The following is a 55,016-nucleotide window of genomic DNA, read 5'->3' as shown; positions in this document are numbered from 1 at the left end:
AACCCGCGGACCTGACGGGGAATGCGCTTCGTATATCACATATGCACGGACGCGTTCGGGCTATACTAAGGGCATCGCCCGGGGCTTTGGGCGCGGTGCAGAAAGGGGCCCGGAACAGTGAAGTTTGACGCCAGCGCCGGCAGCCCGATCACTCTGCCGAGCTCGCGGATCGATCTGGTGCTCGCCGAGATTCGAAACGCGATACTGACCCGCCAGTTCGCCCCGGGCCAAGCTCTCGTGGAAACGGAGTTGGCTCGGTGGCTCGGGGTCTCCAAGACGCCCGTGAGGGAGGCGTTGAAGATCCTCTCCTCCTCCGGTCTGGTCACCTTTGTACCCTACAAGGGTGCCTCCGTTCGGGAAGTCGACCGTGACTTCATCGAAAGCGTGTACGACGTCCGGATCCTGCTGGAACCCGAGGCGGTGCGCCGATCCACCCTCCGGGGCAACCAAGCCGGCCTTAACCGGGCGGCCATCCTGCTCGACGATGCCCGCCGCGCCGGGGAAGCCGACGATCGGGCCCGGCTGAGCCTGCTTAATCGAGACTTCCATGCCGCCCTGTATGCGAACTGCGACAACGATCTGCTGGTGGACATCATCGGCAACCTGCGGGATCGTTCCGCCCTGGTCAGCGTGGCCGGCTGGGAGGCCGCCCCAACCTGGGGCGTCGAATGGGCAGAGCACCACGAAATCCTCGATGCAGCCCTTGCGGGGGACGGGGACAAGGCTGCCCACCTGCTGGAGGAGCACCTTCGCGACTTCCTGACCCGGAGCATCGCCCACCTTCCGACCACCGCGGACTAGGGTCCCCGCCGCCTCGTATCCCTGGCTCTCCCGATTCCCGTACCGCCTTCCCGCGCCTCTCCGGGTGCGGTGTCCCTGCCGCCGTCGGGCCATCGGATTGTGAGCGCCTGAAAATTGTGCGCGTCCAACACAGGTTTCGCCCGCCTCCTGCTCGGCCTTGGGGCTTGAGCAACCAGTAGCCTGCCCTTGATCCACGCTTCGGCATGCCTGGCGAAAACCCTCGAAGCGCACTTTGTGAGTCAGAGGCTTTTCAGCACTTGGCATATAAGATACGATGTATGACATAACGTGACCGACCCAACACAATCGGTTTGCACCTCGCCAGGGTGGACAGAAAGAGAGCTGGATGATGTTCGAAGCATTGAGACGGCAACTCGCCGGAGTGGTTGCGATCACAGTAACGCCGTTCACTGCCGACGACCGGGTGGACGAGGCGGCCCTTGCGGCGATCACCTGCCGCATGGTCGAGGCGGGAATCTCCGTGGTGACCCCCAACGGCAACACCGGCGAGTACTACTCGCTCAGTGCCGCCGAGCGCTCGACCTGCCTGCGGGTGGTGAAGGAAGCCGCAGGCGATGCGATCCTGCTCGCCGGCGTGGGCGGCCCGTTGCCTTCGGCGATCGAGGCCGCGCTGGAAGCTCGGGACGCCGGCGCCGACGCGGTTATGATCCACCATCCCGTGCAGCCGTACATCACGGCCGACGGATGGATTGAGTACCACCGGGCGATCGCCGCCGCGGTACCGGAGCTTGGCGTCGTTCCCTACCTCAAGAGCCGCAGCATCACGGCGGACGCGCTACGGAGCCTCGCGTCCGCGGCGCCCAACTTCGTGGGAATCAAGTACGCGCTGCCGGACCCGGTCGACTTCGCCTCAATCCGTTCGGACGCCAACATCCCCGGATTGGTCTGGATTGCCGGACTCGCCGAGTCCTACGCGGCCTCGCAGTTCGCCGCGACAGCAGAGGGATTCACCTCGGGTCTGGCCAACGTCGTTCCGGAAGTGTCGCTCAACTACCTCCAGGCGCTCAAGCGCGGCGACTTCTCCGGTGCGCTGGAACAGTGGCAGGACATCCGTGACTTCGAGGACCTGCGGGCCCGCGACAACAACGCGCTCAACGTTTCCGCGGTCAAGGAGGCCCTGCACCAGATCGGTCTGTGCGACCGGGCCGTCCGCGCTCCCATCAGCACCCTCGAACCCGCCGACCGCGAGCGGGTCAGCCGCATGCTGGCCTCGTGGAACGTCGACCTTGCGTCCGCCTCGGCCCTGGGCTGAGCGGCATCCGCCACGCCCTCCGGAACCAACCGCAACAACCCCACACGATAGGACCAGGAATCCATGAGCATCATTGACAGAATCGAGATCAGCACGTTCGACGTGGTGGTGGAGAACTTCGCCCACAACTACACGGACGACACCTACGGCGGTTCCTTCACCTACACGCCCGGCCCCGGCTCGGCCAAGCCGGTGCTCATGGTCCAGATCTTTACCGAGGACGGCGCCGTCGGTGAATACGCCTTCCAGTGCGTCTCCGCCGCCGTTCCGCAGGCGATCGCTGCGGCCAAGGTCGCGGTGGGCCACCAGTGGCACGAGCGCGAACTCATCTTCCAGACCACCCGGCGCGCGAGCCGTCCGGCGCATTCCTACGGGCTGTCCTATGTGGACACCGCGCTGTGGGACCTGGCGGGAAAGATCCAGGGCACTTCGCTGACCCAGATGCTGGGGGGCCACCGCACGGAGGTGCCCGCCTACGCCTCATGTCACAACGGGGACCGGCTGGACAACCTGCCCACTAAGGAAGCCGTGAGCGATTTCTTCCTCTCGCTCAAGGACAAGGGCTTCACCGGGTTCAAGATGCACTCCTGGCACGCCGGCAACAAGTGGGAGGAAGCCGAAAACGTTCGCCACATGCGCGAAACCCTCGGCGAGAGGGTTGAGCTGATGCTCGATCCGGCCTGCGTGTTCAACTCCCTGAGTGATGCCATCTTCGTGGGCAAGGCCTGCGAGGAGGCCGGTTTCCGCTGGTACGAGGACCCGCTGCGCCCCACCGGACTGGGCATCTTCCAGCACAAGAAGCTGCGCGAGGCCCTGAACATCCCGATCCTGCAGACCGAGCACGTCGCCGGCCCTGAGGCGAAGGCCGATTTCCTCCTCAACGGCGGCACCGACCTGCTCCGCGTCGACATCCACTACGACCTGGGCATCACCGGCGCACTGAAGACGATCCACTTCGGCGAGTCGCTTGGCGTCACGACCGAGATGCACGCACCCGGCCCGGTGCACCGTCACCTCATCGCCGCGCAACAGCAGACCACCATGTATGAGATCGCCAACGTCTCGCCCGCGCTGCTTGACCCGTCTCCGCTGATCTACACCGACTATAGCGACCACGTCGACACGATCACCGCCGACGGCATGATGGCCGTGCCGACCGGCCCGGGCATCGGGGTCACCTACGACATGGAGAAGCTGCTGCCGGTCCGCACCATGCACGAAATCATCAAGGCCGGCTGACGCCCCCCGGAGGCCGGACATGGCAGGACGTCTCCTGCCGCCGCGCGGCAGGAGACGTCCTCCTGCCCAAGCCTGCCACCGGCCCGTAAGGACCGTCTCCGGCCGCAGGCACGCAATAAGGGGAACCCGCCCGCCCCACACCCGATCAGCACGCCTTCAGACAGCCAAGGAGCGCCATGCCCGTCACCACCCAGATCGCCAACCTCGCCGGACATTCGATCATCGCCGGTCAGCAGACGCCGGGGGAGGCCGGTACGACCCATGGCATCAACCCAGCCACCGGCGGGGAGCTCTCGCCGGCCTACTCGCTGATCACAGAGGCCCAGCTTGCCGCCGCGACCGCCGCGGCCGAGGAAGCGTTCGAATCCTTCAAGGAGCTCGAACCCGAAGCACACGCGGCGTTCCTGGAACAGGCGGCGGCGAACGTCGAGGCGGCCGGCCAGGACCTTATCTCCCGTGCCGCACTTGAGACGGGCCTTCCGGAGGCCCGCCTGACCGGAGAACTGGCCCGCACCACCGGCCAGCTTCGCCTGTTCGCTGCCGTCGTGCGCCAGGGCGATTACCGCGGCGTGCGCATCGACCCGGCCCTGCCCGCCCGCCAGCCCGTACCGCGCCCGGACATCCGCCAGCGCAAGATCCCCCTCGGGCCCGTGGCGGTGTTCGGCGCCAGCAACTTCCCGCTGGCCTTCTCCACTGCCGGCGGCGACACCGCCTCCGCCCTGGCTGCCGGTTGCCCGGTGGTCTTCAAGGCCCACAACGCCCACCCGGGCACCAGCGAGATCGTCGGCCGCGCCATTGCCGAGGCTGCGCGCGACCTGGGCCTGCACCCGGGCGTATTCTCCCTGATCTACGGGCCCGGCGCCAGCATCGGCCAGGCCCTGGCCAAGGATCCTGCGATCAAGGCCGTGGGCTTCACCGGCTCCCGCAGCGCGGGCACGTCCCTCATGGCCACCGCGGCGGCCCGCCCCGAGCCCATCCCGGTCTACGCCGAAATGAGCTCCATCAACCCCGTGTTTCTTTTTGAATCCGCCCTGCGCAGCGAAGCCGGGGAACTCGCCGGAGCCTACGTCACCTCACTGACAGGTTCTTCGGGGCAGCTGTGCACAAATCCAGGCCTGCTTTTCGTTCCCGTCGGCAAAGACGGCGACGCGTTCGTCGTCGCCGTCAGGCACCTTCTGGCCCAGGCCCACGGCGCAACGATGTTGACTCCGGGCATCGCCCGTTCCTGCCGCGAGGGAATTGACGCTCTCGAGGGCCAAGACGGAGTGGAGGTCGTGGCCCGCGGGGTTGAGGGTTCCACCGAAAACGCGCCCGCTCCCATGGTGTTCGGCACCGACGTTCCCACTTTCATGAGCAACACCGTCCTCCAGGAAGAAATCTTCGGCGCGGCGTCCCTAGTGGTCCGCTACCACTCGGCTGCGGAACTGGTGGCAGCCGCCCAGAGCATGGAAGGCCAGCTCACAGCGACCCTTCTCCTGACCGAGGAGGACCACCCGGTGGCCGCCCCGCTGATTCCCGTGCTCGAACGCAAGGTCGGGCGCATCATCGCCAACGGCTGGCCCACCGGCGTGGACGTCGGCAACGCCATCGTGCACGGCGGGCCCTTCCCTGCCACCTCGGATTCGCGCACCACCTCCGTCGGCACGCTGGCGATCGAGCGCTTCCTTCGCCCGGTCGCCTACCAGAACATCCCCAACGGCCTGCTTCCGGAACCGCTGCGGGAAGACAACCCCTGGAACCTCACCCGCAGGGTAGAAGGCATCATCAGCCAACATCCCTGACCCCGTATTAGCTGACAACGGAAAGAACGGAACCATCGCATGCCGCTGCGCCTAGAACCCGCCCCGTCCTTCAAGGACCTCTTCACCCTAAATGGACGAACCATCGCCGGGATGTTTCTGGATTCCGGAGACGCGGGTATCGCCGAGATCTGCGCCGGAGCCGGGCTGGACTACCTGCTCATCGATGCCGAACACGGGCCGGTGAACCTCGCGGCCATCCTCGCCCAACTCCGTGCCATCGCCAGCTATCCGGTGGTGCCTGTGGTCCGCGTCCCCACCAACGACCCCGTCATCATCAAACAGGTGCTGGACCTGGGGGCGCAGTCCCTGATCGTGCCGATGGTCAACACCGCCGAGGAGGCCCGCCAAGCGGTCGCCGCGACCCGTTATGCCCCTGCGGGCGTGCGCGGCGTCGGCGGCGTCCTGGTGCGCTCCGCCCGCTGGAACCGCGTTCCGGACTACCTTGCTCGCGCTAACGCACTGGTCTCCCTGCTCGTGCAGATCGAGTCCGCCGAGGCCGTCGAAAACGCTGCGGAGATCGCCGGGACCGACGGGATCGACGGCGTGTTCATCGGTCCCTCGGACCTCGCCGCGACCATGGGCCTGCTGGGCCAACAGGATCACCCCGAGGTCGTGGCCTCGGTCGTGCGAACCATCGCTGCCGTCAAGCGCGCCGGCAAGATCATCGGCGTCAACGCTTTCGTGGAGGCTCAAGCCCGCCAGTACATTGCCGCGGGCGCTGACTTCGTCAACGTCGGCGCAGACGTAGCCCTCATCGCCCGCGGCACCGAAGCCCTCGTCGCCACATACATCGGCGAACGCCACACCAGTTCCGCGGCACCCGCCAGCTACTGACACCACGAGGCCTCTGTCTCTTGGTGCCGCAACGCTTCCGACCCGGTGGGTATGAGGTTCCGCAAGGACATAAAGGGTGCATTCCCGATCGACGCCGGCGACGGTGAGGAGCCCGCGCGGTTTCCCGACATGCCAATAGGCGCCGTGCGGCACCCCGCGCCGGGGCCAGCTGCCCGCAGGTTGCCGGGACATCCTTCGTTAGAGGCCGGGCCCCGTGCCCGGCCTCTAACGAACCGGATCCTGAGCGCCACGCGACCTGAACGGATGGGCGGCGTAGACGCCGAGTATCCGGACATCTGTGGCGAAGAATCCCAGTTCGTCAAAAGCCCGCATGAGCGGGGCGTCCTCCGGGTGGCCTTCGACATCGACCATAAACTTCGTGGCCGCGAACTGCCCGCCTACCATGTAGCTCTCGAGCCGGATCATATTGACGCCGTTGGTGGCGAAGCCGCCCAGCGCCTTGTAGAGGGACGCGGGGACATTCCTTACCTGGAAGACAAAGCTCGTAATCACGTTCGGCGACAGATGCTCGCGTGACGAAAGCGACTGGTCGTCGGCAAGCAGCACAAAACGGGTGGTGTTGGTTGGATCGTCCTCAACCTCCGTGGCCAAGACGTCCAATCCGTACATGGGCGCAGCCAAGGGAGGAGCAAGGGATGCCTTGGCCGGGTCGTTCCACTCCGCGACCTCGCGCGCGGACCCGGCTGTGTCGCCAGCGATGACCGGCACCAGCCCGTGCTGGCGGATGAATGCGCGGCACTGGCCCAGTGCGTGGATGTGGCTGTGCACTTCCCGAACCTGTTCCAAGGTAGTACCGGGAACGGCTAGCAGGTCGAAACGGATACGCAGAAAGTGCTCCCCGACGATCCTCAACCGAGTTTCCGGAAGCAGCGCGTGGATGTCCGCAACACGTCCGGCGATCGAGTTGTCAATGGGAATCATGGCGCGTTGGGCACGTCCCGTGGTGACTTCCGCAAAAGCGTCCTCGAAGCTGGCGCAGGGAATCGCATCCCACGCAGGGAAGACCTCCGTGCAAGCAATGTGTGAATTCGAGCCCGGTTCACCTTGGTACGCGATTGCTGGAGTCACAGCCGAAATCATCCCATTCCCAAGGGCGCGAACCCCAATCCTTCAGCCTGCGTTACCACACGTCATCCCAAGAAGACGGCCACATCATTCGCCCGGGAAAGCTCGTTCCAAAACGATCCGGGGCGCAAGATGAAGGGAAGGGACCCGTGAGTCTAGGGATCGACGTTTCCAGACAGCACAAGGGTGTTCCCCAGCCCTATGGGTTTGGCCTCCTCCAAGGTCTTGGCCAGTGGCGCGGCGCTGGGTGATGTGCCCGCGACAACGGTATCGAGATGCCCGCGGCAGTGATTGACCCGATGCAGTGAGAGGGGCCCAAGCCTCGGGTTCCGAGTCATTAGCGGGCGTTCGTGATCTTGTCTGTCGTTGAAGGCGGGTCGACGTGACAAGATCCTGGCCGACGGCGCGGCGCCCGACAGATCCCGGGGGGATTGCGGGGAAATAGATGTCGTCAGCACCGTTATCAGCCTCAGGATTGGTGACCACTGCAAGATTCATTGCAGCCAAGAGGGCAATTACCGGCGGTAGGTGGGGGAGGGCCCTTTGTAAGAGGGGAAACCTCAAAACCGCCCCCAGGTGCCCCGCGGAGAGCTCTGGCCGTCATCCCGGCCGCGTAGGTGCCGAGTGGTAACCGGTCTCGAGCCGGCGGGGACTGCCTGCAGGCTGGAGGGGATGTTCAGGCTTCGCCGTGTTCGAGGTACCACGTGATGTCGTCGTGGGGTTCGTGCCAGGACGACTCGTTGCGTGGGATGCGTCGGACGAGGTCCGCGGTCATCCAGAGCATGGGCAGGTCTTGGCCCTCGGGCCACCGGACCGGAAGCAGGCTTCCCTGCCAGGCGTCGGCCTTCCCGTGGACCGTCCGCCCGTCCGGCAGCTGCGTCCGTACATACGGTGCTGGTACATGGGCCAGTCAACGTGGCCGATGGCAGCCCAGGAACGTGCCTATCCGTTTTCGGTGCCCGGCTCAGCTCGTCGCTCTAAGTGCGGAGCACTTGGTGCGTCAAAAAGGCGGACCCGTCGACCCGAGGCCACTCGCGCATGCTCGCCCCGCCAATGCTTCTGCTTCCCTTTGCCCCAGTGACTGAGGGAATTGAAATCTCCCAGACACCTCAGGTGGTGGGGAAAAAGACCCGATATCTCGGGAATTGTCATGCGGTTAGATTAGGGGGAATACGGGCAAGCGTGGGCAAAAGTGGGTACACGTCGTTGGGTAGACCTTCACGTGCCTTAGGCTCGCTGAATGCTCATGACAGAACCCATCCAGGTTGAGCTGGTTTCTGCCTGGTGGGAATCTTTGCTCCCTTTGGCGGCCTTCGTTATTTCCCTGTTGTCCGTCGGACTCACCTTGTGGTTCCGCTTCAGCGACCGCGTGCGGTTGGAGGTTTCCCTGTCGGCAGCGATACCGATACTTGATCCGCCGTTGCCCCAGGAGGGGATTGAACGAACGGTGGTGACGGTGACCAACAGGAGCCGGTCTGCTAGTACGGAGATTACGGCGTTGGAGTTGGAGCTTTCGGACGGTAGTTCGTTCGTGAGGTTCGATCCTGGGCCAGGGGATGTCGTTCTGCCCAAACGTCTTGATGCAGGGGCCAGCTGCCGGGTTTCCTACGATTCTCGATCGCTTGGGCTGGCCCTCAACGGTGACAAGAAGCACGTGAAATGGGTCCGAGGACATGCCGTCAGCGGCCATAAGACAGCGCACGGAAAGCGAAGCGTGAAGCGAGCGCAACAGCTGCGCAACTACGCGGTCGAGTATCCCGATAATCCTTGGGGGGAGAGACGGCGCCCTTAGTCCTGAGACTGAGGCGTCAGTGCTTCGGCAGACGTGGCTGCGAACGGTCCCCGGAGACCCCCGGCATTGGCAGCCGGCAGGTAATTGCATCGGCGTGGCTGCTGAGGCTAAGGCGGGATGGCTCCTAGGATGGCTGGCGTTCCCTCCGTCGGGGAGGGACGTTCCATCACCTATCGGAGGTAGCTCTATGTTGAGCCGTATCGCTCAGGAACACGCTCGCGAGATTGCGAACCATGATTGGTCGGATGCGCCCTACCGGGCGGATCGGGCCGGCCACGATCGCACGATTGACGGCCGGGGTACGGGCAAGCAGCTCGAGCCCCACGAGGCGGACATCATCAAGATGAACGTCATGTGGGTGACGGCTCAGGTGCTCATGCACGAGGACCCCAACCTCGACATCACTGAGTTTGCGGTTGCCTGCGGCTTGCCGCGGCACCTCACGCACAACAAGGACGGTCGGCCGAGCGGGGCCCTGATGGCCGGCATCCGCACGGACAACGGCCAGGTGTCCACGCCCGGACTCTGGGAGCGTGTGAGCTAGGAACAGGATCGGCTCCCGCACGAAACGTGCAGGGGCCGATCTGCTTCTCGGGCGTGGAGGTGGCGGGCGGGCGCTGGCTCCCTGGCGGCGGGCAGGGTACTTTTCCCTTATCAGAACCCCCTGATCAAAACGCTTTAACTTGCGTGAGTGGGACTTTCCTGGCCCGGCGGCTATACCCTCGGACGGCGAAGAAGGTACCCCACCCCCGGGGCCGGCGGCTGTCCTGGCCCGGGGGTGGGGATCAGTCGTTGCCGTAGAGCGGTTCGAGGGCCCATCCACGGTCGGTGAACGGCCTCACCCGGATGCTATTCACCAGCATGCGGGTTCCGTTGCCACGCTTGTCCTGGTGCTCGCTTACTGCGGCCTGCGCTGGGGCGAGGCGACCGGGCTCCGAGTCAGCGATTTGGACGCGCTGCGTCGGCGTCTGCGGATCGAGGAGAACGCCGTGGACCTCGGCGGCACGGTGGTGGGCGCCACCCCGAAGAACCATCGCCGGGGCGTCGTGTCGTTCCCGCGGTTCCTGTCCGAGTTGTTGGCGCAGGCCTGCGAGGGCAAGGGGCGGGATACCTTAAATCTTCCCGGGCCCCGATGGCGGGTACTTGCGGACCGCGCGTGCATGAAGACAGCTACAGCTGGTTTGCCGGCGCGATCGAGCGGGCCGGCCTGCCCAGGATCACTCCGAATGATCTGCGCCATCGTGCAGCGAGTTTTGCGGTCAGCACCGGCGCGAATGTGAAGGCGATGCAGCGGATACTGTCGTGCGGTTCCGACCACTGGCCCAGACGCATCGGTAGCTGGTTCTCGCTGTTCGAGCGTGCGGTCTGGACTTTCTCGGGGGAAGCGAGGGAAGCGATGGACTGTCCGGAGGTGAATCCGTTCCGCTCGCTACGGGCGGTTCTTCTTGCCTGATGACCTGAGCTTGCGGACGCGTTTTGTCGCGGCCCACAGGCCTTTGTGCTTCCACGCGGGATCGCTGCGATGCAGTTGGTGGATCTCGTCGTGGCAGGGCTGGCAGACGGGCACTAGGTCCATGAGGCGTTCAGCGCCGAGGTTTTTGTAGGTTCGGTGGTGCAGATGCATTCCCGGGTGGCGCGCAGCCTGGCAGACGTAGCACTCCGTCGGAAGCTTCGAGGCCCAGTATCTGTTGCGGGTGGCCTTCCACGCCGGGCTGTTGATGTAGCTGGCATAGTCGGCCTTGGACACAACGGCCTTGCCAGGAACTCCCATCAGTGCTGCCCTTCATCCGCCTTTTCCCCAAAGGGCCGGGTGCCCAACGGAGCAGCGGCACGTTCTCCCAAAAACGGGCCTGCCACAGCGATGACGCTACCACCAGGAACGTCCGTTTCCGCGGATGCCGGCCGCACCGCGAAGCAGCCACCTTTGGTCAAGGAAATTGATTTTGTCCCCGTTATTTCCGTATATAGGCCCCTGAGAGGTTGATTCCGTCCCGTAGGTTCCGTATATGGAGTTCTGTGCATCCCGGCAGAGACACCGAGCTGCTCGTGTGCCATCCATGCACCACAGTCCTCCGGCCCTGGTTTTTGTCTTCGCGGGCCCGGGTGAGACCGTGTCCGCGAAGACCGGTCGCGCCTTAATGCGTCCGCATTCCGGACGAGAAAGTTGATTGTGTCCCGGACGTTGGGGTTTATATAGGCCCGTACAGTTCGGCGAATGCGCCGGGCTGTTGTTGTGCCATCCATGCGCCACGGACCCTTGGGCCGTGGCTTTTTTGTTTAAGCGGACCCGAGGGTCGGAAGAGTCCCTTGGTGAGCATTCACCTGAACCGAAAGGAATTAAAGATGCCCCAGAAAACCCACGCCCCGGTCCGATATGACGGGAAGGCTGGTCACCGGCGTGGACATCGCAACCCGTCTTCCGAGAATGTGGCAGGGAACCGGCGTGCGGCCACGAAAACGTCTGCCGCCCTGCCGGCCGGGCCGCAGGATGTGCTCGTTCAACGGGTTTGCTCCGCGATGTCGGAGGTCCATGCCGGCGTCCTCGCCTATGGACCGACCTGCGCCTTGCGGCAGGAGCTGGCCCTGTGCCTGGCCGAGCTGCTGTGCCGCCACCGGCACCTGGACAGGCAGGAACGGCGCTTCTACTGGAAGATGCTGCAGACCCAGCTCCGGTACCTCGCCCGCAGGGGCTTCGACGGAGAGAGTCTGGAGTTCCTCGAGCCCCGCTTCCCGGGCTGGATGGCCCAACTAAACAACGCCTCCCACTACGGTGACCTCAACCCTGCCCGGCGGGAGCCGCACGGACGGCAGGAACAGGACGGCCGCCACCATGCCGCCTCCGGCATCGCCGGGGACAGTCGCCGCTCCGCTGGGGCAGCCCGGCACACAGGCTATGTGGGTTCCGGCGTGGAGGATCAGTTCCTGGGTAACTTCAGGGACCACTGGCGCATGCATTCATCGGGCCACTGATACCGGTGCGGAAATCCTTTCCGCTCCACCGGCTGAAACGCAGGCCGGGTCGTGATGCCCCTGCCGATGGGTGGCTCAGGTTGGGCGGGTTCATGCTGGAAGCGGGCCCAGGTACATGTTTGAATCTGCTTGTGAGGGCAGCTTTGAGGGCTGTTGGTGGGGTATCTGGATGGGGAACGGGTCGATGCAACCAGGCACAGCATGCAGTCCTGGGTCCGGCTTCAGGAATCGGAGGAGCACAGGCGTTTGGTCATGCCCGGGTGCGGTATCAGGGCGGTGGCCAAGGCCCGCGGGGAAACCAGGTTCTTCTCCCATGTCAGCTTGGCGGGATGCACGGCCGAACACCGGGGCGAGACCGAACAACACTGTGCGCTAAAGGCCGCGGTCGCAGGGCGCATCGACACCGTGCCGGGCTGGCACGCCCTCGTTGAGTATCAGGCCCCTTCGCGTGAATGAATCGTTGATGTCCTGGCTGAATCCGATGACGGTCGGCACCGGGTGGCTTTCGAGGTCCAGCTCTCTTCCCAAACGCCCGGCGAATATAACCGGCCCAGCCAGCGCTACTTCGACAGCGGTATCTTCCCCGTCTGGCTGGTGCCGCGCGATCTCGAGTACAACCCGATCCGGCTGCCCATCGTCCATGCCGGGTTTGGGAAGAACTCGCCGATGCTTGCGGATCCCGCCTCCCTCATGGAACTGAAAATCCGGCAAGACATCGTGGAATCTTCCACAACTCTGGGCGCTTTCATCTACCGGATTCTCACCCACGGTCCCGTCTGGTCGGTCGGCTCCCCCCGCCCGGCAGCAGAAGCGACTCGACGCCGCCGAACAGGCGCGTCAGGACGCCGAACGCAGGGAGGAGATGGCCCGGCAGGCGCAGGCCGCGATAATTGCCGATAACGAGCGACGCATCGAGGTGATGAACCTATCCAGCGCCGCCCCGGAAAAAGGGTTTGGGGCCCACACCCTCCACACCGAGGCCGGTCCATTCCTCTGGACTACCTTGACTGGCTGTTGGCGGTGCGAACAGCCGATGCTCCTATGGGACGCGATGCGCTCCAACCCCCGCCAGCAGTACGATTCCGCGCCGGCAGTGCAGGTCAAGTCCAAAGTGGGTATCACACGCTACGAGAACCACCCGGAGGTCCACCGGCTCGTGGACCAATGGATCCGCGAGACCGGGGCCGACATCGGCAAAGCCCGCATCGAACTGCGGCGAAGCAAGACTAAGGGCGAGAAATACAGTGCGTTCGTGTGCCCGTCCTGCGAAGCCCTCGCAGGGCAGTTCTTCATTTCCTGCATCTATGCGGAGCACTGGTCACTGATCAGCGCACCGCTGCTGCGCAAAGCGGACCTGCCGGACCCATCGCCATACCTTCACCCCCGCAAGCAACCTGCCCACCGACCGGGCCCAGAGACCCAGCAAACACCTCAGAATCCTGCAAGAGGACGGCCTCCCGGCACTTCGCGCGTCTCGGACGCGCGGTGGGCTCGCCAAATACGCGAAAAGCTGGCCCTGGATGAGCAGCACCCGGCCGAGAAGACCGTTCCTTTCCCTAAGCAATCTGCTCAATCCGGATTGTTTTGAGCACGCACATCAATCACCAAGCCCCTATATAGGGGCGGGACTGTTCCGGCTATTCGGGGTTGGTGACCGCCAGCAGTCCGCTCCAGGAGCCGGAGGCGTGCTTCAGGTCGGTTTCGGTGACGAACATGTACCGCCATCGGCCGAATCGGTCGTCGTCCTCATCGCGGACCGCTCGTGCCCATTGTTCGGCGCACTGTTTCTTGTGCTGGACCTTCGGATCGTTGGCCTCCTTGTCGGATTTGCCTTCCACGACCCAGCGGGTGCCGTCTTTGTCGATGATGATGAAGTCCGGGAAGTAGCGGCCGGCTGTTTCGGTCGGGATCCATGCTGGTCCTTGGCTTTCGAGGCGCAACCACCAGTCAATGGAGTCGTCGTTGTCGACGATGTGCGCGATTTCCCACTCGGTGGTTTTCGCATCGAACGCCGCAATGGGCAAAATGTTTCTGCGCCACCCTCTGTACTGGGCCCGGCGTTCGAATCGGCCTTCGTAGGCGCCGGGGTATGCCGGATCCACGAGGACCGGTTCCAGAGGCAGTTTCACCGGTACCAGCGTGGTTTGGCGTTCGGTCGTGCGGTTGCCGACGGCGGTGCGTATGAGGTCGCGGAGGCCTCCGATTGCCATTTTCTTGCGGTTTTCCGACCATAATGCCGTCTCGTCCTCGCTGGTGGCTCCGGCCCCTTCGAGGAACGCATCCACAATGCGTCGAGCTGCGCCCTTTTGCTGTTTGGTGGCTTCGACCTCGGGTTGAGCCATGACCGCGGCAATGAGTTCTTCGCGCACCGTATCGATTGGTGCCATCTTCTGCAGGGTCTCGACCTGCTGCTGTGGGGCGGCAGTGATGTCGATGTCCTCACCGGTGCGTTCGGCCTCCAGTGCAACGCGACGCATGAAGAGGGGGATCTCGCGGGAGTAGCGGCGGCCGAGGCTGTACGCGTCGGCATCAGGTACCGAGGAGAGCGTAAAGCGAACCTGGACGAGCTTGGATTCTTCCAGGGGGAACGACAACGTCGGTGCCCCTTCCACCCGGCCTTTCCATTCCGGATCCTTCGCCGTCAGCTTCTTTTCAAGATCCGCCGATGTCAGGCCGCTGTTGGGGGTGGACAGGGAGTCTACGGCATCTGGGGTCCCCGTATTCGGAACGTCGGTCTCCAAGGCAGCAGATGGGACAGGGAAGAGCAGGCCCTGGGCGTTGTCTCCGTAGCCGGGAAGTTGTTCGGGCACGGCGGCCGGCTGCTCTTCGGCGGGCTTGCTGAGGTCGAAGGGAAGAGTCTTTTCCAGTTCTTCGCGAGGTTTTGGCTGCAGGCGTGAATTCAGTACGTCCTTCTTGGCCAGCAGCTTTTGATACGAGTCGTGCGCGACCAGATCGACCTGATCGACTTCCGGAATGGCCGTACGGGTACCGAAGGGCAGGCGAAGTCCGCGGCCGAGGACCTGCTCGGTGAGCATTTCCGAATCGAGCTTGCGCAGCGCGGCAATGACCGCGATGTTCTTCACGTCCCAGCCTTCGCGCAGCATGTTCACCGAGACAATGGCGCGGATAGGGGAGCCCAGGTCTTCCACGGCATCCAGGGCGGCCAGCGCCTCGTCGGACGACTGGGAAGTGATTTCTAGGACCGCGCCGGCGTCGCCGATGAATCCGGGCCCGGCCAGGACCTGGCCGACTTCGGATGCGTGTCCGATGTCCTGGCACACGACGAACAACACTGGCCGGACCGCGGATGCGTCCGGATTGTGAGAGCGGTAGAGCTGGTAGGCATCGTCTTTGCGGCGCAGCAGGTGACAGGCGTCGGCCAGGCGGGTGCGTTCGTCTTTCATCCCGTCCGGCCGGTACACCAGCACCGGGATCTTCACCAGTCCGTCCGCAATGGCCTCGGCGAGGGTGTACTGGAAGATGACTTTGTCTTCGTCCGTCTTTGCCGGGGTGGCGGTCAGGCCGACCAACGCCAGCGGTGAGAGGTCGCGGATGGCTGCCGAGAAGACGGCGGCCTTGTCGTGGTAGACGTGGTGCTCATCTGCGATGACCACCAGGTCGTCTTGTTCCCGTAGTTGGTTGTACAACGCACCGCCGAGGTTCTCATCCACCTGATGCGTCTGTCGTGAGGTGGAGGCCTGCGGTCGGGTGAGTTGCTGGACGTTGAAGACGAACAGCTTCAGTTGCCGCTGGTCGTGTAACGCGGTCCCCATGGCCGTGGCGCGGAAGTTTTCCGGGGTGATTACCACGGGCTGGTGGTCGGCACCGGAGACAAACTTGGGAGAATCCGCCTGGAAGTTTGCCAGCGTCTTCTTTTGAATGGTCGAGCCCGGAGTGACAACGAGGATGTTGCGGATCCCCTGGGTTGCCAGATAGTCGACCAGTGCGGCCATCAGGTAGGTCTTGCCCACGCCGGTGGCCAGGTCGTTGACGACCTCCACATAGTCTCCGCCGGCCTGGGCTAGGCGCTTGACGGTTGCGGCCAAACCGGTGCGGTTTGGCAGGCGCAGGTCGAAGCGGGCCGCAACGTCTTCGAGCAGGTCCCGGTCGAACCGGATATTCGGGATCACTTGATCGTTCCCTTCGCAAACAGGTCATCAGGGGCTTTGCGGATGCGGGATCCGGGGGAGAGCGTCCGCATCAACTCAGCCATGCCGTTCACTACGCCCTTGGCCACCACTACCGCTTTCTCCTCGTCCGCAAGGCTGCTGGCTACGGTGCGGACGACGTTCTCGTCGGCGATGCCGTCGATGACGGCAAGGCGTATGCGGCCCTTGCGCCCGCAGAAAACTTGGTCCCCAGTTTCGAACCGGAACCCTAGTTGCCCGGCTACGGCCCGGGCGAAGACCCCGTTCACCGCTGCTTCGGACAGGTATACGGCGTCGTCCTGATCATCCACCTCGTACAGGGAAAGACCCATGCGAGCGATCGTGAAGCCGCCCCCGCCCGTCCACTGCACCGTGGTCTGGTCCTTGGTTCTGGTGGCAGTCCGCAGGGCCGAGAGGGTCTTGTCGTCCAACCCGGTGACGGACTTGGAGACTTTCCCCAGCAGGGTGGTGAACTGCCGAGCCTCCTCGGGAGTGATCCCCTCTGGCAGCTCGTCGACGGCGACTCGCTCTTTCTTCATGCTGATTCCGCCGGCATCCAACCCGTTCACGACCTTGGCCAGCCGCGGCACGATGAAGTCCTTAACCGTCGATTCCAGCAGTTCGACGGCCACCCAGCGGCGTCCCATCTTGTGGGCGACGGCGGGCGTCGTTCCGGACCCGGCAAAGCAATCGAGCACGATGTCACCGGGGTTCGATGCGATGCTCAACACGCGTTCGAGCAGCCGTTCCGGCTTCGGCGTAGAGAACGGAACCTCGCCGGGAAACAGGGCCTGTATCTCGTTCTTCCCGGTCTGGTTATGGCCCACGTCCGTGTGGAACCACATCGTGCGGGGGACAGCGCCCCGTACCTCACTCAGGAAGCGCTTCAGCGCCGGAACATTGCTTCCATCGGCGCCCCAGTAGATCCGGTTGTCCGCATCCAGCTCGCGTAGCTTGTCATGGGAGATGCGCCAATACCGTCCAGGAGGCGGGCCATCAATGACGCGGCCGCTGGGCGTGATGATCTGATACCTGCCGAGGCTGTAGGGCTTGTTGGCTAGAAGATCACCGGGCTTCCACGGCCCGCGCGGATCGTTGTCCGGGTTCTTGTAGGCGGCATCCATCGAAGCGCTTCGGACCAGCTCATTGGGGCGCCACTGCTCAGCGTTGACGGCATACACCAGCACATAGTCCTGGTCGACTGAAAGGTGCTTGGCCGAGTTCTTCGGCGCGTAGACCTTTTGCCAGGCAATCGTGGCGATGAAATTGTCCGGTCCGAACTCCTCATCGAGCAGAACCCGCATGCGGTGAACCTCGGCGTCGTCCAGATGAACCCAGATCGACGCGTCTGCACTCAACAGCGGCTTGATGTTCCGGATTCGGTCTCGCATCATCGTCAACCACACCGAGTGCTCAAGCTGGTCGGCGTAATGCTCGAAGGCCTGTTCCGTGTTGAACGGCGGATCGATATAGGCCAGCTTCACTTTCCCGCGGTACTGATCAGCCCATTCGGGAATAGCAGAAAGAGCACGCAGCGCATCGCCCGAGTCGCCTGCGATCAGGAGGTTTTCTTCCCACCGGTCACCAACGCTGTCGACGATCTCAACCGTCTTGACCTCCGCCGCGCGCGGGTCCGAGGGATCGACCCACTCATAGTCGTACTTTCCCTGCTCGGACGGAATAAGGGACATGTCCTTACCCATCCAGGTGAGCTCGAGCCGCCCCCTCGGGTTTTTCAATCGTTCAGCTCCTGTGGCGCAGCATGGGCAACCCGGCGGCAACGGCGTTGCGTCAGGCTCCCACAGAAAATAATGGATCCGCTCCATCCTATTTGCCGGCGAGGATTAGTCGTTCACCCTGTAGTGCTGGTGTCTCCTGGATCTGAAGCGTCCGGCGGTCTGGCCGGAGGCAAAAGCTACCTGTGGCCTTCATGACCGGATGGGCAGCTGATTCGTCCAAACCGGGCAGCATGGCAAGACAGAGGACTGGGCGAGCACCCCTACGCGGAGCCGAGTATGACCGGTATACCGGGTGCAAAAATACTTGACGCACCCACTCGCTGGCGCCGCAGACCTCTACTTGGCCTTCGAGAAGGTTTCGCTTTGTTGCCGGAGCAGGGCACGACGAAGAAAGCGCTTTTTATCGAGTCCATGCCTTGGCAAGGCCGTGTGCCAGCATGCCGAAGGCCGTTGCGTCTCCGAAGCGGATCGGCGGTCCACCGAGCGCGTCGTCGCCAGCGGTTCACGGCCATCGGGTAGGTACTACACCGACTGAACTGCTTGCCATGGGCTTTCGTCAAGAACCTTCTGCACCTCGTCGCAACGGGTGAGGAGAGCGGCGAGGCCCATGAACTTCGAAAGCCACACCAGATCCTGTTCGTCGTTCTCAGCTGGTCCCGGCGGAGGCACCGCCCACAGGAAGTCGTCCGTGACGACTGGTGACGCGCCCTTCAAGTACTGGCCGGCCACGAATCTTGCCATTTCGTCCAAGGCCCTGTGGGCCTCGCTAGGCTCGTGCGGTGGCGGTCCGCCTGGACGTTCAGAGGCCCGTAGGCGGATCTTGTCTAGGGGGCTGAGGGGTTTGCTTGCATGGTCGACGCGGATGGCGTGCACTCTCTTCCTGAATTCGCGCATCCGTTCAACTGTGGCGCCACTAGGCGATCCCACGACCCTCGGGTGCGTTGCTAAGGCTCGATCCGAGCCAGCTCAGGGCCGCGGCGAGCTGGATCGTGGCCATGTAGCTGCGTGCTGATTTGTTGGTGCGCTGGGAGATACCGCGCCGGTGGTTAAGGCTGTTGAAGCATCTCTTGACCACGTTGCGGCCCTTGTAGCTCTCTGCGTCGAAGGACGGTGACTGGACGTCCGCTGCCTTTCCAAGCAGGAAAGGCGCCCGATCACCTCCCCACCTCGTCGGAAACCAGATCACGACCAGCCACATCCCGAGCGAACTGAAGTGTTATTGCACAGAGGGTGTAGCCGGGACCTGAACCCTCTAGTTTCCAGGAGTGATCCGGCGATGTAGTTGGTGAGGCTTCAGAATCCCACATCGGAGGTGTTAGAGGAGGCTGTTGATCGTCTCCGTAGGCCCGCTGGAGGTACCGGTCCGGCTGGCAGCGTCGCCCGACCGGGCTCAAGGGATTGCCCGACGGCCAAAAGCCACTTTGCACGGGCGGCAGCGCCTCCTGCATTTTGCCGCAACCATGGGCTAAGCCAGTGGCATGAGTGAAACCAATTGCAAGCGATGCAACAAGCCGCCGAAGAAAACCTTCCAGACTTCGCGACGTATGCGCACAGGGCTCACCCGCGGCCTCTGTGAATCTTGCTACGCCTGGGCCCGTAGCAAGGGACTTTTGGATGAAGTCGGGGACCCGCCCCGCCGCGGAGAGAACTCTGCGCTGCGGGCCATCGGCTCCAGACAGCCCCACCGGGACGGGTATGTCACCATCAAGACCGACAGTGGGATCGTGATGGAGCACCGTGTGGTGATGGAGGGCATCCTCGGACGCAAGCTCATAAAGGGAGAAACCGTTCATCACAAGAACGGGCTGCGCGACGATAACCGGCCTGAGAACCTAGAGTTGTGGTTCAACCAGCCCTACGGCCAGCGCATCCCGGACCTCGTTGCCTACCTTGCGGAATACCACGCCGAAGCTCTGTTGATCGCTCTGCAGGAAAGAGTCTCCAAGGACTCAGAGTTGGCTGACCCCTACATGCTGATACGGCGCGCTTACATGTTGCCGCCGCGTTCTGGCCAGGCTTCTGCTTCGACCTCCGGATCGACGGGCCCAGCAGTCCCACCCCATGAATAGGGGAGGCTGGACGTGCGCGAGGTCGTGTCGGCACTCGTCACGCTAGTCAATGCAGTGAGGATCAGACATGTTAGCATTTCCGACATGAGCGATGAAGAGTTCGCCTTTTTTGGCCTTCTCGGTGGTCGATTCGACAAAAAAGGATTTCCTGTCGAATCGTTGGGGGAAGTCGCTGCATATCGAGATTTGCTGTTTGCAGTGTCACGGGATGTTTACCTCAGGAGCCACCCAGAACGAGAGCGTGTACCGCGCGGGTTTGAGGAAGAGTTCAATCTCCGACTCACTGACGTGCGGGAGGGCAGCACCATCGCCGGACTTGAGCTGTTGCCATCCTTTGCTCGAGCAGGCACAGCCAGCCTTCCTGGCGTTGAGGGTGTGTTTGAAAGAGCTCGCGATCTCTTAACCGAGGCAATCGCCGCGATTGCGGCGGGGGCCGAAGTACCACCAACGTTTCCTACGGCAGCCATTTCAAAGCTCCGAAAACTTGGAAAAACCTTGCGTCCAGGTGAGCGTCTTAGGTTCGGCAGCCCTCTTGATACCAATGCCCGGGTCGAAATTACCCCTAGGTTGAATGATCGCTTTGTAGAGCTTTCCGAGGCGCTGGATTACTCTATGCCTGGATCTGCTATTGGACGAATAGTCCGATGGGATAGCGAACGAGGGACGTTCGGTCTCAGAAGTCCCGACGGCGAAATTATCGCCTGCGAACTTGGGGACCTCGACCCTTCAAACCTCGTCCAGTTCGTTAGCCCCGACGGCACGAGCGGCCCTCTCGTAAATGTTTACGGGACCTCGCGTGTTTCTATGGACGGTCAACTGCAGCGGTTTAGTGCTGTTGAGGCCGTCGATCCGATCAATACGCAAGGCATGGAATCCCTGAGCGATAAGCTTCAGCTCATTCAAAGTCTTAAGCACGGATGGCTGGGGCCGGGGAGTGTTCCTCCCCTAGATACATCTATCGCACGGGCGGAGAGGCTCCTGCCTGCCTTAGCGATTAAGAACGCCTCCATCGCGGCGTTAGCAGATGGTGGCATCAGGGCTGAGTGGACAAGCCAAGGGATTGATTACGTCCTCGAAATTGAGGCTGACGGTCAGATGTATACCGCGACTATCGGGACAAAACCTGAAGATGATAGTGACAACACGGTTGATTTCGACCAAGACCTAGCTAGGCATTTTGTATTTGTTGGTGATTTGGGGGACAAGCATGACGGCTGAGGCCACCTCGTTGCTGGGAGATGGTGAACTGCTGCACCGTCAGGTACATCCCAATTTCCTCAAGGGTGATGGAACTCTCATGAGCTCAGCATTTAAACCCACGCCCAAAGATGTGTCCAAACTTTCCACGACCAGAGACACACTGCTGGACGCAGCGGCATCCTACGCCTGGTATCGAGACACTGTAGGAGAATCAGCGGGCACTTGGAGTGTCTCGAATCAGGAAGCGGTATCTGCGGACGTCGACGTAATTGTCGACGGGGGCCAGGATGACCTGCACGAGGCTCACGTGTCCCTGTCCTTCGAAGGTAAAACCCGGGGCCAGAGCGAGCGGATAGCGAAACAGTTGAGGGACTGTGCCACTACAAGAGGACGCCAGCACCCCGAGTCGTAACCCCTGCCAGGGTTGCGGCTCGGGCAAGTGTTTTCCCACTTCACCTAGCCGGAGCTGGTCGTCTACTGAGGGCACTACCTACCCTCACTCCTATGAGGCGGGCACGATCTTGTTTGATTTGGCCCGGTTGCATCTCCAGCAGAGGGTCTGCAGATTCTCCGGCGTTGACAGCCCGCCCTTGGAGACCGGAACGATGTGGTCCACTTCAAGAAGGAGATGAGGCTCTGCCTCGATCGATACCGAGCAATACCGGCAGGTGTGGTTGTCTCGCGTCTTGATGAAGTGGCGGAGCCTGGCAGTCATCAGGGCGCGCTGTCCAGCAACACTTTTGTAGAATCGGATCTTCTGCGAAAGCGTCTCGACAAGCGCGTCAATCGTCTCGGTGTTCAGCGTGACAGTCGTTCGCTGCGAGCTGTTTCCACCAGCGCTGACATACTCGAAGGCATACACAGGGTACGGAACGATGATTGGCGAGAGTTCGACGCCGACGTGCTTCATGAATTCTTCTCGGTAGTACTGCAAAATGAACTCGGGCGGGGCGAATGAGGTGGTGATACTCGCCTCGCGCTGGTGAAGGTTGTCGACGGCATTTTCAAGGCGGGCGATGTCCTCGCCGAGATTTTCCACGTCGCTGAGGTTTGACTCGCCAGCCTTGATATCGAAGTATTTCATCAGGTACTTGATGGGCTCGGCCTTAGCGTTGCGGACAACTTGAAGCGAGCAGTTATGCACATTCGGTGCCTGGTAGTTCGCTACGTTGCGGTCGCGGCGATAGTTGTGATTACTCGTGTTTTCATACGACGCCAGATGGGCGTGGGCACCGGTGGACGAGCTGCCAAGCTGGAACGTTCCACGACTGCGAATCTCGGAAGTGTAGTCAGCGACCTCATTGTGCTCAGCGACAATCGAAGCGATTTCAGCCTTGTGCTTCAAGAACTCTTCGCTCGCGAAGTAGCGCTCTTTACGGATATTCCGAATCATTGGGGGCAGTTTCACGCACGCTAAAGCAACTAAAGCAATCGCCAGGACGATGTACCAGTACTTGATCAAGAGTGCCAGCACCAGCACCACGACAACGAATACGACGGCATACGGCAATTTTGTCCCCCTTCGAGATGATTCGAATCGACAATAGCGCTTGATGCCCACGGATTACGCATTAAACCGAAGCGGAACCTCTTCGCGGGTTTACAGAGCAAACCAGATCAAAGGGAATCTCCAACGTCTCGTAATCACTGCCACGCAATGCCCCTCCACGCCTTTAGGTCAGTCGTTTCCCCGCAGGGTCACCCCTTCTGGATTTTCATCCATTGTTTAACGTCGAGGTCGGCGATGCGGCGGTAGAGGGTGGCGCGGGACATGCCCAAGTCCCGGGCGACGTGGGTGGCGGGTTGGCCGGCGTCGATGAGCCGGCGGGCATTTTCGATCTGGCTGTCGGTGAAGGCGGGTCGGCGTCCGCCAAGGTCGCCGCCGGCGGCACGGCGCTTGGTTACGGAGTCGGTGACGCGTTCCCGCTTGATCTCCAATTCCATCTGGGCCAAGGCGGCCATGACGGTGAAGACCATCGACCCCATAGGGGTGGCCGTGTCCACGTTCCCGCCACCCAGGTTGAGCACGCGCAGGTTGATGCCCTTGCTCCGGAGCTGTTCGGCGAGGGAGAGCATGTTCACAGTGGAGCGTCCCAGCCGGTCCAGGGTGGTGATCACCAGGGTGTCGCCTTCGTGCAGTGCATCGAGGGCCCGGTCGAAGGCCGGCCGGGAGGCGCGGGCCCCGCTGACTCCGTGGTCGACGTAAAGGTCATCCCGGCGGACTCCGGCAGCAATCAGGTCCTTGATCTGCCGGTCAGCGTCCTGCGCCTTCGTCGAAACATGCGCGTAGCCGATCAGTTTCCCCATTGGTCCTCTAAAAGTGTCTTGTAACCCATCTTCACGACACGAATCTTACCTTTGGGTTGCAAGACATAGTGACAAGACAGTACGACCGTTGAATTTTCAAGGGCTCGAAAGTGTCTCGTCGGAGTGTCTTGCATCCCGTCCGTTGCAAGACACACTTTTGGCTTGGGAACATCGTCGACTGCTGACCTAAGTGCCCTTTTTGATCGTTTCGCCGCTGGTCTTCATTCCAGGACTGGAAGCGGCTGGGAGACTGTTGTCGTGACCATCGACATCAAAGCCATGCTCCACCGGGTCGTCGCTGAGGTGTTCGACGGGAACTTCATCGTGGAGGACGCGCCCTCCAGCGAGGATCCTCAGCTACCCCGAGTCCGCGTGAGCGCTCGGCTCGACCCGGGTCGTACGGCCCTCATCCGTGTCAGCTACGAGTGGGCGGACGCCTTCATCCCCGAGCTGAACGTCCAGACCACCCTCCTCTTCGACTACGACGACGTGGAGCAGGAGGAGGCAGAGGAGTTGCGACGGCTCTGCCTGGTCATGCGCGCCTGCCTCCAAGGAGAGGGCCGTATCGAACAGAAACGGCGGCTGTTCCGCCGGGGCACGGTGCCGGTTCTGGTGATCGAGGTGGACGGCCTGGAATGGCGCCTCGGCCGGAACCACTGGGTGATTCCCTAGCCGTAGGGTAGATCCTTCCGCCCGCTTCACCGCCGAAAGACGTGGCGCTTTAGGCGGTGAACAAGCCTGGTTGGGCTGTGGCACACTGGCGGAATGAACACCCGGCGTATCCCCACGGCTTCGATCGCGGCGCGCTGGAACCCCTCCGACCAGGCCGTGGATCTGGTGATCGATGGGCGCGCGGTCATCGACATCGTTGACCCGCAAAAACAGTGCGGTGTTTCTCCGTTCGCCCGCCGCTTCGTGCATAGCTCGGCTCGCGGGTGGCTGGCCGAGTATCGCGGGGTGTCCGACGACCGCGACGAAAGGCTTCTGGAGGGGGAGCTGGAGATCGCGGTCTGCCGGGCGTGTGGCGACCTGGACTGCGGGAACCTTGCGGTCTACGTGGCCATGGACGCTAACACGGTCATATGGCGGCAGCCTCACTGGGCCGGGGACGACGAAGATGACGACGAAGACGACGACGAACCCGGCCCCGACGATCCCGAATCGCTCATGCCGCAGGTGGGGGTCTTTGACCGTGCCGAGTATGAGGCTGCGCTGGCGGATGTGGAGCGGTTCATCAATCGCCCGGGATGGCGCCGGGAGACACCGGAAGCGGCCTCGTGGCTGGACCGGCTGCGGAACAGGTTCACCAGTGTGTGGGACAAGTAGGCGCGTGGGCGCTGCCCCTCCGGGGACTGGCGATGATGGCATTGTGGTCGGTTTGCAGCCGTCGCAGGCACGTACCGGCCGTTGGTTCAGTTTCCGTCTTCGTCTCGCACGATTTCCATATGAGGGACGGACCACCCTGTCCGGTGTCCGGTTCCGGCGGGTCGATCTCAAGGCCTGCCGTCATTCTCCCGAGGCAGGCATTTTAGGGTGGAGGCATGAACGCACCGCCACCGGAGCAGCTTCGCCTTTTCGGCCAGCTCATCGCCCACGCAGGCGACCTCGCCCCGATCCTTGAGGCGCAGTTCGCGGCCAGCCGGACCATGAACTGGGAGTTCTGCGGCGTGTGCTTCGACATGGAGATGGCAGGGGATGTGCCCCTGCTTCCGGAGGGCCTCGAGCGTCCGCTGCTCTTCGAGGTGGACTCCGCCGTGGCTTCGGATCTGGTTCAGGTTCTGCTGTGGCATGACGATGGCCGGTTGAACGCGATTGAGGTGTCCGCCGTTGATGATCCACACCCCGGCCTGAGGGGCTTGCAGGTCATCGACTGGCCGCGCGAAAACCAAGCACCGTAAAGACCGGCTGTCATTGCCGGGCGAAGCCGAGTAATCTCCGAAGGCGCCGATTCCAAGATTCTGATGGAGGAGGAACACACCACGGTCCGGTAGCAAGCATCTCCAGGGCGGAGCTCAGGGCCGCTTCGTACTGCTTCCTGTCGAACACGATGCGCGCGGGGAACGCCTGGGCCAGGGGCTCCGGGGCGGGCAGTTCGTCGAACTCATTTTCCCGGTCCAACGTCCACTGGACGTCCTCCCAGACGACTTCGGTGTCAGTCACGGTCAGGCGCGCGATGACGCCACCGCATCCGAGGTCTCCGCATTGGGGGCATACGGCCAGTTCGATCTGGTCGGGTCCCAGGGGAGAGGCATTTTCCCTCTGTCCCAGAAAGGCCGCGGCACGCTCGAGCACCGGTTCGCGAAGCCACCGCTTGGCAAGGGGCGTGATCCTGTCAGCAACATCCGGGATCAGTTCAAGGACAGACTTCCCGTCAACCAAGAGGTCGACATACGCCTCCTCTTCCACCCACCTCACCCCGAGAACCCTGTGCTGATCTACCGCCATGAAGTCAGTATCTCCTGCGGCCCTGAAGCGTAGGGCGGAAGGGCGCGGTCGGGTGTCTCAGAAAGCTGTGGGTTCTCCAGGCGCTTCGCATTGGGGGCAGGGCTGTCAGTGGAACTTCTTCATTTTCCATTCGTCGGCGGCGGCCATCGGGATGGAGAGGTAGGGGCGTTTGAAGATGCGGCTCTTGCGCTCTGCCGGTGTCCTGTCGCTCAAGAGGAACTCCACGATGCTGTCCAGGGACTGCTGGGCGTATTCGATCTGGGCATCCATTCCTTCGCCAATGAGGTCGAGTTTGATGTAGCGCCTGGCGTAGACGATTTCGGGGGCTTCGCTTCCGAGGACAAGCGTGAAGACGCCCAGCCTGCTCCCTTCGATGTCCGCGTAGACGTGGTGGTCTCGCATGCTTGCCGTCCCCTTGACCCCTTCGAGCAGGGTCGAGAGAAGCCGCTCCGTTTCGCTCAGGAGCGCCGAGAGATATTGGTGTACCTGCGGGTCCTCAGCCATCGCTCGCTTGCCCTGCCGGGTCCTTGGGCTGCATGGCGTTTTCCCGGTACCGGGCGAGCCAGGCATCCGTGTCCTCACCGATGCGCTGGAAAGCCTTCAGGACCACTGCTTCGTGCGGCTGGCTCTCGTCGTCGCGGATGGAGAAGTCCATGCCGGCCAGCTGTGCCGCATAGGAGTCGAAGCGGGTCTGGGTCGCGGCCGGCAGCACCCGGTCCGGACACCCAACGAGCAGGTCCATCCTTTCTAGGTCCTTCTGCAGTCGGTTGGCCACGGCTCCGTTGGCGGCCAAGCTCAGGTCGCGGTCGGCGAAGAAGGCATTGGGCAGATAGGAGAGCGCCGTGACGTAGAGTCCGGCCAGGTGGGTCACCAGATCGGCTGTCCTGTAAGCGGAGAACTCGCCCTCAACGGATGCAACCAGGCGGCGGATGAACCGGTCGTGCTGTTCGGGAGCCTCCTCGGCCCTGTCGAAGTCGAGCAGGGACCCAATGTAGTCCGCGCTGAGTTTGGAGGCGTAGTCCACAGCCTCGTCGATGCGGTCGTTCACGATCAGATGCTGCAGATGGCTGATGCCGCTGGGATCCATCCGCCCATCCTGCCACGAGGCGCAACGGCGGCGTCCCCGGTGACAACCGCCTACTGTCTCGACAAAACCGTCTTGCATCCCTCATGTTGCAAGACAATCCACTTAATGGTGATGTCGTAAGGTCGTCCGCCAGTACCGGTCTCATTAGTGGCTTGCGACACCGATCGTCGCCACCCAGCACCAGAATCCAGAGGCTGGGCGATTTGGGTGGCAGGTCAGCGGAATAGATACGCGCGCTTGAGCACGCCGGACCAGAACAAGCAGTGCCCAATGGAGGGTCAGGCCTTGGACCAGGTGTTTGCGGGCAAGGCCTTGAAGGATGTAGAGCACTCGCAGTTGGGGGAGTTGGCACAGTTTACCCGGGACAGGGACACCGTGGGGTGCACTCAACAGGCCGGCTGGCCAGGAACTTGGATGACCTGTGCTCCGTGCTGCAGGGGCTCTTCGGCAAGGGGGTATGGGTGGAATTCGTGAAGGAGGGCCTCGTACTCACGGGTGAGGAAGCGCCGCTCACCACCCTGCTGCTCTCGGTCAGGAGGCATTCGCGGAGTTCGAAGGCCCCCTGACTGAGAAACACCAGTGCGTCCTAGCTCCGGAGCATGCGGCAGATTTGGCCGGCGGTTGCCCTTGGGACGTGACGACCCAAGGGCAATCGCCGGCACCGGCGCGGCCGGATGAGGCCCGCTTGTCCCGTCAGCGGGCGGTGATGTTGTTCGCCTGGGGGCCCTTCTGGCCCGCCACCACGTCGAACTCGACCTGCTGCCCCTCTTCAAGGGTTTTGAACCCGTGGCCGTTGATGGCCGAGTAGTGGGCAAAGACGTCGCTGGAGCCGTCGTCGTTGGAGATGAAACCGAAGCCCTTTTCGGCATTGAACCATTTGACGGTGCCTGTTGGCATTTTTCGTTTCCTTCCGTTGGTGTTTGCCCGTTTCCGGGCTGGCAGGTGGTGCCCCGCCGGGGATCCGGCGGGTAGGTCGGGTTGTCGTTTACACGGCCAGGGTCATGTCCTGCCGGGTGTGGTTGGCCGGTTCGCCGGGCACGATGCGCAGGATGCACTCAGCCTGTTCGGGATCGATGTACTTGGGCAGGCGGCGCAGGGAGGCGTAGGCCTGCAAGGCATCGAGGACCTCCTGTTCCACCGTGGCGGCGCTCAGGTCCACGGTGATCCCGAATCCCGGGCCCATGGAATTGGCCCGGCGCGCCAGGGAGTACAGGGCCTGCACGTTTCCGGCGTCCACGCTTCCGCGCACGATGATCACCGCGGATTCACCCTCCAGGTTGAGGGCGACCTTCACGTCCAGCTTGCCGCTCATGCGGCCCCTCCCTTCTCGGGGAGCGCCGACACCAGCTGGCGTTTCTTTGGCGCACTTTCCCCGCGGCGGGTGCGCTTGCGGGCACGCACGGATTCGTGCAGGCGCTGGCGGTGGTCGCTGGGTACCAGCTGGAAGAACACCGGGTGGGACAGGACTTGGGTTCTGGCCTCGTGGCAGAACGGCAGAACGGACAGTCGCCGACGCCCCGCATCAATCAGGGCCTCGCGGATGAGCCTGCTGGGCAGCTGCAGCCTCCGGTAGGCGGAGTCGGCCTCGACGTCGAGCAGCAGCATCTGCCCATCCTGGATCCGGTACTGCAAGGATCCGGCCACCTTGCCGTCAACGTAGGCGACGAACCTGGAAGATTCGAAGTCATTGCGGATTACCTGCATGTATTTCTCCTCAACGTTGGCCCCGTGCCTCTAAGGCGGTCCGGGGTTCGGTGTGCTTGGGAACCTACGGTGTAGGCAAGTCAGTTCGCTTCAACCAATGTGGTCCGGTGGGACGGCTGGACAATGATGTCCGGGTTGCTTCCCAGGGCGGGCAGTTCGAATCCTTCGGTGGCGGAGGCTTCGGCAATGGCTCCGGAGGCGATGGCGGCCACCATGTCCTTCGGTCCGTGGCCGGGCATCCCCAAAAGTTCGATCCCCAGCACCCGGCGCTGGCTGTCGAGGTCCAGGACGACGCCGATCCCGTCCACGTGCCCGTCGAGCGGCCACGAGTCGGCAATCGCCTCCAGCTTCGAAGAAATCCTGATGTACCCGGTACCGGTGTTTTGGTCATACGTCATGCGCAAAGTGGTCTCTCCTGGGGGTGGAGCTAAAGGACGTGAAATACGCCGCGGCGCGGGCCCCCGCCCGGTCCGCCGCGGCGGAACCAGGCGGGCGCGCAAAAAGGGCGCGCCGGGAAAGGCGTGTTGGGAAAGGCCGTGTTGTAAAAGGCTCAGTCAGCGCCGGTCAGGACTGCGGCGTCCCGCAACGGACTCGGCGAGACCGATCAGCAGGACGGCGGCAATGACGGCCACGATGAAGCCCAGCACGTTGAGTTCGAAGATGTCCCCGGTGCCCAGCAGGTTGGCCACAATGCCGCCGAGGACGGAACCTGCCAGTCCGAGCGCCAGGGTGGCCAGCAGGCCGAGATTTTGCCTGCCCGGCTTGATCAGGCGCGCCAAGGCGCCGATAACGAGTCCTGCGACGATGAATCCGATCATGCTGTTTCTCCTTTGATAGAGGGAGCCGCCGACGGGCGCCTGTGTCCGAGCCCCTGAGAGGAGAGCCCGTCCGGATGGCGGCTCTGCGGTACGTGCTACGACGCTACGGAAAGCTGCGGGCCCCCTTGGGTGATGCGTTCTTTGGGCAGGGCGCTGGCCGCAGGTGCCTCATGAGGGAAAGACTCGGCGATGCGGAAGTCCAGGTGGCGTTCCAGGAATTGGATGCCGATCGCACGCTCCAGGTCCTCCACGACCGAATCGGCGATCAGTTTCATGGTCGCGGCCGGGTCCTGATTCGCCCGCAGCCTGCAGTCCACATGCAGGATCAGCTCAGCCGGAGGACCACTGATGGTGAAGGCCGCGCCCAGAACGCCGGGCAGGTGAAGAGCCGCGGCGGATGCCGCCTCGGCGAGGGCTTTGCTCTTCGACTTCCAAGACAGCGTCGGGGCGATTCTGTGGTGTTCGCGCTGCTCGTTGCCGGGTGTCACGTTCACGGTCCCCTGCTTCCTGGGCGTTGGCGGCCCCGCGTGCGGGTATGCGGAAGGGGCCGGCGCTGCGGTAAAATTGGTTTTCGTTCCTAACTGTTAGGAACCCTATATGTATCGACAGTTGTCGCACAAGCCGGACATGCCACCCCGGCACCCGCGGCGGAGGAGGGAGGACTTAGTGCCCTACGAAGACCTGAGCGTCAGGGCCAGCAAAAGCGGAGATTGGCACCCCGGCTCGCTCCCGGACGCCATCGACGTGCTTAACCTGCTCCGCGCGTACCGCAGGGCCGAAAGCCGCATGCGTTCGAAAACCCGCGACTCGATGGGCATGGGAGAAACAGACCTGGCCGCCCTGCGCTACCTGCTGCGGGAAACCCAAGCCGGCCGCCACGTCAGGCAGCGCGACTTGGCTCAGGCGTTGGAGATCAGCAACCCTTCGGTCAGCGGACTGGTGGACCGGCTCTGCCGCGATGGCTACGCCGAGCGGGTCTCCCACCCCGAGGACCGGCGATCGGTGGCCATCCGCCCCACCCAGCGGAGCGAGGAGGAAGCGGTGCCCACCCTCGAGGACATACACCAGCGCGAGCTCGCCGCCACCGAATCCCTCACGTCCGATGAGCGTGCCACCGTGGCGAAGTTCCTGACCCTGCTCAGGGACAGCCTCTCCTGACCTGCCGGGCCGCGCGACAGCCCCTGTTCCGCCGGTTCGCGGCCTGTGCTCCCGTACCTCCACCCAATCCTCGGGGTTCAGATAGCTGGCTCAGATAGCTGGCGAACCGCCGCTCCGCTGCCGACGGCGGAGCCGGTTCCCCAGAGTGGATGGACTGCCGGCACACCTGCGATGAGCATGAGGGAAACGGCCCCCAGCGCAGCGTCCACACGCGACACTGGCCGTCAGCGCGAGCACGGAAACCGGTACCGCCACCGTGACGCGCGGCTGACACGGCGGTGTGCCGGGGCCTTGGTGCACCGCCAGGACTGATCCGATGGCGTGAAAGGGCATTCTTAGCCGACATTTAACCCGGTCTTCATCGCCGACGGAGACAATCAAGGAGCCAGGGCACGAGTGGATTCCAGGGAGGGATGACCATGAACAAAGAACGCCGGTTGTACGAGGGCGAGCACGTAGTGGCCGCCGATCCTGCAGGTCTCCGGATCGCCGGAAAGGTGGAGGAGGTGGCCCCGCATCTCGATGCCGCCTGGGTCCGCGAGGACGGCGTGGGCGCGCGGCGGCTGATCATGACCGGGGACCTGCTCGACCCCGCCCCCGGCACCCACGACTAGCTGCCCTGCCGGGGCAGGTTGGTTACCAAGGGCTGCATCAGGCCATTAACGAGGTTGGGCCTGTAGATTTCGCGCAACCCGCCCAAGGCTTCGCCGCAGGCAGGGGCCTGCCATCCCCAACGCGATGAACATGAGCCGGTTTTCACGCCGCTTACCCGCTCCGGGGAGGCCTTCAGGAGGATGGGTCCTCGAAACCCCTTGGGAGCGGGCCGTGGCTGACCGGTCTCCTTCAGGGCGCCCGGCTCCGATGGAGCCATCCCACAGAGCAGGAGCTTTCGCGGCCCGGGTGCCCTACTTACACTGACACCACATACGGTCAGGAGGCGGGCGTGGAATCGCTCGAGAGCGGCGGCAGGCAGGCAATACCCATCCACGTGGACCGCGCGCAGCAGGCGGGCCTCGATCCGGCGTCGTGGATCCTGCCAAGGGAAAGCAGTGCGGGGGAGCCCGGCGTGCCAGTGGAGTCCTTTGCCGCCGAGGTGCCTGGTGTGCCCGAATTCGAGAAGGGCCTTCCCATGCTGCGCGCGGGCGGAAGCGGGCAGGGCTGTACCTATATAGGAGTGGCGGAGCCTGCGCCGCCCGGGCCCGTGATGTGGGACTCCGACGGCGACGGCGGCTGATTGCCGCAGCCTGGCACTTGGAACCCCGCCGGCACCACGTGAGGCTGCCCGGCCCGTAGGTGCGAGCGCCGAATACGGCGGGGCCCTCACCATGGCCGGCGGGGTCGGCTACCCGCTGTTGAACAGGGCGGCAGCCGGTAGTGGCGGACGCGGTTGAGCGGTTCAGCGACGCAACCAAAAGCTCATCCCGGAATTCACCCTCGCCGGTGTTGGACGCCAGGCTCAGGCAGGGCTTGGCCGATGCTGCTGCCGCGCTCGATGAACTCGTCGCCGAAAGCGTCATGCCCGTGCCCGAAGCCGGGCAACACCACCCTTGGGCGCGCTGAGCTTCGGGCACCGAATTGTTTGCGTTCATTGACTCTGCTCCCCAGTTGTCGGGCCTGAATTCCTCAGTCCAACTTCTGGGGAGCAGTTCCGTGCGCCGGTGGTCCCGCAGATCGTGATCCTAAACTCCGGCGCCGCATCAGGCTCCACCCGTTGCCCAATCCGCCGGGCCGCCCCGGAGCATGGGCTTCGCACCACACCGTGCCTTGCCCCCCGGGCTTCCGCTTCCGCCCGTGCCACGAGCATTCACGCCTGATTAAGCCGCAGTTGGCGGGCAGGACGTTCGACGCCGCCAGCCTCGATTGGGGGAACCAGGCCGGAACATTTCGATGCAGATGCAAAGGACTCATTCTCAAATGTCAGCACGTATTGCCAAGGCACTCACCGGATCCGCGGCAGCCGCCGCCGTCGGACTCACCTTCTTCGGGGCGGCCCCCGTCTCCGCTGCTCCTGCCTCCGCTGCTTCTGCCGCCGCAGCGGGCGACCCCGTGGTCATCGGCCACCGGGGCGCAGCCGGCACTGCCCCGGAAAACACCGTCGCAGCCTTCAAGGACGGCCGCGCCTCGGGCGCGGACTTCTTCGAGATCGACGTCCAGCTCTCCGCCGACGGCGTGCCGTTCCTGTTCCACGACAACACCCCGGCCCGAACCACGAACGTCGAGGAAGTCTTCCCGGGCCGCGAGGACGATCCCATCACCTCCTTCACCTGGGACGAGCTCCAGCAGCTCGACGCCGGCTCCTACTTCTCCGCGAAGTTCGCGGGGGAGCGGATCCCGCATTTTGACGACGCCGCAGCCGTCGCGAGCGCGCGCACCGGTGTGTTCATCGAGATCAAGGCCCCGGCCAACTCGCCGGGCATCGAGCAGGTCGTCGCCGACAAGCTGGCCCATGACAGGAAGTGGAAGAAGCTCGTCGACGCGGACAAGATCGAGGTCCTGGGCTTCGACGAGGCCTCCAACGTACGCTTCGCCGAACTGGCCCCGGAAATCCCGCTGCAGCAGCTCTCGGGTACGGTTCCGGACGCCGCCACGCTTGAGCGCTTCGCCGGCTTCGCCGATGCCTTTGGCACCAGCTACCGCAACCTGGACGAGGCCGGCGCCCAGCGCGTGAAGGACGCCGGATTGGGCCTGGGCGTCTACACCGTCAACTCCATGGAGGCCCTCGAGGATTCGATTGCCCTCGGCGTCGAGCGGGTGACCGGCGACTTCCCGATCCAGACCGAGCGCTACCTTGAGGGGCAGAAGCCCTTCCCGGCCTCCCGCGGCCTGGAGATCACCGCCAGCGTCAATGATGTGCCGGGCGAGGACCTGCAGGCCGAAACCGGCGAGCACGTGGTGGTTGCCAACACCTCCAACCGCTCCGTGGATGTTTCCGGGTACGTCCTCCGCGATGCCGCGAACAACATCCTGCTGATCGGAGAGGGGTACGTGCTGAAGCCCGGCGCGGAACTGCGCGTCTACACCGGCCCGGGCACCAACAGCGCCGACGCCTACTACAACAACGGCACCGCGAACGTCCTGAACAACACCGGCGACTCCGTGGCGCTGTGGACCGGCGGCGGCCAGCTGCTGGACACTTTCGCGAACTAGTTGCACCCGGCCCTGAACCTGGGGCCGCGGGCGCTTCCTGACCGGCGGTGGCCCGGGCATCCGGACCGGGTTGTGGAGAGAATCCATTGCAGGGGCGGGCTGTTGATGCCAGTGTGGGGCCATGGCGCTCGAGGTGCGTGCCGCTACCGACTTTGAGGACCTGAGGGCGATTCTGGGGCCCAAGCGTCCCGATGCGAACGTGTGCTGGTGCCTGAGCTACCGCCTTTCCCCGAAGGAGAACACCGCCCTGCGGGGACCGGACCGCGGGGAGCGTGCCCGGCAATTGTGCCGGGAGGACCCGCCGCCCGGGGTGCTTGCCTACGACGGCGGCGAGGTGGTGGGCTGGGCGGCCGTGCACCCGCGCGCCGACACGAGCTTCGCGCGCAACCGGAAGATCCCGAAGGTGGACGAGGCCGCCGTCTGGTCAGTGTGGTGCCTCCGGGTACGGCCGGGGCACCGCGGCCAGGGTCTCTCGCACCACTTGCTGGAAGGCGCAGTCGAGTTCGCGCGCCGCTACGGGGCTCCCGCCATCGAGGGATATCCGGTCGACAACCGGGGCCGGAAGGTCGATCCCACCATGGCGTACGTGGGCACGCGGAGCCTCTTTGAGCGTGCCGGCTTCACCGAAGCGGCCGCCACCGGTTCGGTACTGAACGGGTTCCCCCGGGTCCTGATGCGGCTCGGCCTGCGCTGACGCCCAACCCCAACCGCCCAATCCCAACCGCCCGGCCCCCACGCAAGGAGGACGATGGCGGCACCCACGTGCCGCCATCGTCCTCCTTGCGGAAAGGTACCGGACGGCGCCCGATCAACCGGTTCCCGGGGTCGCCGGTATAAAGGTACGAACCGCTATCAAAAACCGCTCCGCTATCAAAAACCGCTATAAACCCGCGGCGCAGGGTTCAAAGCCGCGGCGCGGCAGTGGGCTTACCGCCTCCTGAGGAGGTTGCGGATTGTTCCGCCGATGCCTCCGCCGCCAAGCCTGCCGGTCCCGGTTCCGCGGGAAGTACCCAGCCCGCCGGTTCCCGTGCGGCCACTGGTGGTGCCGGTGGTCCTGCCCGTGAACCGTTCAGCGGCATTCCTGATGATATTGCTCAGGCCCATGATGAACTCCTTCTGTCGTCCATTCGCCAGTCGATGTTGCCAGGGCATCTCAGACTCTACGCCCGCCGCCGGCCCGGGGCCATAGAGGGCAGCGGCGTCTTTGCGTCCGGCCGATTCCGGGCTTCCCCGCATTCGTGGTCTTCCCCGGGCGCAGCGCCCGTCCCACTGGGGGAACTGCCTGCTCAGGCCCTATTTTTCTTTCCCGGACTTGCGTCAATCAATTTGACATGATTTGTTTAACCCACGAGAGCTTACATCGCACTAAAGGATTCTGGACGCAGGTTTTAGAAAGGTACGCCGCTGCCGCCTCCCCCTCGGGAGAGCGCGGCAACCCTTGGTTCAGCCGGCCCCTTTGGGGGTAGGGCGCAATGATGAGGAGAAACGCATGCAGGCCATCCGCAATGACTTCGAAGCCTCCAAGTTCATCGCCTACGTCGACGGAGCGATCGTGGGATCCCTTGAATACCGGATCAGGGACGGGCAGATGTGGCTGCTGGAGGTGGACGTGGACCGCCGCTGGAAGGGCCTGGATTTGGCGGGCCGCCTGATCCGGGAGGCCCTGGGCGAGGCTGCGCGCAGGCGGCTGGCGGTCCTGCCGCTCTGCCATGAGGCCCGGCGCCAGATCCTTGCCCACCCGCGGTTCCTGCGGCTCGTCCCGAGCGAGCAGCACCAGCATTTGGGGAAGTACGTGACGCGTGTGCGCAAGCGCGCCTACGGCCGCACCGCCAGGGCGCAGCGGCGCTCCACCGACAGGGTGGCTGTCCTGCCGCGCCTCAGCGGGGAAGGCCAGGCGGCGTGAACGGCAAGCTTGACGTGAAGGTTGGCGTTGACCTGGAAGGTGCTTCCGCAAGGATCGCGGTGCGGGGCAGGGTGGATGTCCGCAACGTCCAGGCACTGTATTCCCTGGCGCACCGGGCCAATCTGCTCGCCCCCGGTTTCGACATCACGGTGGACCTGACCGCCGCCACCGCCCAGCCGGAGGTCCTCCATGAACTGCGGGCGTGCGCCGACGGGCAGTACCTGCCCGAATGCGCCGGCGCGCGCCGGACCGACTGCAGGCTGCACCTTGCCACCAGTGATGCGGCCGTCCACGCTGATTCCGGTTGGGCGCTCGCCGTCTAGCCCCGGGAAGGGAAACCGGCCGGCACCCGCGGGTCTAGGTTGCGGGTGCCGGCCGGTTGGCCATGGGGGTGTGCCCATTCTGGAGGGGGCGGACTCAGGCGTGGCTCTCGCGAAGCCGGGCCACCGGTGAGGCCTCCGGCGTCGAACGCTGGCGTTCGCGCAGGAAGTACACCAGCACGGCGGCCAGGACCGAGACCGCGGCCAGGCCGAACAGGCCCGGGATCACGCTGCCGGTCTGTTCCTTGATGATGCCGAAGCCGAACGGGGCCACGAAGCCGCCCAGGTTGCCCAGAGAGTTGATGATGGCGATGGCCGGCGCCAGGACCATCGGGTGCAAACCGGATTGCGGGATGGTCCAGAACAGCGGGGAGGCGCTCTTGAAGCCCATGGCGGCAATGGCCAGGAATACGAGTGCCAGCACGGGGGAGGCGACGGCGGCGGCGTAGGTGCCTCCCGCGGCGACCAGCAGGGCGATGACCAGGAGCGGGCGCTTGGAGCGGGCCTTGTCCTGCAGCTTGCCCGCGAAGTACATGGCGATGACCGCGCAGACCCACGGGATGGAGGAGAGGAAGCCGACCGAGAGGTCGGTGGTGCCCGGAATCTGGCGGACAATGCTCGGGAGCCAGAAGGTGTTGGCGTAGATCGAGAGCTGGATGGAGAAGTAGATCAGGCACAGCACCAGGATCTGCGGGTTCAGGAGCATCTTCCAGCGGTTCACCTTGCCGCCGTCCTTGACCGTGTGGGCCGCGTCTTCGGCGTCGATGGCGGCGCTGAGCGCGGTCTTTTCCGCTTCCGAGAGCCAACGCGCGTCAGCGATCTTCGCATCGAGCAGGAAGAAGACGATGACGCCCACGACCATGGAGAGGATGCCCTCGACGCCGAACAGCCACTGCCATCCGCGAAGGCCCAGGGTGTCGTCCAGGGTCAGCAGGACGCCGGCGATCGGCCCGGAGATCGCGGCGGCGACGGAAGAGCCGGCGATGAACACCGCCGTGGCGCGTCCGCGCTGCCCGGCCGGAACCCAGCGGGAGAAGTAGAAGATGACGGCCGGGAAGAAGCCGGCTTCGGCCGCGCCCAGGAGGAACCGCAGGACGTAGAACATGGTCTCGTTTTGCACGAAGGACATCAGGAAGGCGATGAAGCCCCAACTCACCATGATCCTGGCCAGCCACACCTTGGCCCCGTACTTCTCCATCATGATGTTGCTGGGGAGCTCGAAGATTGCGTAGGCGATGAAGAACAGGCCCGCGCCGAAGCCATAGGCGGCGGCGCCGATTCCGACGTCGGCCTGCAGGTGCTCCTGCGCGTAGCCGATGTTGGACCGGTTCAGCTGGTTGCACACCAGCATGACCAGCATGATGGGCAGAACCCGGGAGAAAAACTTCTTGGTGGCTGAGGCAACGTCCAAGCCGTTGACGTCTGCAGGCCGCATACGGGGATCCTTCGTGATAGGGAGAGCAGGTGAACTGCGGCACCACCCTCTGTGCCGGGTACCACAGTCACCCGGAACCTTACTCACACTTTGCGATGCGCGTCCAAGAGTCAACAGCTATGGTTCGATGCCCTCCGCGCATCGGTGCGCTTTGATCCGCCCTAGCGGGCTTTTTACGTGCCGGCGGTCGGTGGCCCGGGTGGCGCGGGCCCGGAGGAGTGAAGGCCCCAGACGAGCGGAGGCCCTAGACGAGCGAAGGCTCTAGACGAGCGAAGGCTCTAGACGAGCGAAGGCCCCAGCTCGGGGGGAAGCTGGGGCCTTCTTCATCACTCGCACCTTTTCAGGTGTCTTCAACACTAGGGAGCCATTCTGCGAAATCCCTGTGGGGCACGTGGGAGCATTCCGGGCCCGGCCCGCTCTCCTGACAGGAGCCCGTCGAATCACTCGCGGAAGGCAGCGGCCAAGCGGCGCGCGGTGGCCCCGCCGGGCCGTGGTGCCGGCTGTGGTTGGTGTAATTCCTGGTTCCGGTGATTCCTGGTTTTGGAGACGCCCGGAAGGCCGGTGCCGCGCGAAGGTTTTCCATGAACCAATGCGGAGCCTCGACACCGCCCATCGGGCCGGTATCGCCTGGCCTTGAAGCAGGTTAGCGGGACCGCCGGCCAGCATTCGGGGCCCGTTGCCTCATCGCTTCCCCGTCCGGAAGGAGCAGGCCACGATTGCCCTCCACACGGTGATAGCCATCATCGTGCTCATCTCCAGGTCCAAGGTCGATCCGGTGATCTCGCTGATCATCGGCCCGGTACTGGGGCCGCCACCACGACCGGCCCGGCCACCCACCCGCGCACGCTGGGCGCTTTCGGCTGGACCATCACGGCCGGCTCGGCCCGCATCATCCCGGCGGTCCTGCTCTCGGCGGCCCTGGCCGTGGCCGGCGGCGAACGTAGACAGCCGATTGAGCGCCCCCCTACTCTGAATGTGGGGCCCGGCAGGAACTGCCCTGGAAGATTCCGCCTATGGCAGGAGCCGACAATGACCAACCAGAATCCTGATCCGCTGGAGCAGAAGATTACCGGTTTGGAGCCTGGCGGTGGTGTGCCTCCGGGTGAAACGCCGCCGGCCGAGGGGCAAACCAGCATGACCCAAGGGCACGAGGAGGGCGGCCCGAAGGCGTGGGTGCCATGGCTGTGGCTGTCAGTAATCTTGGGAGGCACGCTGCTGGCCATCGTCTTTTTCCTGGCCTACGCGGGAATCCTCGCCTTCGGCTAGCACTCCGGAGCCGGCGTTTCAATGCCGGACACTGGCACAGCGGCCAAGGCGGCACCGCGGTTAAGGGCGTGGCACAGCGGTTAAGGGCGTGGCACAGCGGCTCAGGGGCGCAGGGCCGGCAGACCCGATGAAACAGCGAACTATCCTGCCGGGCCAATCCTCGGCCCGGGTCCCGGGCGAAGCCGGAGTTGCCCCAGCCCGTCCGCAGGGCTGGGAGGAAATGGCGCGCCCATGGTCCCTGGTCGAATGCCGGCAGGCGTTCAGCGGGCTGGTGCAGGCCGAAATTCCGCAGGACGCGTGAGGCGCATCCAAGGTGGCGGCAGGCGGATCAGGAACGGCCAGATGTGGCTGGTGAAAGTGGACGTGGACGGCCGCTGGAAGGACTTGGACTTGGCGAGTGGACTTGTCCGGGAGGCCTTGGGCGAGGCTTGCCGCAGGCGTGTGCCCATGCGCAGTCACTCTCCGAGGGTGTTGACGGCAGGGGACCCACTGCAAGCTGCACATTGTGACCAATGACAGGCCCCCACACCACATCGGGCTGCGCGTTCGCCGTCCAGCACTCCCGCGAGGGCGGAAAGCCTGGCCCTTGACGGCAGCGGGCCGGTTCCGGCGTCGAGACCCGGCAGGAGCGCCTCCCCGCGGCCATCTTTTGGACCGGGAACCGCGCATCCGCGGGGGCAGGGTACTTTGTTCCCGGCCTTGCCGAAGGGTTACCCTAGCCGCGGACGAGCGGCACTTTCCCACTGCCTCGCCGAATCTTCCACGATTTCCGGCCACGGGGAAGCTGGGAACTTGACGCGGAACCAGCCCCCTTGACCGCCGTTGCCAGGAGCCATCCCTTGAATAGTTCGCCCCCCTCCCCACGCCATCCCCAGGCCTCGGAGGCAGGCCCTGTCAAGGAGCCGGCGCACGAGGGAACGGGCGTCGCCGGGCAACTTGAACGGGTTGCCCGCTCTGTCGCGCCCGCCGTCGGCCCGTGGGCCGACGCCTTTGGACGGGCCGGTTCCCGCATGGCCCAGGGCATCCTCATCGCCCTGGGTGCGGCCGGGTCGGTGTGGCTGCTCCTGCAGGTCAAGGTCGTCGTCATCGCGGTTCTTGTGGCACTGATCCTCGCCTCGGCCGTCTCGCCCTTGGTGAGGTGGCTGGCGGCCAGGGGGTGGAGCCGGCCTTGGGCCATCGCCGTCGTCTTCTTGGGAGCGCTGGTCCTGGTCGGGGGGATGGTGGCCGGGGTGGTGGTGGCCATCGGCAACGAGTGGGATTCCCTGGCCACTTCCGCTGTAGACCGCTGGAACGAGCTGCAGCGGTGGGTCGAATCCGGCCCCCTGCCCGTTGGCGGCGAGGCGGTAGACGCCGCCGCCCGCCGCATCACGGAATTCGTCGTCAGCGGAAGCTTCGCGCAGAATCTCGCAGGCAATGCCATCATCGGCCTGGGCGCGGCTACGGAGTTCCTGACCGGGGTAGCGCTGATGTTGGTGATCCTGTTTTTCTTCCTCAAGGACGGGACCCGCATGTGGAACTTCGCGCTGCGCTGGTTCCGTGGCGAACGCCGAGCCAAACTCGCTGAGTCCGGGGACCGTGCCGTGGAGGTCCTCGGCGGATACGTTCGGGGGACGGCCGTCATTGCCCTGGCCGACGCGGTGCTCATCGGGATCGGCCTGGCGGTCGTCGGGGTCCCCTTGGTGCTGCCCCTGGCGGTGGTGGTCTTCATTGGCGCCTTCATCCCCATTGTCGGCGCCACCGTCACCGGCCTGCTGGCGGCCTTGGTGGCGCTGGTGGCCAACGGTCCCCTCCAGGCCCTGATCGTGGTCGGCATCGTGGTGGTGGTCAACCAGCTTGAGGGGGACCTGCTGCAGCCCATCGTCATGGGCCGCACGCTCAGTCTCAACGCCCTGGTCGTGCTGCTGGCCCTAACCGTCGGTGCCATCGTCGGGGGCGTTTTCGGGGCCATCCTCGCGGTGCCCTACACGGCCGTCGGCTGGACCGTGGTGCAGGTGTGGAGCGACCGCTACCAAGCCGGGCCCGACCCGGTGCTGGGGGAGGACCCCCTCAACCCGAAGGACCGGGCATCGGAAAAGGCCACCCTTGCCCAACGCATGCGCTACCAGGCCATCCGGTGGTATGAACAGCGCGGCAGGAAGCCGGGCGCCGCCGAAAGGGACACGGCTAATCAGGATTCCGCACCAGACGACCGGCGCGACCGGTAGTCGGGACACCCAGCTGGCCCGGTCCCATCCCCCGCACAACGCGCAGGACCGGCCGGGCGCGGCTTCGGACCGGGGCCGCCGGTCAGCCGCCCGGGGGGAGCAGTCCCTCGCGGACGGCGACCAGGGCGGCCTGGGTGCGGGAACGGAGGCTGAGCTTTCCCAGCACGTTGCTCACGTGGGTGCGCGCGGTGCGTTCGCTGATCCGCAGCTCGGTGGCGATCTCCTGGTTGGACCTGCCTTGGCCCACCAGTGCAAGCACTGTGCGTTCACGGCTGGTGAGGGAGGCGATGCCCGTGGGTGGGGACAGCCTGGTCCGGGTCAGGTGCTTGGCCACCGCGGTGTCGATGAAGACCTCGTCGCGCGCGGCGGCCCGGATGGCGCTGGCGACCTCCGTCGGGCCGGCATCCTTGAGCAGGTAACCGGAGGCTCCATGCTCAAGGACCGTGTGCAGGCGCTCGGTTTCCCCAAAGCTGGTCAGCACCACCACCTTGACATCAGGGTATCGGCTGGTGATTTCCGCCGTTGCGGAGATGCCGTCCAGCCGGGGCATCATCAGGTCGAGGAGGACGATGTCCGGCAGCTTTCCGTAGGCGGACATCGCCGCCAGCTTCTCCAGCGCCTCTTGCCCGTCGCTGGCTTCGTCCACGGCTTCGATGTCCTCCAAGACCTCGAAATACGCCTTGATGCCCCGACGGACCACCGCGTGGTCATCGACAATCAGCACCTTCAGGGTCGGCGCCGGCTGGGTCATCGTTCCTCCTTGTCCAAGCGGTTTTGGGGCAGCGGGAAACGGGCGCGGACAGTGGTGCCGCCGCCCCTCCCCAAGTCGACCGACAGCTGCCCGCCCCATTGCCCGGCGCGCTCGCGCATTGAAGCCAGCCCGTGTCCGCGAGACCTCCCCGGGGCCGCGTCCGGCAGCTCCGGCAGGCGGCCATGGCCGTCATCGCGGACCGAGACCTCCAGGGCGGAGGCGCCCCCGCCACCGATCTCGACCCGGATCGAGCCGGCTCCAGAGTGCTTCACGGCATTGTGCACCGCTTCGGCGACGATGAAATAGACATCCTCGAGAAGCGGGGCGTGCACTTCATCCACGGCATCCGCCACGGCGAGCGCGACGTCGATTCCGGTCCGGCGCCGGGTGTTCTCCACCAGGGTCTGCAGGGCCGCACGGAGGCCCTTGTCTGCAACCGGTGACGGCTGGAGCTGGTTTACCAAGCTGCGCAGGTCCTGCAGTGTCGACTGCGTGATCTCCTCAAGCTCGGCCGCGACGGCGGCAAGTGATTCCGCCTGCGGCTCCGGAGCGCGTTCGGCGAGCACTTTGAGCGCCTGCGTCTGCATGCCGATCGAAAAGACCTGCTGGACCACCGAGTCATGCAGGTCCCGCGCGAGCCGCTGCCGTTCGGCCCGGCGGGCCACGTAGCGTTCGCGTTCCAGCAGGTCGGCGTAGTCGATGGCCAGGGCTGCCTGGTCGGCCATGGTGGCCAAAAATTCTATCGTCCCGTGGTCGACTTTCTGCTCCGGAGCGAAGAACACGTTGAGTATGCCTGCTGCCCGTTCCCGCACCAGGATCGGGACCGAGGCAAATGCGTCCCAGCGGGGCGAGCGGAGAAGCTCGTGGAGCGGCTCCCACGCCGGGTCCGCCATCACGGCCCCGTAGCGGTGGTGGATCACGACGGGCGTTCCGGTGCGCAGGGCATCGAGCATCCTCAGGTCGGCCCCCCTCCGCTGGCACTCCATCAGCAGGGCAAAGAAACTGTCGGAGGAGGAAAACCCTGCCGAACCCATCACGTGCAACGGCCCGTCGGGCTGCCCGGTGGCCAGGATCTGGACCCCTGCCAGGCCATTGGCCCGCAGCACTTCGCTGGCCATGGCATTCAGGGTGGTGGCCAGGGAACGTTCCGATGCCACCCGGGCCGCCGTGCGGGCCACGGCGGCGGCCCGGCGTTCCTGCTGGCGGCGCATGGTCACGTCCCGGAAGGAGACTATGTAGCCGTGGCGGTAGCCGTGCACGCGGTAGGCCAATTCGCGGGGTTCGGACGGGGCCATCGCCCAAGAGGCCAACCGTTCCGCTTCGATTCCGGCGGCGCCCTGAGGCGCCTCGTCTATCTCGAACAGTCCGTCCAGGGTAGCCAGGGCGTCACCCGCGAGATCAAGCAGGGCTGCCCCCGCCCGGTTGATTCGCGTGACCCGCCCGGTGGTGTCGACGCGCGCCAGCCCCACCGGGGCCACTTCCCACCACTCGGCCTCCGGAGAGCCCGCTGCACTCATCGTCACTCCTTCCGGCCGGCACATGCACGCCCGGGCAGATCCGGCGTTCCCTTAGACATTACGCGGTTCAAGCTTCCCGCAGGCGGGCGAGGTCAGTGCAGGAGCCCGCCGCCGTCGCACACCAGGGACTGGCCGGTCACCAAGGCACCGTCCGGCGAGGCCAGGTAGGCGACCAGGCCCGCAAAATGCTCCGGGGTGACGAATTCCTGGATCGCCTGCTGCGCCATAGTGGCGGCAAAGGCGTCGTCGGAGGAGTGGGCGAGGGTCCCCGGGGTGGCGACTTGGGCGGGCATCACCGCATTGGCGGTAATGCGGTCCGGCCCCAGTTCGCGGGCCATGACCCGGGTCATGCCGATCAGTGCGCCCTTGCTGGCTACGTAGGCCAGCTGGCCCGGGCTGCCGGTAAAGAACGTCCTGGAGGCCACGTTGATGATCCGGCCGCGGTGCCGGCTGGCTTTCAGGTACGGATGGCAGGCCTGCACCATGGACAGCGCGCCGGCGGCATTGACGGAGAAGTAGCGCTGCAGGTCTTCGGGCGTGGTTTCGAGCAGGCTCGCCCGCCCGCTCAGCAGGCCGGCAGCGTTGACCAGGATGTCGATTCCGCCGTGGGCCTGCGCGACCTGGTCCACGACGTCGCGGATCTCCTCCGTGTTGGTCACGTCGCAGTGCCAGGCTCCGATCCCCTCCGGGGAGTCCGGCCCGGACCACCACGGCGCCTTGATGTCCAGCACGGCGACTGCGCTGCCTTCGGCCGCAAGGCGCTCGGCAATGGCGCGGCCCAGCCCGCCGGCGGCACCCGTCACCACCGCCGCGGTGCCGGCCAGCCGCCCGGGGACAGCCGGGGCCGCGGGCGCCGCGGCTGTGGTGACGGCGTGTCCGGCAGGTTCCATCAGTGGGGTCCTTCCATTTGGGGCGGGCAGCCCCTAGCGCGGGGAGGCGCCGGAGGGCTGGCCGGCCCCGCCGGGCAGGTTCTCGAACAGGGCCAAGGCGGCGGCGGTGTTCGACGCCGGCACGTGGTAGGTCTCGTGGACCCGGCGGATCCCCGGTCCCAAGGCCCCGCGCATGACCAGCCACATGATGAGTTCGATGCCCTCGGACCCGGCTTCCCGGATGTAGTCCTCCCGGGACAGGGCGGCCAAGGCCGCCGGGTCGGTCTCGATGGTTTCCAGGAACATCCTGTCGAACTTCTCGTTGATCAGGCCGGCGCGGGCACCGGCCAGCTGGTGCGACATGCCCCCGGTCCCGAAAACGGCAACCTTCAGGTCTTTGGGGAACGATCGGATGGCCCGTCCCAACGCTTCGCCCAGGGCCAGGCACCGCGCGGCCGTGGGCTGGGGGTACTGGATCACGTTGACCAGGATCGGCACGACCGCACACGGCCAGGCATCGCCCGGATCCGGGCAGTAGACCGACAACGGAACGGTGAGGCCGTGGTCTACTTCCAGTTCCTGGCAAACCGTCATGTCGAAGCCCTCATCCACCAGGCTGACCAGGATGTGCTCGGACAGCTCGGGGGCTCCCGCTACCGGCGGAACGTTGCGGCTGCCCCAGCCTTCATCGGCGACCTTGTACGCGTCCGCCGTCCCGATGGCGAACATCGGTGTCATATTGAGTTCGATGGCATTGGCGTGGTCGTTGTAGACGATGATCGCCACGTCGGGGGTGTGCTTGGCCATCCACTCCCGGGCCGGCGCATAGCCGTCGAACAGCGGCTTCCAGTACGGGTCCTCTGTCTTGCCGTTGTCCATGGCGGCGCCGATGGACGGCACGTGGGAGGTCGCAAGACCCCAGATCAATTCAGCCAAAACTGCGTCCTCCTGCATTCAGGGCCTTGACGAATTCCTCGGTCGTCATGCCGGTAAATATTCCCCCAAGGTCCTGCATGGACTTCTTGTCCAATACGGCCAGCTTGAAGACGTAAAAGATGGATCCGCCCAGATCCAGCATGCGCGTCCAATCGCGCTGGAGAATGGCCTCCCGCTGCTCCGGGGACAGGCCGTAGGCATCGCAGTAGGCGGCCTCATCCGCGCTGAAGCGCTCGCGGTTGGCCGCGTCCTTCAATGAACCGCACAGGCGGTTCAGGGCATATCCCCGGTTGCTCTGGGCAACGTCGAAGACGTACGTCCCCGGCACCTCCGGCGTCGACGATGGCATCGGTACTCCATTTCTTGCAGCATGGCCTGCTGCCCTGGTGGGGTGAGGTCCGTCCCGCCCTGCGGCGGTATGGCACAGCTCACATTCTGACTCTAGGAACCCTTCCGGAGGGCGGCATCCGTCGGATGCCGCCCTCCGTCCGGGACAAATGTCCTGTTCGGCTAGAAAACAACGGTCGTATTGCCCTGCCTGAGGATCCGGTCTTCGCAATGGGCGGCGACGGCCCGTGACAGCACCCGGCGTTCGACGTCCGCGCCGCTGCGGGCCAGGTCCTGCGCCGAGTCCCGATGCGAGACGCGGATGACGTCCTGTTCGATGATCGGGCCCTCGTCCAGGTCCCGGGTGACATAGTGGGCGGTGGCGCCGATCAGCTTTACGCCCCGGTCCTTAGCCTTCTGGTAGGGGCCGGCTCCGATGAACGCGGGCAGGAAGGAGTGGTGGATGTTGATGACCGGCACCCCGACCGCATCGAGGAAGTCCTCGGAGATGATCTGCATGTAGCGCGCCAGCACCACCAGGTCCACGTTGCCGTCCAGCAGTTCGAGGTGGCGGGCTTCGGCCTCCTTCTTGTTTCCGGACACGGGGACGTGGAAGTACGGAATGCCGAACGGGCGGACGTCCTTGGCGAGGTCGGGGTGGTTGGAGACGACCATGACGATGTCCATTGGCAGCTCGCCGCGCCGCTGCCGCCAGAGCAGGTCCAGCAGGCAGTGGTCCGACGTGGAAACGAAGACCGCCACCCGTTTATGCTGCCGGGCCTCCACGAGTTGCCAGGACAGTCCCAGTTCACCGGCGAGCCGGGCGTCCAGTTTCCCCCGCAGATCCTCCAGCCGGGCCGGCAGGTGGGGAAGGCTGAACACGGTCCGCTGGAAGAACTGGCCGCCTTCGGGATCGCTGGAGTGCTGGTCGAGCGAGATGATATTGGCCCCGGCGTCGGCCAGCAGCGCCGAGATGCTGGCGACGATGCCGCGCTGGTCGGTTCCCTGGACGATCAGCCGGCCGATGTCCCCGTCTCCGGAGTCGGTGGCGGGGATGGCTGCCAGGGATTCCGGAAGCGGCTGCGGCGGCCTTTCCGTGGCGACGGCCATGCTCACCGTTCCTCCTGTTCCGCGACCGACTGCACCTGTTCCGCAACCGACTGCACCAAGCGGCGCCGCCAGGCCTCCGTCTCGGCCAGGTCGTTGAAGGTGAAGATGTGGAAGCCGCGGATGTTGGTGTCCGCCTTCGGCACCGCGGCGGCCAGGCCGCGGATGAGCCGGTCGGGGCGGTAGCCGCCGGGCAGGAAGAACCGCCACAGCATGTTCTGCTGCTTTTGCAGGAATCGGGCGGACTGCCCCAGGCCGAGTCCTGCGGAGACCCGCACCAGCTTCTGGCGGCTCACCGGTCCGGGCATGCCCACGAAAACGGGCAGGTCGACGCCGCGCTGCTTGATCCCTGCCGCCCAAGCGGTGGTGGTTTTGGCGTCGAAGCAGATTTGGGTCAGGATCCGGGTCGCAAGTGGGGCCTTGTCTTCGAGCGCCTGTTCGATCGCCGCAGCCGGGAAGGAGGCGTGGCCCTCGGGGTAGCCTCCGATGCCGACTTCCTCGAAGTGGTGCCCCATGGCGTCCATGGACTTGAGCAGGGAGAGGGCATCCGGGAACTGTCCGGCCGGCTGCGGAGCGTCTCCGGCGATGATGAACACCCGCCGGACGTCGGCTTCGCGCAGCTGGTCGACGACGCCGGAGAGTTCGGCTTCGTCCCTGAACAGGCGGGCCGGCAGGTGCGGGGCCACCGAATAGCCGCGGGCACGCAGCCGGGTGGCCAGGTCAACGGTCACTTCAATGCCCTTGCCCCCGGTGGCGGTCACTGTCAGGGGGACGGAGGCGGGCACATTTTTCAGTACCTTCTCCTCCGTGCCCTTGAACGGCATGACTTCGTAGCCGATGTTCCTGACCAGGCCGGCCAGTACCTGCCGGCTTTGAGGGGAAGGGGCGGTTTTAGATCGTTCCAAGTGAGTACTCCCAATACTGGGGCCCGGCATTGGGGCCGTCACGCTGTGCGGTAGGAATCGCGGACAGCTTGGACAAACGGAACCGGGGCCACGGTGGCGCGGATCTCCACCTGCCGGTGGGCCTCCACTGCAGGCTTGGCCGAGTTCGGGTTTTCGCCCCACAGCACTGTCACCTCGGTGCCGGGCTCGCTGGCCTCAAGGTCCACGGTGGCCAGGGACACCATCACGTGCTCGTTGGAGATGTAGCCGGCATCCATCGAGATGCCGGCCCATCGGCCTTTGTGCAGCACCTTGTCCATCTGGAACAGGGCGTAGCGTGCCTTGGGCATGTCGATGAACTTGGCCGGAGTGCCCGGTTCGTACAGCGAGCGGATGGCGCTGGCGACGTCGTCGGTGTTCCAGACCAGGGTGACCTTCTTCCGGCGGGGTACCCCGGCGATCTCCTCCAGCGCCGCGCGGCCGAGGAAGTCGTGGTCAAACTTCACCACCATGCCGTAGCCGATGTCGTAGGGGGTGACGTAGTAGTCGGTGATGTCGGGCGAATCCATGCTGCCGCCCAGGGAACCCAGCGACCCGGCGCCCAGCCACTCCCGGTATGCCTTCTCGGCTTCGCCGAAAATGGCCGGGACCGGTGACGGGATCCAGCCCGATTCGAGGTTGGCCGTGGAGTAGGCCTTGGCCCCTGCCCGGACCAGCCCGAACTCTTCGCCCGCCGCCAGGATCGCGTCCAGGACCTCCTGCCCCTCAGCCCACGGACCGAACAGTTCGAACCCGGGCTGGCCGGCCATCCCGTGCCGCAGCGCGCGGACCCGGTGCCCGGCGATGGCGAATTCGGTCATGCTGAAGAACTTGGTGTTCGGCAGGGGCTGGCCGGTGAGCTTTTCGACGAGGGGCGCAGCCGTGGGTCCCTGCAGCTCATAGCGGTACAGCTTCGGCGGACGGCCCGGACCGCGCACGAAGGAATTGTCGTCGCGCTCGATGCGGGCGTCGTAATTGCCGGTTTCCAGCTGGAACTGCACCCAGTTGAGCACCGTGTGGTGGCCGACCAGGTCAAAGCTCCCGTCGTCGAGGTAGAAGAGAATGGCGTCTCCGATGAAGAAGCCGTCCTGATTGACCGCCACGTACTGCTTCGCCTGGCCCGGGGCGAACTTGGCAAAGCTGTTGACCCCGAAGTCGGCCAGCAGCCTCAGGGCGTCCGGACCGGTGATGAACAGGTCCGTCATGTGGTGGGACTGGTCAAGCAGGGCACAGGAATCACGCCAGGCCGCCTGCTCGGAGCGCCAGTTAGTGAATTCGGCTGCTACCGGGAAGGTGTGGGGGCGGAACGTGGAGTTGCGCAGCAGCTCCACGGGATTTCCCGCCTGCCGGATGGCGGCTTCGAGGCTGTCGGCGTTCAGGGACCGCACGGTTTCAACATTCATGATGATGGCTTTCTCTAGGGCCGATGGGTAACCCGTTCCGGGTCGGTGAGGCGGCTGGTCCGGCGCCCCGCGGGGCGGACTGTGGGCTGCATCACTACTGAGGACCCTAGATTGTCAGCGACCATGGTTGTTCATATGGTTGGCCGGTCTGCCCTTGGGACATATGTCGCGTGGCCTGCCCGGCGCCGCGCAGTGGACGGATTCGGCCCGGTGGCACGACGGCGGGTGGCGCAGGCATTCGCCCCACGCCACCCGCCGTCGTGCTCAGTGGATGAATGCCCCTAGTGGGCGCCAGCCGCGAGGGCGGCTTCATCGAGGTGGGCAATGGAGCGGGTGTCCTGGAAGGCACGGATGCCTTCGATGCCCTGCTCGCGGCCCATACCGGAGTGCTTCATGCCGCCGAAGGGGGCGCGCAGGTCCAGGCGGTTCGCGCCGTGGTCGTTGACCCAGACGTAGCCGCAGGCCAGCTGTGCGCCGATCCTGTCGGCCGCTTCCCGGTCCGCAGTCCAGACTGAGCCGCCGAGCCCGCCCCAGCTGTCATTGGCGGCGGCGATGGCCTCCTCCTCGGTGTCGAAGGGGATGAGCGGGATGACCGGGCCGAACTGTTCCTCAGTGACCACCCGCAGGTTCGGGTCCGGGTCGATGACCAGGGCCGGGCGCAGGAAGTTCCCGCCAGCCAGCTCCGGGTCCGAGGGCAGCGTGCCGTACTCGCGCACCTCGGCGCCGGCGTCCTTGGCCTCGTTGATCAGCTCCTGGACGAACGCCTTCTGCGCCGGGGAGTGCAGCGGGCCCATGGTGGTCTCCGCGTCCAGGCCGTAGCCGATGACCGTGCGCTCCAGGCGGGCGGCCAATCCGGCGGTCAGTTCCTCCAGGCGCGAGCGGTGCACGTAGATGCGCTTGGCGTTCATGCAGATCTGCCCGGTGGTGTCGAAGACCGCCCCGAAGATCCGGTCCAGGTGGGTCTCGTCCAGGACCGCGTCGGCCAGGAAGATGGCCGCGTCGTTGCCGCCCAGCTCGAGGGTAACGCGGGTCAGGGAGGCCGAGGCCATCTGCATGATGCGCTTGCCGCCCGGGACGCTGCCGGTGAAGCAGACCTTGGCGATGTCCGGGTTCTGGATCAGCGCGCCCATTTGGTCATCGGTGCCCGTGACGAGGTTGAGCACTCCCGGAGGCAGCTTTTCGGCCACCCGCTGCACGATGCGGGCGGTGGCCAGCGGCGCCGATGGCGGCGGCTTGACGATCGCGGTGTTGCCGGCCAGCAGCGCGTACGGCAGGGACGCGCCCAGGATCGCCACCGGCCAGTTGAACGGCACGATTACCGAGACCACGCCCAGCGGCTGGTAGGCCACAGTGGTGGTCACCGGGATCCCCGGAACCGGTTCCAGGACCTTGGCCTTGTCCATTTCCTCGGCCAGGGACAGCGCCAGGTTCCAGCGGATCTCGAAGACCAGGGCATCGATCCAGGCCTCCATGCGGACCTTGCCGTTCTCCTGCGACAGGATCGCGGCGTCCTCGTCGCGCAGCTCCGCGATTCCCTCGATGGCCGCGGCCAGCAGGCCGGCCCGCTCCTGGGTCGACAGCGCGGCCCACGCCGGGAACGCAGCCTTAGCCGCCGCGACCGCGTCCTCCACGTCCTGGGTGGTGGCGGCGGCGGCGTGGCCGACCACCACTCCGGGCTTGCCCGGGTCGGCAATCGCCAGAGTCTCCCGCGTCTCCCGGGCCTCACCCCCGATGAACAGTCCCGTGGCCACGCGGGCCGTTGTTTCCGTCGTCTCTGTCATCGCCAAATGCCTTTCCATGTGTTCATCCGTTTACTGCATTTTGGTAGGGCTTTGCTGCCGCGCCGCAGGAACGGTGCGGCAGCAAAGCCAAAGCTAGATCGCCTGCGCGGTCCGCCAACCGGCGCGGTATTCCTTGCGGGCCGTCACCGAGTAGGGGGCGGGGCTGACGACGGCGCGGACCTCGAGTTGCCGGTGCGGCTCCACCGTGGTCTTGCGCGTGCCGCCGTCCGGTTCGCCCCACACCACGCGCACCTCCGTGCCGAGTTCGATATTCGGGTCAACGGTGGCCAGGGACAGCGCACGCTTTTCGTTGGCGCTGTAGCCGGTGAACAGGGAGACGCCCACGGTGTTCCCGGCGTCGTCGAGGATCGAGTCGTAGTTGGAGGAGCCGTAGTTGGCATTGGGCAGGTCGAAGTACTTGTAGCCCTCGGACCCGGGATCGAACAGGGACGCGAAGATCCTGGTCATGTCCTCGGCGTTCCAGGCCAGCGTGACCTTGCGGCGCTGGGTGGCCGGATCGATCTTCTCCAGCGCCTCGCGGCCGATGAAGTCGTGGTCAAACTTCACGAACGACCCGTAACCAAGCTCCCATGGGGTCAGGTAGTAGTCCTCGATGCGGTCCGAGACGAAGCTGCCGGCCACGGCATTGGTGGCCTCGTAGCTGTCCGCCCCCAGCCATTCACGGTAGGAGCGCAGTTCCTCCCCGGAATAGACCGCCGGCAGCGGAGACGGGATCCATCCGGATTCGAGCGTATTCGAGGAATAGGCGCGGGCTCCGACGGCGAGCATGCCGAATTCCTGCCCGGCCTCCAGGATCGCGTCCCGGACCTTGTCGTAGGATCCGTACGGGCCCCACAGCTCCAGTCCCGGGGCCCCGGCCATGCCGTGGCGCAGCGTGCGCACTCGCTCGCCGGCCACGGTCAGGTAGTCCATGCTGAAGAACTTCAGCTGCTCCACCGGCCCGCCGTTGAGCTTTTCGATGATTGGCCAAGCGTTCGGACCCTGGATCTGCAGCCGCCAGTACCTGCGGGACACCGGCTTGCCCATCGGGCGCGAGGGGGAGCGGCGGTCCACGGCCACCTCCACGTCATACCCCCCGGTTTCGCCGTGGAAAAGCAGCCAGTTGGCGGCCGGCGAGCGGCCCACGTAGACGAACTCGTCCTCGGCCTCGTGGAAAAGGATGCCATCGCCGATCACGTGGCCCGACGGGGTGGTGGGCACGTACTGCTTGGCCCTGTTCACCGGGAACTGGGCCACGCTGTTGATGGCGGTGTCCGAGATCAGCCGCAGCGCATCCGGACCCTTGATGAACAGGTTGTCCATGTGGTGCGACTGGTCGAACAGCACCGCCGTGTCCCGCCAGGCGCGGACCTCGCTGCGCCAGTTGGTGAACTCCGAGGCGACCACCGGGTAGACGTAGGCGCCCACCTGCGAGTTGCGCAGCAGGTCGACGGTGTTGCCGGAAGCGTCCAGGACTTCCTGAAGGTTCCTTGCGCTCATGATTCCCCTCTTCGTCGGCTGGGCCGGACCATCTTGGGCATGTCTGGCTAAGTGGAGGACGTGGTGCGGAAAACAGGCCGCGGAGCGCGACCGCCCGATCCCGGGCGCGGGCTCTGTGACGTTGGTTACAACCTAGTCGAACGTCGAGTGATCGGCAACACAATTGTCTACATTTTCGAAAACGGATTGGAGGGCGGAGTGTGCCCGTCCGCAGGGGCTTAGTCCCGCTTAGATGCCACTGGGGGCGGGGACGCCGTCCCGCTGCGCCAGTTCCTGCTCATGCTTGGCAACGGCCCGGGCGAGGACGTCCGCTTCCGCGTCCCGGGGGACGACGGCGACGCCGTCGTCGTCCGCGACAACCAGGTCGCCCGGATTGACCACGACGCCGCCGAGCGCCACGGGTTTCTGGTGGTAGCCGGGGCCGTTACGGTATGGGCCGGCGGGCGTCACGGCACGGGCGAAGACGGGAAAGCGCATCTCCTCCAGGTCGCGGACATCGCGGATGGCGCCGTCAATGACGAAGCCGACCACCCCTTGGGCGGCGGCGCGCCCCGCGATCAGTTCGCCGATGAGGGCGCGGTGGGTGGCTCCCTGCCCGTTGATGACGAGGACATCGCCCGGGCCCGCGTGGTCCAGGGCCTCATGGATGGCCTTGTTGTCTCCGCCGGCGGTCATGACGGTGAACGCCCTGCCGACCAGGCGCGCTCCCGGCCACATGGGGCGGATGCCGGAGTCCACGACATTCAGCCGCTCCATCGCGTCCCCGATGTTGGCCACCGGCAGCGTGCCCGCCAGATCCCGGATGTGCCGGTCCTGTTCGCTCATTACGCCGGCCCTTCCTAAAGTTTGTCCACGACGTTGGGCAGCAGTCGCTGGAAGGCTTCGGCCTGCCGGATCTGTTTGTTCCCGGTGACCTTGCGGGCATGGTTGCCGCGGTGTTCGGCCCGCTGGGAGTAGTACTCCTGCAGGTACTGCTGGGCCTTCATCTCCTTCATGGCCAGCTTCTTGAGCTCAAAGACGTCCGTGATATCGACGAAGACCGTGGGCGTGAATTCGCAGAGTTCGGGCTGGTGCGGCTCGAAGGCCAGGAACTCTGACGGGGGAGCAGTCCGGAAGCCGCTCTCGACGCCGGCGCCTGCGGTCAGCAGCCGGGCGCGGGCTACGGCCGCGTGGGCGACGGGGTGGTCGGGGTTGTACGGGTCCTTCGCCGGGTGGGTGAGCGTGATGTGGGGCTGAAAATCGCGCATCAGTTCGGCCAGGCGGCCGATGGCGTCAGATCCCATGTCCAGCGGATAGTCGCCCAAATCGAACGCCTCGAACTCGGCGCCCAGAATGGCCGCCGCGCGGGATGCTTCTCCGTGGCGGATGCGTTTGACGTTTTCCTCGGTCTGCCCCGGTTCCTTCCAGAGTTCCCCGGATTCGCCGCGCTCGCCGTAGGACAGGGCCACTACGAGGGCCTCGCCCCCGGCACGCGTGTGAGCCGCCAGGACACCGGCCGACCGCCATACAAAATCGGCACTGTGGGCGCCGACGACGAGCATTCTTTTCTTCGACATTCAAGACCCCTCGGTGTGACAAAGGCTACGCCTAGATCGTTCGCACATCCGGAGATGATGTCAACCCTTTGTCCATAATTTGGGAAACATCAATGAATCCAAAAGTGTTGACAATCACTTTTGCCTGTCGATAGGTTGGGGCCACTTCAGCCGGCTTCCTGCAATGGGCAGGCTAAGCCCTTCCGCGCCGCGCGGGCCGCCGGCACCGGCGGCCTCCTGATGGGCAGTTTGATGACCCGGCCAAAGACGGCGGTCCCATCCGCTGATCCGGGCTTGGCCGAGAGGGACAAGCCGCAATCGAGAGGAGCTAAGAATGCCGGAGACCACCAGCCCGGAGACAGCCGGCGGAGGGACCTACGTCCTGGTCCACGGCGCCTGGCATGGAGCATGGTGCTGGCGTCCGGTCCAGCGGCTGCTGGAAGCCGCAGGTGCCACCGTCCTGACTCCGACCCTCACGGGGTTGGGCGACAGGGCGCACCTGCTCACCCCGGAGACCGGCCTGCGCACCCACGTGACAGATGTCGTGGCCGCCATCGAGTCGGAGGACCTGCGGGAAGTGATCCTGGTTGGCCACAGCTACGCGGGCCTGGTGGCGACCGGAGCCGCCGCTCTGGTGCCGGACAGGATCAAGCGGCTGGTGATCGTCGACGGCTTTCTGCCGCAGCCGGGAGAGGTCGGCATCGACCTGCTGCCGGAACGGGCCGCGGCGCACTACCTGGAGTCGGCACGCCACAACGGAGGGCTCGTCATCGATCCGCGGCCGCTGGAAAACCTGGGGGTCACCGACCAGCAGGTCATAGCGGAACTGGCGCCCCGGCTGACGGCCCATCCCGCCAAAACCTACCTTGATGCGGTGGAGTTCGGCCTGTCGGACCTGCCTTCCGCCGGCCAGTACCTGCTGTGTTCCGGATGGGCGACCCCTTTCACCCGCTTCGCCCGGCGGGCGGAGGCGGCCGGCTGGGATGTCGCCGAGCTGGACGCGGACCACGAAGTGATGGTTACGAATGCAGGGCTGCTGGCGCGGCACCTGCTGCAGTCCCACGACCACGCCCTGCGCGTGGCCGTCTAGAAGGAGGAACGATGGAATTCCTGGTCCGGCAACAGAACAACATGCCCCCGATGGCGGCAGAAGAGGAAGCCCGCATCAAATCCGCGGAGCGGGAGTATGCCCAGCAACTGCGCGACCGGGGCATCCTGCGACGGCTGTGGCGGGTTCCGGGCACCCGTACCGCCGTCGGCTGGTATGAGGCCGGGGACGTGACGGAGCTTCACGACGTTCTGTCCAACCTCCCCACCTTTCAGTGGCAGACCATTACGGTCGAGGCGCTGGCTACCCATCCCCAGGAAAAGCTGCTCGCCGCGGCGGATTCCTCCACTGCAGCGACGGCTTAACGACCGGCCCGGGCCGGGCAAGAAGGAAGCATTGATCATGACGCAAGTTGAAGTACGTGGAACGACGACGGCCCGGATCCTCGGCCACCCGCTCAATGCCTGGTACGTTGCGGCGTGGGACCATGAGGTGACGCGCAAGCCGATGGCCCGCCGGATCGCGAACCGTCCGCTGGCGCTGTTCCGTACCGAGGATGGCCAGGCCGTGGC

At 65.0% G+C, this 55,016-nt stretch carries 60 protein-coding genes and 1 pseudogene; 28 read left to right on the top strand and 33 right to left on the bottom strand.

Annotated elements, in window-relative coordinates; genetic code table 11:
• Positions 1-117: 117 nt before the first annotated feature.
• The 5 genes from NCCP_RS08900 (at position 118) to NCCP_RS08880 (ending at position 5,949) form a co-directional block, all read left to right on the top strand.
• Positions 118-801, top strand: a complete 684-nt coding sequence (locus NCCP_RS08900; RefSeq protein ID WP_216364690.1) for a GntR family transcriptional regulator — start codon at positions 118-120, stop codon at positions 799-801.
• Between the two features lie 346 nt (positions 802-1,147).
• Complete coding sequence (locus NCCP_RS08895; protein WP_149956893.1) at positions 1,148-2,074, top strand: dihydrodipicolinate synthase family protein; 927 nt, start codon at positions 1,148-1,150, stop codon at positions 2,072-2,074.
• 63 nt (positions 2,075-2,137) lie between these two features.
• Complete coding sequence (locus NCCP_RS08890; protein ID WP_149956892.1) at positions 2,138-3,313, top strand: enolase C-terminal domain-like protein; 1,176 nt, start codon at positions 2,138-2,140, stop codon at positions 3,311-3,313.
• A 176-nt stretch (positions 3,314-3,489) separates the two neighbouring features.
• A complete protein-coding gene (locus NCCP_RS08885) occupies positions 3,490-5,094 on the top strand; it encodes an aldehyde dehydrogenase (NADP(+)) (protein WP_149956891.1) in 1,605 nt (534 codons plus the stop codon).
• Positions 5,095-5,133: 39 nt separating this feature from the next.
• On the top strand, positions 5,134-5,949 hold the full coding sequence (locus NCCP_RS08880) for an HpcH/HpaI aldolase family protein (RefSeq protein ID WP_149956890.1): 816 nt from the start codon (positions 5,134-5,136) through the stop codon (positions 5,947-5,949).
• Between the two features lie 225 nt (positions 5,950-6,174).
• Here the strand turns inward: NCCP_RS08880 and NCCP_RS08875 are convergent, their stop codons facing one another.
• On the bottom strand, positions 6,175-7,050 hold the full coding sequence (locus tag NCCP_RS08875; protein WP_414727717.1) for a prephenate dehydratase: 876 nt from the start codon (positions 7,048-7,050) through the stop codon (positions 6,175-6,177).
• Between the two features lie 1,964 nt (positions 7,051-9,014).
• On the opposite strand from NCCP_RS08875, the gene NCCP_RS08870 reads away from it, so the two are divergent.
• Entirely contained in the window at positions 9,015-9,371 is a 357-nt protein-coding gene (locus NCCP_RS08870) for a hypothetical protein (protein WP_149956888.1), read from the top strand.
• 241 nt (positions 9,372-9,612) lie between these two features.
• Here NCCP_RS08870 and NCCP_RS08865 read toward each other — a convergent pair whose 3' ends face one another.
• Positions 9,613-9,861 (bottom strand): hypothetical protein, encoded by a 249-nt coding sequence (locus tag NCCP_RS08865; protein ID WP_149956887.1) that lies wholly within the window; start codon positions 9,859-9,861, stop codon positions 9,613-9,615.
• Between the two features lie 122 nt (positions 9,862-9,983).
• Between NCCP_RS08865 and NCCP_RS15115 the strand changes: the two genes are divergently transcribed.
• Positions 9,984-10,280: a site-specific integrase gene (locus NCCP_RS15115; protein ID WP_149956886.1), complete on the top strand. Its 297-nt coding sequence runs from the start codon at positions 9,984-9,986 to the stop codon at positions 10,278-10,280.
• Here the strand turns inward: NCCP_RS15115 and NCCP_RS08855 are convergent.
• Positions 10,257-10,574 (bottom strand): hypothetical protein, encoded by a 318-nt coding sequence (locus tag NCCP_RS08855; RefSeq protein ID WP_149956885.1) that lies wholly within the window; start codon positions 10,572-10,574, stop codon positions 10,257-10,259. The genes NCCP_RS15115 and NCCP_RS08855 overlap by 24 nt on opposite strands.
• A gap of 770 nt (positions 10,575-11,344) precedes the next feature.
• Here NCCP_RS08855 and NCCP_RS08850 point away from each other — a divergent pair.
• The 3 genes from NCCP_RS08850 (at position 11,345) to NCCP_RS08840 (ending at position 13,385) form a co-directional block, all read left to right on the top strand.
• Positions 11,345-11,797: a hypothetical protein gene (locus NCCP_RS08850; RefSeq protein WP_149956884.1), complete on the top strand. Its 453-nt coding sequence runs from the start codon at positions 11,345-11,347 to the stop codon at positions 11,795-11,797.
• Between the two features lie 498 nt (positions 11,798-12,295).
• Positions 12,296-12,697: a competence protein CoiA family protein gene (locus NCCP_RS08845; RefSeq protein WP_149956883.1), complete on the top strand. Its 402-nt coding sequence runs from the start codon at positions 12,296-12,298 to the stop codon at positions 12,695-12,697.
• Positions 12,660-13,385: a hypothetical protein gene (locus tag NCCP_RS08840; RefSeq protein WP_149956882.1), complete on the top strand. Its 726-nt coding sequence runs from the start codon at positions 12,660-12,662 to the stop codon at positions 13,383-13,385. The genes NCCP_RS08845 and NCCP_RS08840 overlap by 38 nt, the downstream gene beginning before the upstream one ends.
• A 49-nt stretch (positions 13,386-13,434) precedes the next feature.
• On the opposite strand, the gene NCCP_RS08835 is transcribed toward NCCP_RS08840, so the two are convergent.
• From NCCP_RS08835 to NCCP_RS15585, 5 genes and pseudogenes are all read right to left on the bottom strand, one after another.
• Positions 13,435-15,927, bottom strand: coding sequence for a DEAD/DEAH box helicase family protein (locus tag NCCP_RS08835; protein ID WP_149956881.1), 2,493 nt, complete (start codon positions 15,925-15,927; stop codon positions 13,435-13,437).
• Positions 15,924-17,648 (bottom strand): site-specific DNA-methyltransferase, encoded by a 1,725-nt coding sequence (locus NCCP_RS08830; RefSeq protein ID WP_216364689.1) that lies wholly within the window; start codon positions 17,646-17,648, stop codon positions 15,924-15,926. The genes NCCP_RS08835 and NCCP_RS08830 overlap by 4 nt, the downstream gene beginning before the upstream one ends.
• A 558-nt stretch (positions 17,649-18,206) precedes the next feature.
• Complete coding sequence (locus tag NCCP_RS08825) at positions 18,207-18,413, bottom strand: hypothetical protein (protein ID WP_149956879.1); 207 nt, start codon at positions 18,411-18,413, stop codon at positions 18,207-18,209.
• Positions 18,414-18,597: 184 nt separating this feature from the next.
• Positions 18,598-18,759, bottom strand: coding sequence for a hypothetical protein (locus NCCP_RS15280; protein WP_225873767.1), 162 nt, complete (start codon positions 18,757-18,759; stop codon positions 18,598-18,600).
• Positions 18,760-18,866: 107 nt separating this feature from the next.
• Positions 18,867-19,050: pseudogene (locus NCCP_RS15585) on the bottom strand (hypothetical protein); the annotation flags it as partial.
• Positions 19,051-19,162: 112 nt separating this feature from the next.
• Between NCCP_RS15585 and NCCP_RS08810 the strand changes: the two are divergent.
• A complete protein-coding gene (locus NCCP_RS08810) occupies positions 19,163-19,753 on the top strand; it encodes an HNH endonuclease (protein WP_149956877.1) in 591 nt (196 codons plus the stop codon).
• A gap of 84 nt (positions 19,754-19,837) precedes the next feature.
• Complete coding sequence (locus NCCP_RS08805; RefSeq protein ID WP_149956876.1) at positions 19,838-20,971, top strand: hypothetical protein; 1,134 nt, start codon at positions 19,838-19,840, stop codon at positions 20,969-20,971.
• A 484-nt stretch (positions 20,972-21,455) separates the two neighbouring features.
• On the opposite strand, the gene NCCP_RS08800 is transcribed toward NCCP_RS08805, so the two are convergent.
• Together NCCP_RS08800 and NCCP_RS08795 are read right to left on the bottom strand one after the other, a co-directional pair.
• The gene (locus NCCP_RS08800) at positions 21,456-22,514 is read right to left on the bottom strand and encodes an HNH endonuclease (protein ID WP_225873766.1); all 1,059 of its coding nucleotides are present in this window, start codon (positions 22,512-22,514) and stop codon (positions 21,456-21,458) included.
• Positions 22,515-22,651: 137 nt separating this feature from the next.
• The gene (locus NCCP_RS08795; RefSeq protein WP_149956875.1) at positions 22,652-23,260 is read right to left on the bottom strand and encodes a recombinase family protein; all 609 of its coding nucleotides are present in this window, start codon (positions 23,258-23,260) and stop codon (positions 22,652-22,654) included.
• A 258-nt stretch (positions 23,261-23,518) separates the two neighbouring features.
• Between NCCP_RS08795 and NCCP_RS08790 the strand changes: the two genes are divergently transcribed.
• The 3 genes from NCCP_RS08790 (at position 23,519) to NCCP_RS08780 (ending at position 25,158) form a co-directional block, all read left to right on the top strand.
• On the top strand, positions 23,519-23,932 hold the full coding sequence (locus tag NCCP_RS08790; RefSeq protein ID WP_149956874.1) for a hypothetical protein: 414 nt from the start codon (positions 23,519-23,521) through the stop codon (positions 23,930-23,932).
• Positions 23,933-24,025: 93 nt separating this feature from the next.
• Positions 24,026-24,586 (top strand): hypothetical protein, encoded by a 561-nt coding sequence (locus tag NCCP_RS08785; protein ID WP_149956873.1) that lies wholly within the window; start codon positions 24,026-24,028, stop codon positions 24,584-24,586.
• A gap of 215 nt (positions 24,587-24,801) precedes the next feature.
• Complete coding sequence (locus NCCP_RS08780; RefSeq protein WP_149956872.1) at positions 24,802-25,158, top strand: hypothetical protein; 357 nt, start codon at positions 24,802-24,804, stop codon at positions 25,156-25,158.
• Between the two features lie 10 nt (positions 25,159-25,168).
• On the opposite strand, the gene NCCP_RS08775 is transcribed toward NCCP_RS08780, so the two are convergent.
• The 3 genes from NCCP_RS08775 to NCCP_RS08765 all read right to left on the bottom strand — a co-directional run bounded on the left by NCCP_RS08775 (position 25,169) and on the right by NCCP_RS08765 (position 26,792).
• The gene (locus tag NCCP_RS08775; RefSeq protein ID WP_172627350.1) at positions 25,169-25,675 is read right to left on the bottom strand and encodes a hypothetical protein; all 507 of its coding nucleotides are present in this window, start codon (positions 25,673-25,675) and stop codon (positions 25,169-25,171) included.
• 135 nt (positions 25,676-25,810) lie between these two features.
• The gene (locus tag NCCP_RS08770) at positions 25,811-26,107 is read right to left on the bottom strand and encodes a hypothetical protein (RefSeq protein WP_149956870.1); all 297 of its coding nucleotides are present in this window, start codon (positions 26,105-26,107) and stop codon (positions 25,811-25,813) included.
• A 94-nt stretch (positions 26,108-26,201) separates the two neighbouring features.
• Positions 26,202-26,792: a hypothetical protein gene (locus tag NCCP_RS08765; RefSeq protein ID WP_149956869.1), complete on the bottom strand. Its 591-nt coding sequence runs from the start codon at positions 26,790-26,792 to the stop codon at positions 26,202-26,204.
• Between the two features lie 380 nt (positions 26,793-27,172).
• Here NCCP_RS08765 and NCCP_RS08760 point away from each other — a divergent pair, with 380 nt between their 5' ends.
• The gene (locus NCCP_RS08760) at positions 27,173-27,358 is read left to right on the top strand and encodes a recombinase family protein (protein ID WP_149956868.1); all 186 of its coding nucleotides are present in this window, start codon (positions 27,173-27,175) and stop codon (positions 27,356-27,358) included.
• Between the two features lie 127 nt (positions 27,359-27,485).
• Here NCCP_RS08760 and NCCP_RS08755 read toward each other — a convergent pair whose 3' ends face one another.
• The 6 genes from NCCP_RS08755 to NCCP_RS08730 form a co-directional block, all read right to left on the bottom strand.
• Complete coding sequence (locus NCCP_RS08755; RefSeq protein ID WP_149956867.1) at positions 27,486-27,689, bottom strand: cold-shock protein; 204 nt, start codon at positions 27,687-27,689, stop codon at positions 27,486-27,488.
• 88 nt (positions 27,690-27,777) lie between these two features.
• Positions 27,778-28,104, bottom strand: a complete 327-nt coding sequence (locus NCCP_RS08750; protein WP_149956866.1) for a hypothetical protein — start codon at positions 28,102-28,104, stop codon at positions 27,778-27,780.
• Entirely contained in the window at positions 28,101-28,496 is a 396-nt protein-coding gene (locus tag NCCP_RS08745) for a GNAT family N-acetyltransferase (RefSeq protein WP_149956865.1), read from the bottom strand. The genes NCCP_RS08750 and NCCP_RS08745 overlap by 4 nt, the downstream gene beginning before the upstream one ends.
• 80 nt (positions 28,497-28,576) lie before the next feature.
• A complete protein-coding gene (locus tag NCCP_RS08740) occupies positions 28,577-28,894 on the bottom strand; it encodes a DUF2283 domain-containing protein (RefSeq protein WP_149956864.1) in 318 nt (105 codons plus the stop codon).
• Positions 28,895-29,050: 156 nt separating this feature from the next.
• Positions 29,051-29,314 carry a GlsB/YeaQ/YmgE family stress response membrane protein gene (locus NCCP_RS08735; protein ID WP_149956863.1) on the bottom strand — a complete coding sequence of 88 codons (264 nt, stop codon included), beginning with the start codon at positions 29,312-29,314 and terminating at the stop codon, positions 29,051-29,053.
• Positions 29,315-29,409: 95 nt separating this feature from the next.
• On the bottom strand, positions 29,410-29,808 hold the full coding sequence (locus NCCP_RS08730) for a hypothetical protein (RefSeq protein ID WP_149956862.1): 399 nt from the start codon (positions 29,806-29,808) through the stop codon (positions 29,410-29,412).
• Positions 29,809-29,980: 172 nt separating this feature from the next.
• Between NCCP_RS08730 and NCCP_RS08725 the strand changes: the two genes are divergently transcribed.
• The 5 genes from NCCP_RS08725 (at position 29,981) to NCCP_RS08705 (ending at position 34,313) form a co-directional block, all read left to right on the top strand.
• Entirely contained in the window at positions 29,981-30,472 is a 492-nt protein-coding gene (locus tag NCCP_RS08725; protein WP_225873765.1) for a MarR family winged helix-turn-helix transcriptional regulator, read from the top strand.
• A 413-nt stretch (positions 30,473-30,885) separates the two neighbouring features.
• Positions 30,886-31,086: a hypothetical protein gene (locus NCCP_RS08720; protein ID WP_225873764.1), complete on the top strand. Its 201-nt coding sequence runs from the start codon at positions 30,886-30,888 to the stop codon at positions 31,084-31,086.
• A 329-nt stretch (positions 31,087-31,415) separates the two neighbouring features.
• Complete coding sequence (locus NCCP_RS08715) at positions 31,416-31,706, top strand: hypothetical protein (RefSeq protein ID WP_149956861.1); 291 nt, start codon at positions 31,416-31,418, stop codon at positions 31,704-31,706.
• 680 nt (positions 31,707-32,386) lie between these two features.
• Positions 32,387-33,619 (top strand): glycerophosphodiester phosphodiesterase family protein, encoded by a 1,233-nt coding sequence (locus NCCP_RS08710; protein ID WP_149956860.1) that lies wholly within the window; start codon positions 32,387-32,389, stop codon positions 33,617-33,619.
• 121 nt (positions 33,620-33,740) lie between these two features.
• Positions 33,741-34,313 carry a GNAT family N-acetyltransferase gene (locus tag NCCP_RS08705; RefSeq protein ID WP_149956859.1) on the top strand — a complete coding sequence of 191 codons (573 nt, stop codon included), beginning with the start codon at positions 33,741-33,743 and terminating at the stop codon, positions 34,311-34,313.
• A gap of 233 nt (positions 34,314-34,546) precedes the next feature.
• Here the strand turns inward: NCCP_RS08705 and NCCP_RS14980 are convergent, their stop codons facing one another.
• Positions 34,547-34,723 (bottom strand): hypothetical protein, encoded by a 177-nt coding sequence (locus NCCP_RS14980; RefSeq protein WP_172627349.1) that lies wholly within the window; start codon positions 34,721-34,723, stop codon positions 34,547-34,549.
• Positions 34,724-35,108: 385 nt separating this feature from the next.
• On the opposite strand from NCCP_RS14980, the gene NCCP_RS08700 reads away from it, so the two are divergent.
• Together NCCP_RS08700 and NCCP_RS08695 are read left to right on the top strand one after the other, a co-directional pair.
• The gene (locus tag NCCP_RS08700; protein WP_149956858.1) at positions 35,109-35,522 is read left to right on the top strand and encodes a GNAT family N-acetyltransferase; all 414 of its coding nucleotides are present in this window, start codon (positions 35,109-35,111) and stop codon (positions 35,520-35,522) included.
• Positions 35,519-35,845, top strand: coding sequence for a hypothetical protein (locus tag NCCP_RS08695; RefSeq protein WP_149956857.1), 327 nt, complete (start codon positions 35,519-35,521; stop codon positions 35,843-35,845). Before NCCP_RS08700 ends, NCCP_RS08695 begins: the two co-directional genes overlap by 4 nt.
• Positions 35,846-35,939: 94 nt before the next feature.
• Here the strand turns inward: NCCP_RS08695 and NCCP_RS08690 are convergent, their stop codons facing one another.
• A complete protein-coding gene (locus tag NCCP_RS08690) occupies positions 35,940-37,277 on the bottom strand; it encodes an MFS transporter (RefSeq protein WP_149956856.1) in 1,338 nt (445 codons plus the stop codon).
• Positions 37,278-38,306: 1,029 nt separating this feature from the next.
• On the opposite strand from NCCP_RS08690, the gene NCCP_RS08685 reads away from it, so the two are divergent.
• The 3 genes from NCCP_RS08685 (at position 38,307) to NCCP_RS08680 (ending at position 40,747) form a co-directional block, all read left to right on the top strand.
• Positions 38,307-38,543 (top strand): DUF6480 family protein, encoded by a 237-nt coding sequence (locus tag NCCP_RS08685; RefSeq protein ID WP_149956855.1) that lies wholly within the window; start codon positions 38,307-38,309, stop codon positions 38,541-38,543.
• A 127-nt stretch (positions 38,544-38,670) separates the two neighbouring features.
• Complete coding sequence (locus NCCP_RS14975; protein WP_172627348.1) at positions 38,671-38,844, top strand: hypothetical protein; 174 nt, start codon at positions 38,671-38,673, stop codon at positions 38,842-38,844.
• A 709-nt stretch (positions 38,845-39,553) separates the two neighbouring features.
• The gene (locus NCCP_RS08680) at positions 39,554-40,747 is read left to right on the top strand and encodes an AI-2E family transporter (protein ID WP_149956854.1); all 1,194 of its coding nucleotides are present in this window, start codon (positions 39,554-39,556) and stop codon (positions 40,745-40,747) included.
• 82 nt (positions 40,748-40,829) lie between these two features.
• Here the strand turns inward: NCCP_RS08680 and NCCP_RS08675 are convergent, their stop codons facing one another.
• The 12 genes from NCCP_RS08675 to NCCP_RS08620 all read right to left on the bottom strand — a co-directional run bounded on the left by NCCP_RS08675 (position 40,830) and on the right by NCCP_RS08620 (position 53,417).
• Complete coding sequence (locus tag NCCP_RS08675; RefSeq protein ID WP_149956853.1) at positions 40,830-41,498, bottom strand: response regulator; 669 nt, start codon at positions 41,496-41,498, stop codon at positions 40,830-40,832.
• Positions 41,495-43,015 carry a GAF domain-containing sensor histidine kinase gene (locus tag NCCP_RS08670; RefSeq protein WP_172627347.1) on the bottom strand — a complete coding sequence of 507 codons (1,521 nt, stop codon included), beginning with the start codon at positions 43,013-43,015 and terminating at the stop codon, positions 41,495-41,497. Before NCCP_RS08670 ends, NCCP_RS08675 begins: the two co-directional genes overlap by 4 nt.
• A 92-nt stretch (positions 43,016-43,107) precedes the next feature.
• Complete coding sequence (locus NCCP_RS08665; RefSeq protein WP_149956851.1) at positions 43,108-43,905, bottom strand: SDR family NAD(P)-dependent oxidoreductase; 798 nt, start codon at positions 43,903-43,905, stop codon at positions 43,108-43,110.
• A 33-nt stretch (positions 43,906-43,938) separates the two neighbouring features.
• Complete coding sequence (locus tag NCCP_RS08660; RefSeq protein ID WP_149956850.1) at positions 43,939-44,820, bottom strand: class III extradiol dioxygenase subunit beta; 882 nt, start codon at positions 44,818-44,820, stop codon at positions 43,939-43,941.
• Positions 44,813-45,169 (bottom strand): protocatechuate 4,5-dioxygenase subunit alpha, encoded by a 357-nt coding sequence (ligA, locus tag NCCP_RS08655; RefSeq protein ID WP_149956849.1) that lies wholly within the window; start codon positions 45,167-45,169, stop codon positions 44,813-44,815. The genes NCCP_RS08660 and ligA overlap by 8 nt, the downstream gene beginning before the upstream one ends.
• Before the next feature lie 161 nt (positions 45,170-45,330).
• A complete protein-coding gene (gene purU, locus NCCP_RS08650; protein WP_149956848.1) occupies positions 45,331-46,257 on the bottom strand; it encodes a formyltetrahydrofolate deformylase in 927 nt (308 codons plus the stop codon).
• Between the two features lie 2 nt (positions 46,258-46,259).
• Complete coding sequence (locus NCCP_RS08645) at positions 46,260-47,159, bottom strand: methylenetetrahydrofolate reductase (protein WP_225873763.1); 900 nt, start codon at positions 47,157-47,159, stop codon at positions 46,260-46,262.
• Between the two features lie 38 nt (positions 47,160-47,197).
• Positions 47,198-48,580 (bottom strand): aminomethyl transferase family protein, encoded by a 1,383-nt coding sequence (locus tag NCCP_RS08640; RefSeq protein ID WP_216364686.1) that lies wholly within the window; start codon positions 48,578-48,580, stop codon positions 47,198-47,200.
• A 281-nt stretch (positions 48,581-48,861) separates the two neighbouring features.
• Positions 48,862-50,361, bottom strand: coding sequence for an aldehyde dehydrogenase family protein (locus tag NCCP_RS08635; RefSeq protein ID WP_149956847.1), 1,500 nt, complete (start codon positions 50,359-50,361; stop codon positions 48,862-48,864).
• Between the two features lie 93 nt (positions 50,362-50,454).
• Positions 50,455-51,861, bottom strand: a complete 1,407-nt coding sequence (gene ligM, locus NCCP_RS08630) for a vanillate/3-O-methylgallate O-demethylase (RefSeq protein WP_149956846.1) — start codon at positions 51,859-51,861, stop codon at positions 50,455-50,457.
• Between the two features lie 228 nt (positions 51,862-52,089).
• Complete coding sequence (locus tag NCCP_RS08625; RefSeq protein ID WP_149956845.1) at positions 52,090-52,686, bottom strand: RraA family protein; 597 nt, start codon at positions 52,684-52,686, stop codon at positions 52,090-52,092.
• Positions 52,687-52,700: 14 nt separating this feature from the next.
• On the bottom strand, positions 52,701-53,417 hold the full coding sequence (locus NCCP_RS08620) for a PIG-L deacetylase family protein (RefSeq protein WP_149956844.1): 717 nt from the start codon (positions 53,415-53,417) through the stop codon (positions 52,701-52,703).
• A gap of 313 nt (positions 53,418-53,730) precedes the next feature.
• Between NCCP_RS08620 and NCCP_RS08615 the strand changes: the two genes are divergently transcribed.
• Together NCCP_RS08615 and NCCP_RS08610 are read left to right on the top strand one after the other, a co-directional pair.
• Positions 53,731-54,486 (top strand): alpha/beta fold hydrolase, encoded by a 756-nt coding sequence (locus NCCP_RS08615; protein ID WP_149956843.1) that lies wholly within the window; start codon positions 53,731-53,733, stop codon positions 54,484-54,486.
• Positions 54,487-54,497: 11 nt separating this feature from the next.
• A complete protein-coding gene (locus NCCP_RS08610; RefSeq protein WP_149956842.1) occupies positions 54,498-54,809 on the top strand; it encodes a muconolactone Delta-isomerase in 312 nt (103 codons plus the stop codon).
• The last annotated feature ends 207 nt before the right edge of the window (positions 54,810-55,016 follow it).

Origin of the sequence: Zafaria cholistanensis, assembly GCF_008580665.1 — a bacterium.
In the GTDB taxonomy this organism is placed as follows: Bacteria; Actinomycetota; Actinomycetes; order Actinomycetales; family Micrococcaceae; genus Zafaria; species Zafaria cholistanensis.
The sequence above is the reverse complement of the archived record's forward strand: the minus strand, read 5'-3'. Positions and strand labels throughout refer to the sequence as shown.

Excerpts from the sequence above, each read along its gene's own strand:
- NCCP_RS08765 (WP_149956869.1), bottom strand. The coding sequence starts at position 26,792 with ATGGATCCCAGCGGCATCAGCCATCTGCAGCATCTGATCGTGAACGAC.
- NCCP_RS08615 (WP_149956843.1), top strand. The coding sequence starts at position 53,731 with ATGCCGGAGACCACCAGCCCGGAGACAGCCGGCGGAGGGACCTACGTC.
- NCCP_RS08705 (WP_149956859.1), top strand. The coding sequence starts at position 33,741 with ATGGCGCTCGAGGTGCGTGCCGCTACCGACTTTGAGGACCTGAGGGCG.
- NCCP_RS08740 (WP_149956864.1), bottom strand. The coding sequence starts at position 28,894 with ATGACGTATGACCAAAACACCGGTACCGGGTACATCAGGATTTCTTCG.
- NCCP_RS08680 (WP_149956854.1), top strand. The coding sequence starts at position 39,554 with ATGGCCCAGGGCATCCTCATCGCCCTGGGTGCGGCCGGGTCGGTGTGG.
- NCCP_RS08625 (WP_149956845.1), bottom strand. The coding sequence starts at position 52,686 with ATGAGCGAACAGGACCGGCACATCCGGGATCTGGCGGGCACGCTGCCG.
- NCCP_RS08635 (WP_149956847.1), bottom strand. The coding sequence starts at position 50,361 with ATGACAGAGACGACGGAAACAACGGCCCGCGTGGCCACGGGACTGTTC.
- NCCP_RS08620 (WP_149956844.1), bottom strand. The coding sequence starts at position 53,417 with ATGTCGAAGAAAAGAATGCTCGTCGTCGGCGCCCACAGTGCCGATTTT.
- NCCP_RS08865 (WP_149956887.1), bottom strand. The coding sequence starts at position 9,861 with ATGGTTCTTCGGGGTGGCGCCCACCACCGTGCCGCCGAGGTCCACGGC.
- NCCP_RS08785 (WP_149956873.1), top strand. The coding sequence starts at position 24,026 with ATGAACACCCGGCGTATCCCCACGGCTTCGATCGCGGCGCGCTGGAAC.
- NCCP_RS08870 (WP_149956888.1), top strand. The coding sequence starts at position 9,015 with ATGTTGAGCCGTATCGCTCAGGAACACGCTCGCGAGATTGCGAACCAT.
- NCCP_RS08830 (WP_216364689.1), bottom strand. The coding sequence starts at position 17,648 with ATGGGTAAGGACATGTCCCTTATTCCGTCCGAGCAGGGAAAGTACGAC.
- NCCP_RS08890 (WP_149956892.1), top strand. The coding sequence starts at position 2,138 with ATGAGCATCATTGACAGAATCGAGATCAGCACGTTCGACGTGGTGGTG.
- NCCP_RS08665 (WP_149956851.1), bottom strand. The coding sequence starts at position 43,905 with ATGGAACCTGCCGGACACGCCGTCACCACAGCCGCGGCGCCCGCGGCC.
- NCCP_RS08840 (WP_149956882.1), top strand. The coding sequence starts at position 12,660 with ATGGCCCGGCAGGCGCAGGCCGCGATAATTGCCGATAACGAGCGACGC.
- purU (WP_149956848.1), bottom strand. The coding sequence starts at position 46,257 with ATGGCCGTCGCCACGGAAAGGCCGCCGCAGCCGCTTCCGGAATCCCTG.
- NCCP_RS08770 (WP_149956870.1), bottom strand. The coding sequence starts at position 26,107 with ATGCGAGACCACCACGTCTACGCGGACATCGAAGGGAGCAGGCTGGGC.
- NCCP_RS08640 (WP_216364686.1), bottom strand. The coding sequence starts at position 48,580 with ATGAATGTTGAAACCGTGCGGTCCCTGAACGCCGACAGCCTCGAAGCC.
- NCCP_RS08720 (WP_225873764.1), top strand. The coding sequence starts at position 30,886 with ATGACCATGAACAAAGAACGCCGGTTGTACGAGGGCGAGCACGTAGTG.
- NCCP_RS08685 (WP_149956855.1), top strand. The coding sequence starts at position 38,307 with ATGACCAACCAGAATCCTGATCCGCTGGAGCAGAAGATTACCGGTTTG.
- NCCP_RS08755 (WP_149956867.1), bottom strand. The coding sequence starts at position 27,689 with ATGCCAACAGGCACCGTCAAATGGTTCAATGCCGAAAAGGGCTTCGGT.
- NCCP_RS08810 (WP_149956877.1), top strand. The coding sequence starts at position 19,163 with ATGAGTGAAACCAATTGCAAGCGATGCAACAAGCCGCCGAAGAAAACC.
- NCCP_RS08880 (WP_149956890.1), top strand. The coding sequence starts at position 5,134 with ATGCCGCTGCGCCTAGAACCCGCCCCGTCCTTCAAGGACCTCTTCACC.
- NCCP_RS08675 (WP_149956853.1), bottom strand. The coding sequence starts at position 41,498 with ATGACCCAGCCGGCGCCGACCCTGAAGGTGCTGATTGTCGATGACCAC.
- NCCP_RS08670 (WP_172627347.1), bottom strand. The coding sequence starts at position 43,015 with ATGAGTGCAGCGGGCTCTCCGGAGGCCGAGTGGTGGGAAGTGGCCCCG.
- NCCP_RS08780 (WP_149956872.1), top strand. The coding sequence starts at position 24,802 with ATGAACGCACCGCCACCGGAGCAGCTTCGCCTTTTCGGCCAGCTCATC.
- NCCP_RS08895 (WP_149956893.1), top strand. The coding sequence starts at position 1,148 with ATGATGTTCGAAGCATTGAGACGGCAACTCGCCGGAGTGGTTGCGATC.
- NCCP_RS08745 (WP_149956865.1), bottom strand. The coding sequence starts at position 28,496 with ATGCAGGTAATCCGCAATGACTTCGAATCTTCCAGGTTCGTCGCCTAC.
- NCCP_RS08750 (WP_149956866.1), bottom strand. The coding sequence starts at position 28,104 with ATGAGCGGCAAGCTGGACGTGAAGGTCGCCCTCAACCTGGAGGGTGAA.
- NCCP_RS08875 (WP_414727717.1), bottom strand. The coding sequence starts at position 7,050 with ATGATTTCGGCTGTGACTCCAGCAATCGCGTACCAAGGTGAACCGGGC.
- NCCP_RS08735 (WP_149956863.1), bottom strand. The coding sequence starts at position 29,314 with ATGATCGGATTCATCGTCGCAGGACTCGTTATCGGCGCCTTGGCGCGC.
- NCCP_RS08700 (WP_149956858.1), top strand. The coding sequence starts at position 35,109 with ATGCAGGCCATCCGCAATGACTTCGAAGCCTCCAAGTTCATCGCCTAC.
- ligA (WP_149956849.1), bottom strand. The coding sequence starts at position 45,169 with ATGCCATCGTCGACGCCGGAGGTGCCGGGGACGTACGTCTTCGACGTT.
- NCCP_RS08805 (WP_149956876.1), top strand. The coding sequence starts at position 19,838 with ATGAGCGATGAAGAGTTCGCCTTTTTTGGCCTTCTCGGTGGTCGATTC.
- NCCP_RS08610 (WP_149956842.1), top strand. The coding sequence starts at position 54,498 with ATGGAATTCCTGGTCCGGCAACAGAACAACATGCCCCCGATGGCGGCA.
- NCCP_RS08690 (WP_149956856.1), bottom strand. The coding sequence starts at position 37,277 with ATGCGGCCTGCAGACGTCAACGGCTTGGACGTTGCCTCAGCCACCAAG.
- ligM (WP_149956846.1), bottom strand. The coding sequence starts at position 51,861 with ATGAGCGCAAGGAACCTTCAGGAAGTCCTGGACGCTTCCGGCAACACC.
- NCCP_RS14975 (WP_172627348.1), top strand. The coding sequence starts at position 38,671 with ATGAAACAGCGAACTATCCTGCCGGGCCAATCCTCGGCCCGGGTCCCG.
- NCCP_RS08850 (WP_149956884.1), top strand. The coding sequence starts at position 11,345 with ATGTCGGAGGTCCATGCCGGCGTCCTCGCCTATGGACCGACCTGCGCC.
- NCCP_RS08710 (WP_149956860.1), top strand. The coding sequence starts at position 32,387 with ATGTCAGCACGTATTGCCAAGGCACTCACCGGATCCGCGGCAGCCGCC.
- NCCP_RS14980 (WP_172627349.1), bottom strand. The coding sequence starts at position 34,723 with ATGGGCCTGAGCAATATCATCAGGAATGCCGCTGAACGGTTCACGGGC.
- NCCP_RS08795 (WP_149956875.1), bottom strand. The coding sequence starts at position 23,260 with ATGGGGAAACTGATCGGCTACGCGCATGTTTCGACGAAGGCGCAGGAC.
- NCCP_RS08885 (WP_149956891.1), top strand. The coding sequence starts at position 3,490 with ATGCCCGTCACCACCCAGATCGCCAACCTCGCCGGACATTCGATCATC.